Annotated in this window: 58 protein-coding genes, 5 tRNA genes and 2 pseudogenes; 47 read left to right on the forward strand and 18 right to left on the reverse strand. The window is 59.5% G+C overall.

The genetic code is table 11. The annotated features are described in order from the left end of the window. The 13 genes and pseudogenes from JWR98_RS14850 to JWR98_RS14910 form a co-directional block, all read left to right on the forward strand. Positions 1–1,420 (forward strand): annotated as a pseudogene (locus tag JWR98_RS14850) (motility hub landmark protein FimV); the annotation flags it as partial. A 159-nt stretch (positions 1,421–1,579) separates the two neighbouring features. Then, complete coding sequence (gene truA / locus JWR98_RS14855) at positions 1,580–2,404, forward strand: tRNA pseudouridine(38-40) synthase TruA (RefSeq protein ID WP_078733924.1); 825 nt, start codon at positions 1,580–1,582, stop codon at positions 2,402–2,404. A 63-nt stretch (positions 2,405–2,467) separates the two neighbouring features. Continuing rightward, positions 2,468–3,100, forward strand: coding sequence for a phosphoribosylanthranilate isomerase (locus JWR98_RS14860; protein ID WP_205490427.1), 633 nt, complete (start codon positions 2,468–2,470; stop codon positions 3,098–3,100). A gap of 244 nt (positions 3,101–3,344) precedes the next feature. Continuing rightward, a complete protein-coding gene (gene accD, locus JWR98_RS14865; RefSeq protein ID WP_078733922.1) occupies positions 3,345–4,265 on the forward strand; it encodes an acetyl-CoA carboxylase, carboxyltransferase subunit beta in 921 nt (306 codons plus the stop codon). Then, the gene (folC, locus tag JWR98_RS14870) at positions 4,262–5,569 is read left to right on the forward strand and encodes a bifunctional tetrahydrofolate synthase/dihydrofolate synthase (protein ID WP_205490429.1); all 1,308 of its coding nucleotides are present in this window, start codon (positions 4,262–4,264) and stop codon (positions 5,567–5,569) included. Before accD ends, folC begins: the two co-directional genes overlap by 4 nt. Further along, positions 5,553–6,206, forward strand: a complete 654-nt coding sequence (locus tag JWR98_RS14875) for an SPOR domain-containing protein (protein ID WP_078733920.1) — start codon at positions 5,553–5,555, stop codon at positions 6,204–6,206. Before folC ends, JWR98_RS14875 begins: the two co-directional genes overlap by 17 nt. Before the next feature lie 140 nt (positions 6,207–6,346). After that, positions 6,347–6,904: a CvpA family protein gene (locus JWR98_RS14880; RefSeq protein WP_205490431.1), complete on the forward strand. Its 558-nt coding sequence runs from the start codon at positions 6,347–6,349 to the stop codon at positions 6,902–6,904. Positions 6,905–6,945: 41 nt separating this feature from the next. Further along, a complete protein-coding gene (gene purF / locus JWR98_RS14885) occupies positions 6,946–8,451 on the forward strand; it encodes an amidophosphoribosyltransferase (RefSeq protein WP_003175086.1) in 1,506 nt (501 codons plus the stop codon). A gap of 66 nt (positions 8,452–8,517) precedes the next feature. Then, positions 8,518–9,729: an O-succinylhomoserine sulfhydrylase gene (locus JWR98_RS14890; protein WP_078733919.1), complete on the forward strand. Its 1,212-nt coding sequence runs from the start codon at positions 8,518–8,520 to the stop codon at positions 9,727–9,729. An 11-nt stretch (positions 9,730–9,740) separates the two neighbouring features. Beyond that, a complete protein-coding gene (locus JWR98_RS14895) occupies positions 9,741–10,505 on the forward strand; it encodes an SDR family oxidoreductase (protein ID WP_078734000.1) in 765 nt (254 codons plus the stop codon). Positions 10,506–10,604: 99 nt separating this feature from the next. Beyond that, positions 10,605–10,680 (forward strand) — tRNA-Val (locus JWR98_RS14900). Positions 10,681–10,735: 55 nt separating this feature from the next. Then, positions 10,736–10,812: transfer RNA gene (locus tag JWR98_RS14905), tRNA-Asp, on the forward strand. A 105-nt stretch (positions 10,813–10,917) separates the two neighbouring features. Next, positions 10,918–10,994, forward strand: a tRNA-Asp gene (locus tag JWR98_RS14910). A 188-nt stretch (positions 10,995–11,182) separates the two neighbouring features. Here JWR98_RS14910 and JWR98_RS14915 read toward each other — a convergent pair. After that, complete coding sequence (locus tag JWR98_RS14915) at positions 11,183–12,466, reverse strand: NAD(P)/FAD-dependent oxidoreductase (RefSeq protein WP_205490433.1); 1,284 nt, start codon at positions 12,464–12,466, stop codon at positions 11,183–11,185. Positions 12,467–12,650: 184 nt separating this feature from the next. Here JWR98_RS14915 and JWR98_RS14920 point away from each other — a divergent pair. The 6 genes from JWR98_RS14920 to JWR98_RS14945 all read left to right on the forward strand — a co-directional run bounded on the left by JWR98_RS14920 (position 12,651) and on the right by JWR98_RS14945 (position 16,398). Next, positions 12,651–12,727, forward strand: a tRNA-Val gene (locus JWR98_RS14920). Between the two features lie 192 nt (positions 12,728–12,919). After that, the gene (locus tag JWR98_RS14925) at positions 12,920–13,273 is read left to right on the forward strand and encodes a hypothetical protein (protein WP_078733917.1); all 354 of its coding nucleotides are present in this window, start codon (positions 12,920–12,922) and stop codon (positions 13,271–13,273) included. A 329-nt stretch (positions 13,274–13,602) separates the two neighbouring features. Beyond that, positions 13,603–14,319, forward strand: a complete 717-nt coding sequence (locus tag JWR98_RS14930; RefSeq protein WP_078825430.1) for a DUF969 domain-containing protein — start codon at positions 13,603–13,605, stop codon at positions 14,317–14,319. Then, positions 14,316–15,266 carry a DUF979 domain-containing protein gene (locus JWR98_RS14935; protein WP_205490436.1) on the forward strand — a complete coding sequence of 317 codons (951 nt, stop codon included), beginning with the start codon at positions 14,316–14,318 and terminating at the stop codon, positions 15,264–15,266. The genes JWR98_RS14930 and JWR98_RS14935 overlap by 4 nt, the downstream gene beginning before the upstream one ends. Positions 15,267–15,273: 7 nt before the next feature. Continuing rightward, positions 15,274–15,888 carry a pyroglutamyl-peptidase I gene (gene pcp, locus JWR98_RS14940; protein WP_078733914.1) on the forward strand — a complete coding sequence of 205 codons (615 nt, stop codon included), beginning with the start codon at positions 15,274–15,276 and terminating at the stop codon, positions 15,886–15,888. 63 nt (positions 15,889–15,951) lie between these two features. Next, positions 15,952–16,398, forward strand: a complete 447-nt coding sequence (locus JWR98_RS14945; RefSeq protein WP_003175001.1) for an anti-virulence regulator CigR family protein — start codon at positions 15,952–15,954, stop codon at positions 16,396–16,398. 12 nt (positions 16,399–16,410) lie between these two features. Here JWR98_RS14945 and JWR98_RS14950 read toward each other — a convergent pair whose 3' ends face one another. Genes JWR98_RS14950 through JWR98_RS14960 form a run of 3 tightly spaced genes read right to left on the reverse strand, consistent with a single transcriptional unit; the run spans position 16,411 to position 18,773 of the window. After that, positions 16,411–17,811, reverse strand: a complete 1,401-nt coding sequence (locus JWR98_RS14950; RefSeq protein WP_078733913.1) for a heavy metal sensor histidine kinase — start codon at positions 17,809–17,811, stop codon at positions 16,411–16,413. Then, a complete protein-coding gene (locus JWR98_RS14955) occupies positions 17,808–18,479 on the reverse strand; it encodes a heavy metal response regulator transcription factor (protein ID WP_078733912.1) in 672 nt (223 codons plus the stop codon). Before JWR98_RS14955 ends, JWR98_RS14950 begins: the two co-directional genes overlap by 4 nt. Positions 18,480–18,521: 42 nt before the next feature. Next, the gene (locus tag JWR98_RS14960; protein ID WP_205490437.1) at positions 18,522–18,773 is read right to left on the reverse strand and encodes a DUF2790 domain-containing protein; all 252 of its coding nucleotides are present in this window, start codon (positions 18,771–18,773) and stop codon (positions 18,522–18,524) included. A 203-nt stretch (positions 18,774–18,976) separates the two neighbouring features. Between JWR98_RS14960 and JWR98_RS14965 the strand changes: the two genes are divergently transcribed. Beyond that, on the forward strand, positions 18,977–19,654 hold the full coding sequence (locus JWR98_RS14965; protein WP_078733910.1) for an HAD-IA family hydrolase: 678 nt from the start codon (positions 18,977–18,979) through the stop codon (positions 19,652–19,654). 19 nt (positions 19,655–19,673) lie between these two features. Here JWR98_RS14965 and JWR98_RS14970 read toward each other — a convergent pair whose 3' ends face one another. The 3 genes from JWR98_RS14970 to csrA all read right to left on the reverse strand — a co-directional run bounded on the left by JWR98_RS14970 (position 19,674) and on the right by csrA (position 20,725). Continuing rightward, the gene (locus tag JWR98_RS14970; protein ID WP_078733909.1) at positions 19,674–19,970 is read right to left on the reverse strand and encodes a hypothetical protein; all 297 of its coding nucleotides are present in this window, start codon (positions 19,968–19,970) and stop codon (positions 19,674–19,676) included. A gap of 90 nt (positions 19,971–20,060) precedes the next feature. Then, complete coding sequence (locus tag JWR98_RS14975) at positions 20,061–20,276, reverse strand: hypothetical protein (protein ID WP_318264313.1); 216 nt, start codon at positions 20,274–20,276, stop codon at positions 20,061–20,063. Positions 20,277–20,530: 254 nt separating this feature from the next. Beyond that, positions 20,531–20,725 (reverse strand): carbon storage regulator CsrA, encoded by a 195-nt coding sequence (gene csrA / locus JWR98_RS14980; protein ID WP_003192511.1) that lies wholly within the window; start codon positions 20,723–20,725, stop codon positions 20,531–20,533. Positions 20,726–20,987: 262 nt separating this feature from the next. Here csrA and JWR98_RS14985 point away from each other — a divergent pair, with 262 nt between their 5' ends. Beyond that, positions 20,988–21,353, forward strand: a complete 366-nt coding sequence (locus tag JWR98_RS14985) for an SPOR domain-containing protein (protein ID WP_205490445.1) — start codon at positions 20,988–20,990, stop codon at positions 21,351–21,353. A gap of 31 nt (positions 21,354–21,384) precedes the next feature. On the opposite strand, the gene JWR98_RS14990 is transcribed toward JWR98_RS14985, so the two are convergent. The 3 genes from JWR98_RS14990 to JWR98_RS15000 all read right to left on the reverse strand — a co-directional run bounded on the left by JWR98_RS14990 (position 21,385) and on the right by JWR98_RS15000 (position 23,607). Then, positions 21,385–22,074: an endonuclease gene (locus tag JWR98_RS14990; protein ID WP_078733906.1), complete on the reverse strand. Its 690-nt coding sequence runs from the start codon at positions 22,072–22,074 to the stop codon at positions 21,385–21,387. Between the two features lie 4 nt (positions 22,075–22,078). Then, positions 22,079–22,330, reverse strand: a complete 252-nt coding sequence (locus tag JWR98_RS14995) for a DUF1654 domain-containing protein (RefSeq protein WP_205490438.1) — start codon at positions 22,328–22,330, stop codon at positions 22,079–22,081. Between the two features lie 188 nt (positions 22,331–22,518). After that, positions 22,519–23,607, reverse strand: coding sequence for an asparaginase (locus JWR98_RS15000; RefSeq protein ID WP_078733904.1), 1,089 nt, complete (start codon positions 23,605–23,607; stop codon positions 22,519–22,521). Positions 23,608–24,152: 545 nt separating this feature from the next. Between JWR98_RS15000 and JWR98_RS15005 the strand changes: the two genes are divergently transcribed. From JWR98_RS15005 to JWR98_RS15035, 7 genes and pseudogenes are all read left to right on the forward strand, one after another. Continuing rightward, positions 24,153–25,112: a sugar ABC transporter substrate-binding protein gene (locus JWR98_RS15005; RefSeq protein ID WP_078733903.1), complete on the forward strand. Its 960-nt coding sequence runs from the start codon at positions 24,153–24,155 to the stop codon at positions 25,110–25,112. Between the two features lie 57 nt (positions 25,113–25,169). Next, positions 25,170–26,722, forward strand: a pseudogene (locus JWR98_RS15010) (sugar ABC transporter ATP-binding protein). Then, entirely contained in the window at positions 26,719–27,696 is a 978-nt protein-coding gene (locus tag JWR98_RS15015) for an ABC transporter permease (RefSeq protein ID WP_003174987.1), read from the forward strand. The pseudogene JWR98_RS15010 and the gene JWR98_RS15015 overlap by 4 nt, the downstream one beginning before the upstream one ends. A 3-nt stretch (positions 27,697–27,699) precedes the next feature. After that, entirely contained in the window at positions 27,700–28,722 is a 1,023-nt protein-coding gene (locus JWR98_RS15020; protein WP_003174986.1) for a LacI family DNA-binding transcriptional regulator, read from the forward strand. A 23-nt stretch (positions 28,723–28,745) separates the two neighbouring features. Next, positions 28,746–29,663 carry a ribokinase gene (gene rbsK, locus JWR98_RS15025; protein WP_205490439.1) on the forward strand — a complete coding sequence of 306 codons (918 nt, stop codon included), beginning with the start codon at positions 28,746–28,748 and terminating at the stop codon, positions 29,661–29,663. Beyond that, positions 29,660–30,064, forward strand: coding sequence for a D-ribose pyranase (rbsD, locus tag JWR98_RS15030; protein ID WP_078733900.1), 405 nt, complete (start codon positions 29,660–29,662; stop codon positions 30,062–30,064). The genes rbsK and rbsD overlap by 4 nt, the downstream gene beginning before the upstream one ends. Positions 30,065–30,090: 26 nt before the next feature. Further along, a complete protein-coding gene (locus tag JWR98_RS15035) occupies positions 30,091–31,119 on the forward strand; it encodes a nucleoside hydrolase (RefSeq protein ID WP_003174983.1) in 1,029 nt (342 codons plus the stop codon). A gap of 32 nt (positions 31,120–31,151) precedes the next feature. Here the strand turns inward: JWR98_RS15035 and JWR98_RS15040 are convergent, their stop codons facing one another. Next, entirely contained in the window at positions 31,152–31,364 is a 213-nt protein-coding gene (locus JWR98_RS15040) for a hypothetical protein (RefSeq protein WP_078733899.1), read from the reverse strand. A gap of 170 nt (positions 31,365–31,534) precedes the next feature. Between JWR98_RS15040 and JWR98_RS15045 the strand changes: the two genes are divergently transcribed. Together JWR98_RS15045 and JWR98_RS15050 are read left to right on the forward strand one after the other, a co-directional pair. Beyond that, positions 31,535–31,840, forward strand: coding sequence for a hypothetical protein (locus JWR98_RS15045; protein WP_078733999.1), 306 nt, complete (start codon positions 31,535–31,537; stop codon positions 31,838–31,840). Positions 31,841–31,984: 144 nt separating this feature from the next. Beyond that, positions 31,985–32,305, forward strand: coding sequence for an I78 family peptidase inhibitor (locus JWR98_RS15050; RefSeq protein WP_078733898.1), 321 nt, complete (start codon positions 31,985–31,987; stop codon positions 32,303–32,305). 73 nt (positions 32,306–32,378) lie between these two features. Here the strand turns inward: JWR98_RS15050 and JWR98_RS15055 are convergent, their stop codons facing one another. Beyond that, on the reverse strand, positions 32,379–32,591 hold the full coding sequence (locus JWR98_RS15055) for a cold-shock protein (protein WP_003179963.1): 213 nt from the start codon (positions 32,589–32,591) through the stop codon (positions 32,379–32,381). Positions 32,592–32,880: 289 nt separating this feature from the next. Further along, the gene (locus JWR98_RS15060) at positions 32,881–33,195 is read right to left on the reverse strand and encodes a hypothetical protein (RefSeq protein ID WP_015884935.1); all 315 of its coding nucleotides are present in this window, start codon (positions 33,193–33,195) and stop codon (positions 32,881–32,883) included. Between the two features lie 356 nt (positions 33,196–33,551). Between JWR98_RS15060 and thrS the strand changes: the two genes are divergently transcribed. The 9 genes from thrS to JWR98_RS15105 all read left to right on the forward strand — a co-directional run bounded on the left by thrS (position 33,552) and on the right by JWR98_RS15105 (position 41,007). Continuing rightward, the gene (thrS, locus tag JWR98_RS15065; RefSeq protein ID WP_078733897.1) at positions 33,552–35,474 is read left to right on the forward strand and encodes a threonine--tRNA ligase; all 1,923 of its coding nucleotides are present in this window, start codon (positions 33,552–33,554) and stop codon (positions 35,472–35,474) included. Further along, entirely contained in the window at positions 35,474–36,025 is a 552-nt protein-coding gene (gene infC / locus JWR98_RS15070) for a translation initiation factor IF-3 (RefSeq protein WP_169850653.1), read from the forward strand. The genes thrS and infC overlap by 1 nt, the downstream gene beginning before the upstream one ends. A gap of 60 nt (positions 36,026–36,085) precedes the next feature. Further along, positions 36,086–36,280, forward strand: a complete 195-nt coding sequence (gene rpmI / locus JWR98_RS15075) for a 50S ribosomal protein L35 (RefSeq protein WP_002553160.1) — start codon at positions 36,086–36,088, stop codon at positions 36,278–36,280. A gap of 30 nt (positions 36,281–36,310) precedes the next feature. After that, positions 36,311–36,667: a 50S ribosomal protein L20 gene (gene rplT, locus JWR98_RS15080; protein WP_003174975.1), complete on the forward strand. Its 357-nt coding sequence runs from the start codon at positions 36,311–36,313 to the stop codon at positions 36,665–36,667. A gap of 108 nt (positions 36,668–36,775) precedes the next feature. Then, positions 36,776–37,792: a phenylalanine--tRNA ligase subunit alpha gene (gene pheS, locus JWR98_RS15085; RefSeq protein WP_078733896.1), complete on the forward strand. Its 1,017-nt coding sequence runs from the start codon at positions 36,776–36,778 to the stop codon at positions 37,790–37,792. 26 nt (positions 37,793–37,818) lie between these two features. Further along, a complete protein-coding gene (gene pheT, locus JWR98_RS15090) occupies positions 37,819–40,197 on the forward strand; it encodes a phenylalanine--tRNA ligase subunit beta (RefSeq protein WP_078733895.1) in 2,379 nt (792 codons plus the stop codon). Between the two features lie 3 nt (positions 40,198–40,200). Further along, a complete protein-coding gene (gene ihfA, locus JWR98_RS15095; RefSeq protein ID WP_002553164.1) occupies positions 40,201–40,503 on the forward strand; it encodes an integration host factor subunit alpha in 303 nt (100 codons plus the stop codon). After that, positions 40,484–40,840, forward strand: a complete 357-nt coding sequence (locus JWR98_RS15100; protein WP_003174972.1) for a MerR family transcriptional regulator — start codon at positions 40,484–40,486, stop codon at positions 40,838–40,840. The genes ihfA and JWR98_RS15100 overlap by 20 nt, the downstream gene beginning before the upstream one ends. A 90-nt stretch (positions 40,841–40,930) precedes the next feature. Then, positions 40,931–41,007 (forward strand) — tRNA-Pro (locus tag JWR98_RS15105). Positions 41,008–41,452: 445 nt separating this feature from the next. Here the strand turns inward: JWR98_RS15105 and JWR98_RS15110 are convergent. After that, the gene (locus JWR98_RS15110) at positions 41,453–42,949 is read right to left on the reverse strand and encodes a trypsin-like serine peptidase (RefSeq protein ID WP_078733894.1); all 1,497 of its coding nucleotides are present in this window, start codon (positions 42,947–42,949) and stop codon (positions 41,453–41,455) included. A gap of 258 nt (positions 42,950–43,207) precedes the next feature. Between JWR98_RS15110 and JWR98_RS15115 the strand changes: the two genes are divergently transcribed. Then, on the forward strand, positions 43,208–43,660 hold the full coding sequence (locus tag JWR98_RS15115; RefSeq protein ID WP_205490440.1) for a hypothetical protein: 453 nt from the start codon (positions 43,208–43,210) through the stop codon (positions 43,658–43,660). A 66-nt stretch (positions 43,661–43,726) separates the two neighbouring features. Here JWR98_RS15115 and JWR98_RS15120 read toward each other — a convergent pair whose 3' ends face one another. Beyond that, positions 43,727–44,326: a TetR/AcrR family transcriptional regulator gene (locus tag JWR98_RS15120; protein ID WP_078733892.1), complete on the reverse strand. Its 600-nt coding sequence runs from the start codon at positions 44,324–44,326 to the stop codon at positions 43,727–43,729. 101 nt (positions 44,327–44,427) lie between these two features. Here JWR98_RS15120 and JWR98_RS15125 point away from each other — a divergent pair, with 101 nt between their 5' ends. Then, positions 44,428–45,186: an SDR family oxidoreductase gene (locus tag JWR98_RS15125; protein WP_078733891.1), complete on the forward strand. Its 759-nt coding sequence runs from the start codon at positions 44,428–44,430 to the stop codon at positions 45,184–45,186. A gap of 34 nt (positions 45,187–45,220) precedes the next feature. Here JWR98_RS15125 and JWR98_RS15130 read toward each other — a convergent pair whose 3' ends face one another. Then, entirely contained in the window at positions 45,221–45,757 is a 537-nt protein-coding gene (locus JWR98_RS15130) for a helix-turn-helix domain-containing protein (protein ID WP_078733890.1), read from the reverse strand. 135 nt (positions 45,758–45,892) lie between these two features. Here JWR98_RS15130 and JWR98_RS15135 point away from each other — a divergent pair, with 135 nt between their 5' ends. From JWR98_RS15135 to JWR98_RS15145, 3 genes are all read left to right on the forward strand, one after another. Continuing rightward, the gene (locus tag JWR98_RS15135; RefSeq protein ID WP_078733889.1) at positions 45,893–46,675 is read left to right on the forward strand and encodes an aldolase; all 783 of its coding nucleotides are present in this window, start codon (positions 45,893–45,895) and stop codon (positions 46,673–46,675) included. 36 nt (positions 46,676–46,711) lie between these two features. Continuing rightward, complete coding sequence (locus JWR98_RS15140) at positions 46,712–47,599, forward strand: dihydrodipicolinate synthase family protein (RefSeq protein ID WP_205490441.1); 888 nt, start codon at positions 46,712–46,714, stop codon at positions 47,597–47,599. A 97-nt stretch (positions 47,600–47,696) separates the two neighbouring features. Further along, positions 47,697–48,398, forward strand: coding sequence for a glutamine amidotransferase-related protein (locus tag JWR98_RS15145; protein WP_225908722.1), 702 nt, complete (start codon positions 47,697–47,699; stop codon positions 48,396–48,398). Here JWR98_RS15145 and JWR98_RS15150 read toward each other — a convergent pair. After that, complete coding sequence (locus tag JWR98_RS15150; protein WP_205490443.1) at positions 48,383–49,327, reverse strand: TDT family transporter; 945 nt, start codon at positions 49,325–49,327, stop codon at positions 48,383–48,385. The two genes, JWR98_RS15145 and JWR98_RS15150, sit on opposite strands and share 16 nt — an antisense overlap. A 121-nt stretch (positions 49,328–49,448) precedes the next feature. Between JWR98_RS15150 and pdxR the strand changes: the two genes are divergently transcribed. After that, complete coding sequence (gene pdxR / locus JWR98_RS15155; protein ID WP_205490444.1) at positions 49,449–50,855, forward strand: MocR-like pyridoxine biosynthesis transcription factor PdxR; 1,407 nt, start codon at positions 49,449–49,451, stop codon at positions 50,853–50,855. Here pdxR and JWR98_RS15160 read toward each other — a convergent pair. Continuing rightward, complete coding sequence (locus JWR98_RS15160; RefSeq protein WP_225908723.1) at positions 50,852–51,658, reverse strand: lipopolysaccharide biosynthesis protein; 807 nt, start codon at positions 51,656–51,658, stop codon at positions 50,852–50,854. The genes pdxR and JWR98_RS15160 overlap by 4 nt on opposite strands. A 170-nt stretch (positions 51,659–51,828) precedes the next feature. Between JWR98_RS15160 and JWR98_RS15165 the strand changes: the two genes are divergently transcribed. Both JWR98_RS15165 and JWR98_RS30235 read left to right on the forward strand, forming a co-directional pair. Then, the gene (locus JWR98_RS15165) at positions 51,829–54,234 is read left to right on the forward strand and encodes a TonB-dependent receptor (protein ID WP_078733884.1); all 2,406 of its coding nucleotides are present in this window, start codon (positions 51,829–51,831) and stop codon (positions 54,232–54,234) included. Positions 54,235–54,725: 491 nt separating this feature from the next. Next, positions 54,726–54,983 carry a hypothetical protein gene (locus JWR98_RS30235; protein ID WP_425273190.1) on the forward strand — a complete coding sequence of 86 codons (258 nt, stop codon included), beginning with the start codon at positions 54,726–54,728 and terminating at the stop codon, positions 54,981–54,983. The last annotated feature ends 6 nt before the right edge of the window (positions 54,984–54,989 follow it).

Consider the following 54,989-nt stretch of genomic DNA (forward strand, 5'->3'; position numbering starts at 1 on the left):
CGGCAGCCCCCGCTGAACCGACAGCCACGCCGGCTCCGGCTGCGCCAGCACCGGAACCGGCCAAGCCGGTTGCGGCCACGGACACCACCGAAGGCAAGTTCAACGAACTGCTCACCAACCCGGTTGTGCTGGGGGTCATTGGCGGTGCGGCGGGCCTGCTGGTATTGCTGCTCCTGCTCCTGTGGGCGCGCATCGCAACGCGCGCCGCGAGGAGGAGAAACACCTGCGCATGGCGCGTGCGCTGGCCGAAGAGCCGGTGTTCAGCTCGAGCATCGACCAGGACCTGCCATCGGACAGCTTCGAAGGCCTCGAAGTACCGCCGCCGAACGTCAAGCTGGCAGCCGCTCCCGTCCCTGCGCCGGTGGTCGCGCCCGCCGCGGTTGTACCGACCGTTGCGTCGGTACTGGCGCCGCTGGCCGTCGCCGTGGCCCCGGTCAACGCCAATGACGCGCTGGCGCAAGCCCAGTCCCATATCGACCGTGGTCACCTGAACCAGGCCGCCGATGTGCTGGAACAGGCGATCAAGCATGAGCCCAAGCGCAGCGACCTGCGTTTGAAACTGATGGAAGTCTACGGTCTGCAAAACGACAAGGACGGCTTTGTCACCCAGGAGCGTCAACTGGTAGCCAATGGTGAAAACCATGCGCAGGTCGAACAGCTCAAGAGTCGCTTCCCGGCCATGGCCGTATTGGCGGCAGGTGTCAGTGCGGCAGTGGCCGCCGCCGCCCTGGACGCTCAATACGTCAAGGAACTGTTGGAAGACAAGCCGGCTGCACCGGCCCCTGAGCTCGACACCGATTTTGATTTGAGCCTGGATGAACTGGAAGCGGCTTCGCCAGCCAGCCTGGACGATGAACAGACCTTTGCCGCGTTGTTGCAGGAACAGACAGACGCCAAGGCGAGCCCGGAGGAGGACCTGTCGGACTTCGATCTTGACCTGCAATTGGATGCGCCTGCCTCGGCACTATCGGATGACGACTTCCTTTCCGGGCTGGAAGAACAGATGAAGGACGTGCCGGCCGTCGAGCCGCCGACCCTCACGCCTGCGGCCCTGGACGACTTCGACTTGCCGGAAGATTTCGATCTGTCCCTGGCTGACGAGCCGGAAGCTGCCGCCAAGCCCGATGCCTTCGCGTCGGAGCTGGATGACGTCAACGCCGAGTTGGATCGCCTGTCCCAGACCCTGGAAAATCCCGCCCTTGAGCCATCCTTCACCGCTGAAGACGCGGCGTTGGGCGATGATGAGCCGGAGTTCGACTTCCTCTCCGGTACCAATGAAGTGGCCACCAAGCTGGACCTGGCCCAGGCCTATATCGATATGGGTGATGCGGATGGCGCGAAAGACATCCTGGCCGAAGTGCTGATCGAGGGCGATGAGGTACAGCGCGGCGAAGCCAAGGAAATGCTCGGCAGAATCTGACGGCTGGAGCATGCCAAATGTGGGAGGGGCTTGCTCCCATATTGGGCTGCAATCCATAACAAAAGCGCGCGCAACGCACCTGCCGCCTTATAATGGCCGCCTTTGCGCAACTCATCAGGCTCTCAATTCTTGGCAAATATAGATAACCCGGCCGCCGAAATGGCGGCCGCCGGCTTTTACCGCATCGCCCTGGGCGTGGAATACAAAGGCTCGCGCTATCGCGGCTGGCAGCGCCAGGCATCGGGCGTGCCCACGGTGCAGGAAACCCTGGAAAAGGCCCTGTCCAAGGTCGCTGATTCGCCGGTTTCGCTGATGTGCGCCGGGCGTACCGACGCCGGCGTCCACGCATGTGGCCAGGTGGTGCACTTTGATACCCAGGCCGAACGCACGATGAAGGCGTGGGTCATGGGCGCGAATATCAACTTGCCCCATGACGTCAGCGTCAGTTGGGCCAAGGTCATGCCGGCGCATTTTCATGCGCGCTTCAAGGCGATCGCCCGGCGCTACCGCTATGTGATCTACAACGATCAGATCCGCCCGGCGCACCTTAACGAAGAAATCACCTGGAACCACCGCCCGCTGGACGCCGAGCGCATGGCCGAGGCCGCGCAGCACCTGGTGGGTGTGCATGATTTCAGTGCCTTCCGTGCCGGCCAGTGCCAGGCCAAATCACCGATCAAGGAAGTCCATCACCTGCGCGTGACCCGACACGGCAAGATGATCGTGCTGGACATCCGTGCCGGCGCGTTCCTGCACCATATGGTGCGCAACATTGCCGGGGTGCTGATGACCATCGGCACCGGCGAGCGCCCGGTGGACTGGGCCAGGGAAGTGCTGGAAAGCCGCATCCGTCGCACCGGTGGCGTCACCGCGCATCCGTTCGGGCTGTATCTGGTGGATGTGGAGTACCGCGACGAGTTCGAACTGCCGGACCGTTTTATCGGGCCACACTTCCTTACCGGTTTCAGCGAACTTGGCGGCTGACGCCCGGAATAGCTTTTGTTACCATCCGGGACTTTCTCGGCCAAACCCTGAGGGTTCTACGACATGTCAGCCGTTCGCAGCAAGATTTGCGGGATTACCCGCATAGAAGACGCGCTGGCGGCAGTCGAGGCGGGGGCGGACGCCATTGGCCTGGTGTTTTATGCCAAGAGTCCGCGCGCGGTGAACGTACTGCAGGCGCGGGCGATCATCAAGGCATTGCCGCCGTTCGTCACCACGGTGGGCTTGTTCGTCAACGCCAGCCGTTGCGAACTCAACGAAACCCTGGATGCCGTAGCGCTGGACATGCTGCAGTTCCACGGCGACGAAACCCCGGATGACTGTGAAAGTTACCAGCGCCCGTACATCAAGGCGCTGCGCGTCAAGGCCGGGGATGACATCGCTGCCGCCTGTGCCGCCTATGTCGGGGCACGTGGGATTCTGCTCGACACCTACGTCGAAGGCGTACCCGGCGGTACCGGTGAAGCATTTGACTGGTCGCTGATCCCCGAGGGGCTGAATGCGCCGATCATCCTGGCCGGCGGCCTCAACCCGGCGAATGTCGCGGCGGCCATCGAACAGGTTCGTCCCTATGCCGTGGATGTCAGCGGCGGGGTGGAGCAGGGCAAGGGCATCAAGGATCACAGCAAGATTCGCGCGTTCATGCAGGCCGTGCGCAACAGCCGTGGCGGGATGTGACGGCTGGCAGTCTGCCGCCGTCCATAACTACCACTGTGTAAAACAGCCCGGTGCCGCCTGTGGGGGTGCTGGAAACGAAGTGGCAACCCTGCGCTGGCAGGTTGTCTGGAAGGCTGAGGATGCAGGCTGGAAATGGCAGGTCGAACGTCTGACCCCGTCCAGCTCGCATCATCGCCACATATGAATTTAGCTCAAGGGCATACGCGGGGCTGTGTTCAAGCCACCGGTACTGGAGAAAGAAAGCATGAGCAACTGGTTAGTAGACAAACTGATCCCTTCGATCATGCGTTCCGAGGTGAAAAAAAGCTCGGTTCCTGAAGGTCTGTGGCACAAATGCCCATCCTGCGACGCGGTGCTGTACCGTCCGGAGCTGGAAAAGACCCTGGACGTTTGCCCCAAGTGCAACCATCACATGCGTATTGGCGCCCGTGCGCGTATCGATATCTTCCTCGATGCCGACGGCCGTAACGAGCTGGGCGCTGACCTGGAACCGGTTGACCGCCTCAAGTTCCGCGACGGCAAGAAGTACAAGGACCGCCTGAGCGCTGCGCAAAAGCAGACCGGTGAGAAGGATGCGCTGATCTCGGTCAGTGGCAAGCTGCTGGGTATGCCGGTGGTGGTGTCGGCGTTCGAGTTCTCCTTCATGGGCGGTTCCATGGGAGCCATCGTCGGCGAGCGCTTTGTGCGCGCCGCCAATTACGCGTTGGAAAACCGTTGCCCGATGATCTGCTTCGCCGCCTCCGGTGGTGCGCGTATGCAGGAAGCTCTGATCTCCCTGATGCAAATGGCCAAGACCTCCGCGGTGCTGGCGCGTCTGCGCGAAGAAGGTATCCCGTTCATTTCCGTGCTGACCGACCCGGTCTATGGCGGCGTTTCCGCCAGCCTGGCGATGCTGGGTGACGTGATCGTTGGCGAGCCAAAGGCCCTGATCGGCTTTGCCGGCCCGCGCGTGATTGAGCAGACCGTGCGTGAAAAACTGCCCGAAGGCTTCCAGCGCAGCGAGTTCCTGCTGGAGCACGGTGCCATCGACCTGATCATACCGCGTGGCGAGCTGCGTCCACGCCTGGGCAACCTGCTGGCGCAAATGATGGGCCTGCCGACGCCTGTGTACGTCGCGCCTAAAATCGAGCCGATCGTTGTGCCGCCGGTGCCTGCGAACCTATGACCCAGCGTACCCTGAGCGAATGGCTCGCCTACCTTGAGCAGTTGCATCCGTCCGCCATCGACATGGGGCTGGAGCGCTCGCAACAGGTAGCGGCCCGCCTCGGGTTGGGCCGGCCGGCGCCGCGTGTGATCACGGTGACCGGCACCAACGGCAAAGGCTCTACCTGCGCCTTTGTCGCCGCGCTGCTGCAGGCCCAGGGGCTGAATGTGGGCGTGTACAGCTCGCCGCACCTGCTGCGCTACAACGAGCGGGTGCAGCTCAATGGCATCGAAGCCACCGACGAGCAGCTCTGCGAAGCCTTCGCCGCACTGGATGCGGGGCGTGGCGACATTTCCCTGACCTACTTCGAGATGGGCACCCTGGCGGCGTTCTGGCTGTTCGAACGTGCGCAGCTGGACGTGGTGGTGCTGGAGGTCGGCCTGGGCGGGCGTCTGGACACGGTCAACGTGGTGGATGCCGACCTGGCGTTGGTCACCAGTATTGGCGTGGACCACGCCGACTACCTGGGCAATACCCGTGAGTCCGTTGCCTACGAAAAAGCCGGGATTTTCCGCCAGCGCAAGCCTGCGCTGTGCGGTGACCTGGACCCGCCGCAACCCTTGCTGGACAAGGTGCGCGCGCTGGATTGCCCGTTCTTCCTGCGCGGGCGCGAATTCACGCTTGAGATTGGCGAACAGCACTGGCAGTGGCGCGGGCGTGATGCGCGTGGGCAGACAGTTGAGCTGCGCGATTTGCCGCTGCTGAACCTGCCGATGGAAAACGCCGCGCTCGCGCTGCAGGCCTATCTGTTGCTGGATCTGCCATGGAATGCCGAGCAGATTGCCGCGACCTTGCTGGCGACCCGTGTCGTGGGGCGCTTGGACCGTCGTGTATTCGAGTGGGAAGGCAAGCGCCTGAACCTGTTGCTGGATGTGGGGCACAATCCCCATGCGGCGCACTACCTGGCGCGGCGTCTGTCACGCACGCCGCCGGCCGGTCGTCGCCTGGCGGTGTTCGGGTTGCTGGCGGACAAGGACCTGGAAGGCGTGGTTGCGCCGTTGCTCGGCAGTGTCCAGACGTGGGCGGTGGCACCGCTGGATACTCCGCGCAGTCGTCCGGCGGTAGAACTGGAGGCGGTGTTGCAGAACCTTGGGGCACCCGTGACGTCGTATGCAAGCGTGATTGCCGCCCTTGAGGCGCAATGCGCGGTCGCGACGGCCGAGGACGAAATCCTGTTGTTCGGGTCATTTTATTGTGTTGCCGAGGCGCTTGAGTGGTTGGCCCGGCGCTCCACGGAGGAAGCTGCACATGGCATTACTGGATAGCGCGTACAAGCAGCGGATGGTCGGAGCCCTGGTTCTGGTGGCGCTGGCGGTGATTTTTTTGCCCATGCTGTTTTCTCGCCAGGACGAAGAGCGCCAGGTCGTTGTTGAAGCGCCGGCTGCGCCTCAGGCTCCCGCCGTGCCGCAAGTGCAGATTGAACCGGTCGTAGTGCCGGAGCCTCAGGCGTTGCCGCAGGAAGAGCCGGTACCGAGCGATGAGGAACTGGCTGCGCAACAGGCACCGTCGATGCCGGTTCAGCCAAGCGTGCCGGTGGTCAAGCCCGTGCCAGCCGTTGCCGCCAAGCCTGCCGCGCCGGCACCTGTGCCCAAGCCGGTCGCGCCGCAACCCGCCGCGCCGGGCAAGCCGGATGTCGGGCAGAGCCGCATCGACCCGAATGGCTTGCCGATCAGTTGGTCGATCCAGGTGGCCAGCCTGGGCAATCGCGAAGGGGCCGACGCGTTGCAGAAGAAGCTGCGCGCCCAGGGGTATAACGCTTACATCCGCAGTGCCGACGGCAAGAACCGCGTGTTTATCGGGCCGCTGATCGAGCGCGCCGAGGCCGACCGTCTGCGGGATTTGCTGGATCGTCAGCAGAACCTGAAAGGGTTCGTGACCCGGTTCCAGCCTGAGCGCGGCTGAGCCCACATTGATTTGTGGTGGGGTTGAAATGCGATTGGCTCGCCACAAACTACTGATTTGCTAAGCAGCCGCAATCACAGCTTACCGACAGCCCGGCGCTCTGCTAAAATGCGCCGCCTTATCTGTCCGTAGGCTCAAACGTGCCATTTACCTGGGTTGATTGGGCGATCGTCGCCATCGTCGCCATCTCCGCGTTGATCAGTCTAAGCCGCGGCTTCGTAAAAGAAGCACTGTCGTTGCTGACCTGGATCATTGCAGGAGTCGTCGCCTGGATGTTCGGTGGCTCGCTGTCGGTCTACCTGAGCGGATACATCGAGACACCTTCGGCTCGCGTGATTGCGGGCTGCGCCATCATGTTCATCGCCACGCTGCTGGTGGGAGCAATGGCCAATTATCTGATTGGCGAGTTGATACGTGTCACCGGTCTCTCCGGGACCGATCGATTTCTCGGCATGGCCTTCGGCGCCGCGCGTGGCGCGTTGCTGGTGGTCGTGGCGGTCGGGCTGTTGAGCCTGGGGCCGGTACAGCAGGATTCGTGGTGGCAGGAGTCGGTACTCGTGCCAAAATTTCTATTGGTTGCAGATTGGTCCAAGAACCTCATTCTGGGGTGGAGCAGTCAGTGGCTGGCCAGCGGAATCAGCGTACCCGCTGATCTTCCGTTCAAGGAACACCTCTTGCCGGCCAAAACGCCTCAGTAAGCTGTGTTCAGTCAAGATTCATTAAGTAGGGGTTGCGTCGCATGTGTGGCATCGTCGGTATCGTCGGTAAGTCGAACGTCAATCAGGCGCTGTATGACGCGCTAACCGTCCTCCAGCACCGCGGCCAGGACGCTGCCGGTATTGTGACCAGCCACGACGGCCGGTTATTCCTGCGCAAGGACAATGGCCTGGTGCGTGACGTGTTTCATCAGCGTCATATGCAGCGCCTGGTCGGGCACATGGGCATTGGCCATGTGCGTTACCCGACTGCCGGTAGCTCGACCTCGGCCGAAGCTCAACCGTTCTACGTCAACTCGCCTTACGGCATCACCCTGGCGCATAACGGCAACCTGACCAACGTTGAACAACTGGCCAAGGAGATTTACGAATCTGACCTGCGCCACGTCAACACCAGCTCCGACTCGGAAGTGCTGCTCAACGTGTTCGCTCATGAGCTGGCCCAGCGTGGCAAGCTGCAGCCGACCGAAGAAGACGTGTTCGCCGCCGTGATCGACGTGCACAACCGTTGTGTCGGTGGTTATGCGGTGGTGGCGATGATCACCGGTTACGGCATCGTCGGTTTCCGCGACCCGCATGGCATCCGCCCGATCGTGTTCGGCCAGCGTCACACCGACGAAGGTGTCGAGTACATGATCGCTTCCGAAAGCGTGTCCCTGGACGTGCTGGGCTTTACCCTGATCCGCGACCTCGCGCCGGGCGAAGCGGTGTACATCACCGAAGATGGCAAATTGCACACCCGTCAGTGCGCCGTGGCGCCGACACTCACCCCGTGCATCTTCGAGCACGTCTACCTGGCGCGTCCGGATTCGATCATCGACGGTGTGTCGGTATACAAGGCACGCCTGCGCATGGGTGAGAAGCTGGCCGACAAGATTCTGCGTGAGCGTCCCGAGCACGATATCGACGTGGTGATCCCGATTCCGGACACCAGCCGCACCGCCGCGCTGGAGCTGGCGAACCATCTGGGCGTCAAGTTCCGCGAAGGTTTCGTCAAGAACCGTTACATCGGTCGTACCTTCATCATGCCCGGCCAGGCAGCGCGCAAGAAGTCGGTGCGCCAGAAGCTCAACGCCATCGAACTGGAATTTCGCGGCAAGAACGTGATGCTGGTGGATGACTCCATCGTACGCGGCACCACGTGCAAGCAGATCATCCAGATGGCCCGTGAAGCTGGCGCCAAGAACGTATACTTCTGTTCCGCGGCGCCTGCCGTGCGTTACCCGAACGTGTACGGTATCGACATGCCGAGCGCCCACGAGTTGATCGCACACAACCGCACCACCCAGGACGTGGCCGACCTGATCGGTGCCGATTGGCTGATCTATCAGGATCTGCCGGACCTGATCGAAGCGGTCGGTGGTGGCAAGATCAAGATCGAGCAGTTCGACTGCGCGGTGTTCGACGGCAAATATGTGACCGGTGACGTCGACGAGGCCTACCTGAACAAGATCGAGCAGGCGCGGAACGACTCCTCGAAGATCAAGACCCAGGCGGTCAGCGCGATCATCGATCTGTACAACAACTGAGTAAATACCGGCCCTGAGGGGCCGGTTTTGTATGTTAAACAAAGCATTCAAGTAAGGAGTGGCAGCATGAGTCAGGAATGGGATGCCGGTCGGTTGGACAGCGACCTCGATGGCGTAGCTTTCGATACCCTGGCTGTGCGCGCCGGCCAGCACCGTACCCCGGAAGGTGAGCACGGCGACCCGATGTTCTTCACCTCCAGCTATGTGTTCCGCACCGCGGCCGATGCCGCTGCGCGCTTTGCCGGTGAAGTGCCGGGTAACGTTTACTCGCGTTACACCAACCCGACCGTGCGTGCGTTCGAAGAGCGTATCGCGGCCCTGGAAGGCGCCGAGCAGGCGGTGGCCACGGCGACCGGCATGGCGGCGATCCTGGCGGTGGTGATGAGCCTGTGCAGTGCCGGCGACCACGTGCTGGTGTCGCGCAGTGTGTTTGGTTCGACCATCAGCCTGTTCGAGAAGTATTTCAAGCGCTTCGGTATCGAGGTGGATTACGTGCCTCTGGCGGACCTGTCCGGCTGGGATGCGGCGATCAAGGCCAATACCCGCCTGCTGTTCGTCGAATCGCCGTCCAACCCGTTGGCCGAACTGGTGGACATCGCTGCCTTGTCCGAAGTGGCTCACGCCAAGGGCGCCATGCTGGTGGTGGATAACTGCTTCTGCACGCCGGCCTTGCAGCAGCCGCTGAAGCTGGGCGCGGACATTGTGGTGCACTCGGCTACCAAGTTCATCGACGGCCAGGGCCGTTGCATGGGCGGTGTGGTAGCGGGGCGCAGCGAGCAGATGAAGGAAGTGGTGGGCTTCTTGCGCACCGCAGGCCCGACCCTGAGCCCCTTCAACGCCTGGATCTTCCTCAAGGGCCTGGAAACCCTCGGCCTGCGCATGAAGGCCCATTGCGCCAATGCCCAGGTCCTGGCCGAGTGGCTGGAGCAGCAGGACGGTATCGAGAAGGTCCACTACGCCGGGCTCAAGAGCCATCCGCAACACGAACTGGCCCAGCGCCAGCAGCGTGGCTTCGGTGCGGTGGTGAGCTTTGAAGTGAAGGGGGGCAAGGAGGGCGCCTGGCGCTTTATCGATGCCACACGCCTGATCTCCATCACCGCCAACCTGGGCGACAGCAAAACCACGATTACCCACCCAAGCACCACCTCCCACGGCCGCCTGGCGCCGCAGGAACGTGAGGCGGCGGGTATTCGCGACAGCCTGATCCGCGTCGCGGTGGGCCTGGAAGACGTGGCTGATTTGCAGGCCGACCTGGCCCGCGGGTTGGCGGCCTTGTGATCGAGTGGTCCCTGGAAGCTGCCGCGGCGACTAACGGGCGCGTCGCACTGGTGACGGGCGCGGCACGGGGCATTGGCCTCGGCATCGCGGCGTGGTTGATCAGTGAAGGTTGGCAGGTGGTGTTGACCGACCTGGATCGCGAGCGCGGTGCCAAGGTGTCCAGGGTACTGGGCGACAACGCGTGGTTTATCAGCATGGACGTGGCGGACGAGAAACAAGTCGCCCAGGGCGTCGCTGAAGTGCTCGGGCAGTTCGGTCGCCTGGATGGGCTGGTGTGCAATGCGGCCGTGGCCGACCCGCACAACATCACTCTGGAAAGCCTCGACCTGGCGTATTGGAATCGCGTGTTGGCGGTGAACCTCAGCGGGCCCATGCTGTTGGCCAAGCACTGTGCGCCGTATCTGCGTGCTCACGGTGGGGCCATCGTCAATCTGGCATCGACCCGCGCCCGTCAATCGGAGCCGGACAGCGAGGCCTATGCGGCGAGCAAGGGCGGCCTGTTGGCCCTGACCCATGCACTGGCGATCAGTCTCGGGCCGGAGGTCCGTGTGAATGCCGTCAGCCCGGGCTGGATTGACGCGCGTGACCCGGCCGTACGACGTGCCGAGCCGCTCACCGATGCCGATCATGCCCAGCATCCCGCGGGCCGGGTCGGCACGGTCGAGGATGTGGCGGCGATGGTCGCGTGGTTGCTGTCGCGCCAGGCCGGGTTTGTCACCGGGCAGGAGTTCGTGGTGGACGGCGGCATGAGCAAGAAGATGATTTACAGCGAGTAGGGCGGTCTTGACGCCATTTTGGTTTTTTTAGAAAAACTTCAAGCAGGCTATTGACTTAGGTCCGCTACCTGCGTAAATTTCGCGGCCTCACGAAGCAAAGGGTGATTAGCTCAGCTGGGAGAGCATCTGCCTTACAAGCAGAGGGTCGGCGGTTCGATCCCGTCATCACCCACCACTTCTTGAGAGTTTTGCTCCAGGGCAAAACGCAACGTTAAAGGTTGCACCGACGCGCAGCGGTAGTTCAGTCGGTTAGAATACCGGCCTGTCACGCCGGGGGTCGCGGGTTCGAGTCCCGTCCGCTGCGCCATATTTTCCAGGTCTGATTCGTCGGGCTTGAGATTGAACAGCCAAAGCTGATCAGTCAGATGTTTAAAGACGGTTGAGGCTTTACGCGCAACTGGTCAAGCGATACGCAGCGGTAGTTCAGTCGGTTAGAATACCGGCCTGTCACGCCGGGGGTCGCGGGTTCGAGTCCCGTCCGCTGCGCCATATCTGCCTCAAGGCCCACTGAACGCCTTGAAGCACAAAGCAAGCCACTGGCTACTTTGATCCGATAGCAAAGGCCCTGGTCGAAAGACCGGGGTTTTTTGTGTCTGCGATTTGATGTTAAGTCAGGCGCGGTCAATGTGGGAGCTGGCTTGCCTGCGATAGCATCGCAGGCAAACCTTTTCACATCCTCAGAATCCCAGCTTATCCCGCAACCCGTAATACCACGCGCCCAAGGCTGCGAACGGCGTGCGCAACAGTTGCCCGCCCGGAAACGGGTAGTGCGGCAGGTCGGCAAACGCATCAAAACGCTCTGCCTGGCCTCGCAACGCCTCCGCCAGTACCTTGCCAGCCAGGTGCGTGTACGTCACGCCATGCCCGCTGCAGCCCTGTGAGTAGTAGATGTTGTCCCCCAGTCGGCCCACCTGTGGCAAGCGCGACAGGGTCAGCAGGAAATTGCCGGTCCAGGCGTAGTCGATCTTCACATCCTTGAGTTGCGGGAAGGCCTTGAGCATTTTCGGCCGGATGATCGCCTCGATATTCGCCGGATCGCGCGCGCCATACACCACGCCGCCGCCGAAAATCAGGCGCTTGTCGCTGGTGAGACGATAGTAGTCGAGCAGGTAGTTACAGTCCTCGACACAGTAGTCCTGAGGCAGCAATGTCCTGGCCAGTTCATCACCCAACGGTGCGGTGGTGATCACTTGGGTGCCGCAGGGCATCGATTTGGCCGCCAACTCCGGTACCAGGTTGCCCAGGTAGGCATTGCCGGCGACGATGATGAACTTGGCCCTGACCTTGCCTTCGGCGGTATGCACCACCGGGTTGGCGCCGCGCTCAATGCGCACCGCCGCCGATTGTTCGTAGATCGTGCCACCCAGCGATTCCACAGCCGCCGCTTCGCCCAGCGCCAGGTTGAGTGGGTGGATATGCCCGCCACTCATGTCCAGCAGGCCGCCGACATAGTTATCACAGGCTACCACTTCGCGGATGCGGCGTTCGTCCAGCAGTTCCAGTTGGGTGTGGCCGTAGCGCTCCCACAGGCGCTTCTGCGATTCCAGGTGGCCCATGTGCTTGCTGTTGAGTGCGGCGAACACGCCGCCGTCCTTCAGGTCGCATTGGATCTGGTACTTGGCGACGCGCTCACGAATGATCCTGCCGCCTTCGAAAGCCATTTGTCCCAGCAACTGCGCCTGCTGCGGGCCGACGCTGCGCTCGATCACATCGATATCGCGGCTGTAGCTATTGACGATCTGCCCGCCATTGCGGCCCGACGCACCAAAACCCACTTTGGCCGCTTCCAGAACCGTCACGCGAAACCCGTTCTCCAGCAGAAACAGCGCGCTGGACAGCCCGGTATAGCCGGCTCCAATCACGCACACATCGGTTTCAACGTCACCTTGCAGGGCCGGACGAGGCGGAACCGCGTTGGCGGACGCGGCGTAATAAGACTGGGGGTAGAGGGTGTTCGCCATCCTGGAACCTCTGTTTTATATTTTTTACGAGTGCGCTGATCCTACCTGAGTTGAAAATTGCCCGCCAGCCACCGAAAAAACACGGGTGTGCCGGGCGAAAATAAAAAATTCGCATATTCATAGGGTTAGCTGCAAAAAAGATGTTGACACCCCTCCGCAATTCCGTAGAATGCCGCCTCACAGCAGGCACGTAGCTCAGTTGGTTAGAGCACCACCTTGACATGGTGGGGGTCGTTGGTTCGAGTCCAATCGCGCCTACCAAACAAAATCCGCTCTGCTGGGCGGTCTAGAAGGGCTCACCGAAAGGTGGGCCCTTTTTTGTTGTCTGCGATTTGCAAAGCTTTCGCAAAACCCTACTCGGCGCTCACTTCCAGATTCTCGATCCCTTGGCAACCGCTTACGCGCTCGATAAGGTGAGAAAGCGATTCACCTGCCGAAATCAGGAGTAAACAAGTGTTTTCAAGGAAAAACGCGGGGTTGTGGATACTGCTTTCAGCCGTCACCACCCTCGAGGCAGCTACCGCCGCTCAACCCAAAAGCGAAGAAAAAGTCGCGGTCACCGCCATAGCCGCACTCCAGATATGCAACGAGAGAAATCCCGAGCGTGGCTTAACGCTCGAGAGGATGGTGACTGATCCCACGTTCAGCGAAGAGAGCAGGTCCGAGTACCGCCGGGTCAACGCGGACCCTTCATACAAAGACGACGTCTCGGAAATGAAATCCTTTTTGTTGCAGCCCCCACTGGCAGATGTCCTGCGTGATATTTGTGAGAATCTTAGAAAAACCAGTCCGGACGGCTATCGATAATCGACGGTCTTCGCCGTGACGCTCTGATGCGTTGATTGACCATCGGTAACGTTCCAATAACCTGAGCGCCGAGTCAATCAAGCGCCCCCATACACTTCCGGCCTGCCTGCGCCCTGGCCCGCATCCCCCACAAAATTTATTGGTCCGCAGCTACAATTTTTCTTGTTGGACACTCCCCGCCCCCAGGCAGCAAAGTTGCCGCCACTGACGCTCGACCTTCCGGGTCAACAATAAAAACCGAGCCGACTGCACGCTACTTCTTGCTGTGAACCTTTGTTCACATCCTGCTGTAACGGCGCCGCAGCGCGCACTTATAGGACCTTCCCGTCATGCAAACTGTTGTGAACTTATGGCCGTTGATCGGCGTACTTGTGATCGTGGTTGGCTTTGTCTTGCGCTTCAATCCGTTGTTGGTGGTCACCGCTGCCGCAATCGCCACCGGGCTTGCGGCGCACTTCCCGCTGGAAAAGATTCTCGCCAGCATGGGTGAGGGTTTCCTTCAGACCCGTGCCCTGCAATTGATCCTGTTGTTGCCCCTGGCCGTTATCGGCTTGCTGGAACGCCATGGCTTGCGCCTGCATGCGCAGAACTGGATCGCGCGGTTTGAGCGGGCGACGGTGGGGCGCTTGTTGATCATCTACCTGTTTGTGCGTGAATCCACCGCGGCCATGGGGTTGACCAGCCTGGGTGGGCATCCGCAGATGGTACGTCCGCTGCTGGCGCCGATGGCCGAAGGTGCGGCGGAAAAACGCTACGGCAAACTGCCGGACAAAGTGCGCCATAAAGTCTTGGCGATGTGCGCGGCGACGGACAATGTCGGGCTGTTCTTTGGTGAAGATATCTTCGTGGCCTTTGGTGCGATTGCGCTGATGCACACCTTCCTGCTGGGCTCGGGCATCGATGTGGAACCGCTGCACATCGCGGTGTGGGGAATTCCCACGGCGATCTGCGCGTTTATCATCCATGCGATTCGCTTGCATCGTTTTGACCGAAGGCTGACCCGCGAACTGACGCCGTCCGTTACCCCGATGGGAGCGGCACAATGATCATCTCTATTCAATACCTGTACTGGCTGGCCGGGGTGCTGCTGTTGATTACCGCCGGCATGATCCTGATGGACCGTACTCACCCCAAGCGTTGGTCCAGTGCAGTGTTCTGGCTGCTGTTCGCGCTGCCGTTTTTGCTGGGCGAGCGTCTGCCGTCGGTGGCCATCGGCGTGGGCGTGGTGGTGATGGCGTTGATCGCGGGCTTCGGCGGGGTAGGCCGTGGCACCCATGCCGAACTGCATGACAAAGCGTCCCGCGCCAGTGCCGGACGCTTGGGGCACAAGCTATTTATTCCGGCGTTGGCCATCCCGTTGACCACGGTGATCGGTTCGGTCTTGCTCAAGCACACCGAGATCGGCGGCGTGCCGCTGCTGGATCCGAAAAACACCACCTTCGTTTCCCTGGGTATCGGCTGCCTGATCGCCCTCGGCCTGGCTTGCTGGCTGACCCGCGACACGCCGGTGCAGGCCTTGCGCGAGTCGCGTCGCCTCACCGAAGCCCTGGGCTGGGCCATGGTGCTGCCGCAGATGCTGGCGATGCTCGGTTTGTTGTTCAATGAAGCCGGGGTCGGCACGGCCGTCGCGCACGTCACCACCACCTATGTCAACCTGGACTATAAATTGGTGGCGGTGATGGTCTATGTGTTGGGCATGGCGCTGTTCACGGTCATCATGGGCAACGGTTTTGCCGCGTTCCCGGTGATGACCGGCGGGGTCGGCGTGCCGGTGCTGGTGGGTATTTATGGCGGTAACCCGGCGGTGATGGCGGCCATCGGCATGTTCTCCGGTTACTGCGGTACGCTGATGACGCCCATGGCGGCCAACTTCAATATCGTGCCGGCGGCGTTGCTGGAATTGCCGGACAAGAACGCAGTGATCAAGGCGCAGTTGCCGACGGCGTTGATGATGCTGGTGGTCAATATCGTGCTGCTCTATCTGTTGATGTGAGGCCAGGATGCGAACCGTATTGCTGACGGGGTTCGAGCCCTTTGACCAGGACCCGGTGAACCCGTCCTGGGAGGCTGCGCGCCTGCTGGACGGCTGCATGATTGATGAAGACGTGATGATCGTGGCGCGTGAGCTGCCCTGCGCGTTCGCCACGGCAGGCGAGTGCCTGGTGCGACTGATCGATGAATGGCGCCCGGTGATGGTGATCGCCACGGGCCTGGCGCCGGGGCGCAGCGAGATTTCCATGGAGCGGGTGGCGATCAATATCAACGACGCGCGCATCCCCGATAATCTGGGCGAGCAGCCTGTCGACACGGCGGTGGTGGTTGGTGGCCCGGCGGCGTATTTTTCGACGCTGCCGATCAAGGCCATGGTCAAGGCCGTGCGTGAGGCGGGGATTGCGGCGTCGGTGTCGCAGACGGCAGGCACCTTTGTCTGTAATCAGGTGTTCTACCGTATGCAGCATGTGCTGGCCGGCACGTCGGCGCGCAGTGGTTTTATCCATGTGCCCAGCGAGGCGTTGATGGCGCTGCCAAGCCTGGTGGAGGGCCTGCGTATCGCAGTCTGTGCGGCGTGGAGTACATCAGTGGATGTGCTGGAAGTGGGCGGTCAGGTGAGTTGATTCCGCGCGTGGTGCATCAACTTGGACTAGAGTTCAACTACGCTCTCGCCTTGGATAATCGCCATGATCAAGTCTTTGAAATTCGTGTCTGTCGTGCTGTCGCTTGTGCTGTTTGCCGGGAGCGGCATGGCGCTGGCTGATCCAGGCAATGGCAAGGGACAAGGCAACAACAAGGGCAATGGCCAGGGCGGGCAGGGACATGACAAGTCCAAAGGCAAAGGCGGTTCGAGCAGCCACGGCCCCAGTGTCGACCGTGGCAGCGTGCTGAATGTGCTGGGTGGTTATCGCGACTACTGGAGCCCGGGCCCGTCTTTGCCGCCGGGTATCCAGAAGAACCTGGCACGCGGCAAGCCTCTGCCGCCGGGCATCGCGAAAAAACTGGATGGGCGTTTAGTGGGACACTTGCCTCATTACGATGGGTATGAGTGGCAGCAGGCGGGCACGGACTTGATATTGGTAGCCATCGCGTCTGGCATCATTTACGAAGTACTCAACGGCGCCTTCGATTGAATCGGCGGCTCCTCACCCTTCGCGCGCCGGGAAAAACAGCTCAAAACAGGTCACTCCGTGTTCACTGGTGACGCTGTACCGGCCGTTATGCAACTGCATGATGGTCGCCACGATGGACAGGCCCAAGCCGTTGGATTGGGCCGAACGCTCCCGTGACTCATCCACCCGATAAAACCGCTCGAACAGCCGCGCCAGGTGCTCGGCGGCAATGGTTTCACCGCTGTTGCTGACCCGCAGGTAAATGCCCTCGGCGCTTGGGGTGGCCTGTATCACCAACTCGCAACCAGGTGCGCCATACTTGATGGCATTGGCGCACAGATTAGCCAGGGCCCGGCGCAGCAGCATCGGTTCGGCCCAGATCACGCCTTCGCCCGTGGCACGAATGCTCATGCCCACATCGCTTGCCAACCCTTCAAAGTAATCCGCGATACGTTCCACTTCGTCGGCCGCGCTGAGCGCCTGGCGTTGGCGCAGGGCCGCAGCCGGGTCGGTGCGTGCCAGAAACAGCATGTTGTCGAGCATCCGCGCCAGGCGCTCGAGCTCTTCCACATTGGAGGCCAGCAGGTGCTGATACCCTTCGATGCTGCGGTCCTGTTGCAGGGCGACCTGGGTTTCGCCCAGCAGGTTATTGATCGGCGTGCGCAGTTCGTGGGCCATGTCGGTCGACACCTGGCCCAGTTGCACAAAACCCTTGGCCAAGCGCTCCAGCATGGTGTTGAACGAGTCGATCATCGGCAGCAGCTCTTTCGGCGCGCCGTGGCTGTCGAGGCGCTCGGTGAGGTTGCCGACACCGATGCCCTCGGCATGCCGGGCCAGGCGTCTTAATGGCAGCAGACCGCGGTAGACCAGCAGATAGCCCGCCAGCGCGAGAATAATCGCGGCGATACTTGCCAGGACATAAACGCTCAACCGGTAGCTGGCGAGCATGGCGGTGCGTTCGGTCATCAGGCGCCCGCTGGTGACTTGCAGGCTGCCCAGGTCGCCGGAGTCGATGGAGGCCGCCAGGGTGGAGAAGGGCACGCCATTTATACCGGGTAAATGCCGCACGTCGCTCAGCGCCAACACATGATCCTTGGGCACCGGCGTGATCGTGGGCAGATCGATGTTGGCGGGGTTCACCAACAGCAGCGGTTTCTGGCCGGGTGCGGCGATGCTCAGCACCGATTCGCGATTGCCCAGCATGTTCTGGAACAGTTCCGGCTTGGTCTTGATCAAGTCCAGCGTGTTGCTGTCGTTGAGCAGGTTGCGCAGTTGGTCCACGCGGGAGACCAGCTGCGCGTCGTCGCGGCGGATCAGCTCACGTTCCAGCTCGCGGTACAGTGCCACCCCCAGGGTCGCCAGCAGGGCAAAGGCGAGCAGCGCGAAAATCAGCGCCAGGCGCAGGGTCAGCGAATAATGGCGGCGCGGGTTCATGGCTGGGTATCGAAGCGGTAGCCGATGCCCCGCACGCTGTGTATCAGCTTGAGCTGGAACGGGTCGTCGACTTTCAGGCGCAGGCGTCGGACGGCCACGTCCACCACGTTGGTGTCGCTGTCGAAATTCATGTCCCATACCCGTGAGGCGATCAGCGAGCGCGAGAGCACCTGGTCCTGGTGGGTGGCGAACAGGTGCAACAGGGCGAACTCCTTGTTGGTCAGGGTGATGCGGGTGCCGGCGCGGGTGACGCGGCGCTTGAGCACATCGATTTGCAGGTCGGCGATGTGCAGTTGCTCTTCTTCGCGGATCGGGCCGCGACGGGTCAGGGTGCGTAGGCGCGCCACCAGTTCGGCGAAGGAGAAGGGCTTGATCAGGTAATCATCAGCCCCCAGTTCCAGGCCCTTGATGCGGTCGGCGATGTCATCGCGAGCCGTCAGGAAAAGCACCGGTGTGTCGGTTTCCTTGCGCAGACGGCGCAGTACTTCCCAGCCGTCCATCTTCGGCATCATCACATCCAGCACGATCACGTCGAACGGCGTTTCCAGCGCCTGGTGCAGGCCGTCCACACCGTCACGGGCCAGGCTTACGGAATAACCCAGTTCCTGCAGGCCATTGAGCAGGTAATTGCCGGCCTTGGGTTCGTCTTCGACAACGAGGATGTTCATGGGAAATATCCTGATTCAGTACGTGGCGCCAGTGTAGCCCGATCAATTGTCACTGGCGCAGCCGGTGCCTTGCACTTGGTAGTCCAGGACGTGCTCGTGGCCCTGGTGGTCGAGGTAGTCGAGCCGCGCCGGGACGATACCGCATTGGCCGTTGGTGTCGGTGCTCGACAGGATCTTGGCCACATCCAAGTGTACGAAAAAGCCGGTTTTGTCGTGGATGACTGTAGTGTTGTCAGCCGCAAACGCTGAGCCGGTAGCCAGCAGGGCGGCAAAGCCGAGGATAAACAGTTTCATAAAGGTCGCTCTCTTGAAGGGTTGGCTGCCAGTTGCGGCAGTGCATTCACGGTAACCAGGCGACCCGAACAGCTCACCAACGGGATGATGACAAGTTTGTAATCATTGGCTGCGCGACGCCCGCGCAGCGTTTACAAGTCATAAGGTGATCCGTAGATTGCATCGGGCCGATTATTCGTTTCAGCCCACGAGGAAGTCCCGCAGTGTCCATCCGAGGATCAGCTGTCTTTGCCCGCCCTTACCGCGCTTTCCTGTTCGATATGGACGGGACCCTGCTCAACTCCATCGCCGCCGCCGAGCGGGTGTGGAGCATCTGGGCTGAACGCCACGGGCTGGATGTGGCGGCGTTCCTGACGACCATTCATGGTGCCCGCGCGATCGATACCATCACGCGCCAAGCCTTGCCCGGCGTCGATCCAAAGGTTGAGGCACAGTGGATTACCGAGGCTGAAATCCATGATGTGCAAGGCATTGTTGCGATTCCCGGGGCCATCGAGTTCTTGAAGCGCCTGCCCGCTGACCAGTGGGCGCTGGTCACCTCTGCGCCCAGGGAGCTGGCGCTGCGTCGGCTTGAAGCGGCGGGGATCGAGGCGCCGGCGGCGCTGGTCACCGCTGAAGACGTGACCATCGGCAAGCCGGACCCCGCCTGTTATGTGTTGGGGGCCGCGCGTCTGGGGGTGCCGGTGCAGGATTGTCTGGTGTTTGAAGACGCTACGGTGGGCATTCGGGCCGGGGAGGCGGCGGGGGCGGATGTGATGGTCGTGACGTCGACGCATCTCAAGCCCCTGCTCACCGAGCATCCGTCTATTGACGGTTATGAGGGCGTGCAGGCCATGCGTGATGCCCAGGGTTTGTTGCGTTTGCAGCAGGTGACAGGCTGATACAAAAAAGCCGAACCCGTTACCGGGCCCGGCCTATTTCGCAGGTAGCAGGACCAGGCGGTGCCTGCATTCGATCACTGCGCATGCTCTGGCGTGACAGCACCATCTCCTTGAGGATCTCGTTGGCAAGCCGCGAGATCGCTTCGGCGCCTCGATAGTGCGCGCGCACGATACCGGTCACGGCGAAGTGATCGGTTTTCGGGCCGCTGAGCACTGCCGAGAGGGTGCCGTCGGTGTGCAATGTGCAGGTCACCTTGTAGCTGGGCAGGCGTGCCGCCAATTCAGCTTCGATCTGGCTTTTACTGAGGGTATCCATCGGCTTCAGTACCTCTACTGACTGTGCAAACACACTCAAGAATAGGTCCTGCTGCACAGCTGTAAATACCGGCGATCTGACAACGAGTCTTCAACCGTCTCTCAGGGATTGCCGCGCATGGCTGCGGCACAACCTGCGATGCACCAGCTTGTGGATGGGTCTGAGGCAGAACAGGAACAGATAGCCGCACAGCAGCAATGCCAAGTCCAGCCAGGCATGCGAGCGGGTCACGCCTGCGTCTTTCAATACGTGCCACAGCGCATAGTCCAGGCTCAGAACGGCGAGCCCGATCAGTAGAGTGATCATCCATGAACGTTGAAAAAAGGGTTGTGCGGTGATTGGCCTCATCGACGTGCTCCTGAACGCACACGGAGATGGCGGGATGTCCGTCAGTGGATTCGTCTGCGAGTACCGCAACAAGTTCCAGGCATGAGGCAGTTTTATCTTGCGGCGGGAGGATCTTGCGGATGAAACCAGGTCACGTAGCGCAGGGACGCAGCGTTCGAAGAGGTTTTCGCCAGCCGTTACAATGAACGAAAAGGCTGGCTACTGAGGGCGCTTCAAGGCGTCTGGTTTTTGTCCGGCGCCGTCAGGCCCGCCTGGATGCGCTGGTAAATCTCCTCACGATGCACGGCAACATCCTTGGGGGCGTTGATGCCGATTCGAACTTGCTGGCCGCTGACGCCCAGGATGGTGATCGTGATGTCATCACCGATGTTTATGCTTTCACCGACTTTTCGGGTGAGTATCAGCATGGACTTCTCCTTGATTACTTTTAAGGACACATGTTTGGACAGGGCAGGTGTCGGATGTGTGTAGCTTACTGCTAAGCGCTTCCCTGTGACTGCCTCTTTTAGGACGCATAGAGGCGACATTAATTCCCATGGCGGCATCATACAGGTCTGGGATACATCATTCGCATTGTTTAAGCCAAGGTTTATGACGGCCAGAATAGACAGCGAATGATAAAGTCGCCTCTTTAATCCTTTAAGGAGCAGGGCAGTGCGTAAAGTAGCGATGGCAATGGCGGTGTTGGCATTGGCCGGTTGTGGTGAAGGCAAACCTGTCGACGCTCCGAAGACCAAGCCTGCCACGACCGAAAGCCAGCCCCAAACCGGCGCGATTGCCGCTCGGGAGTGGGACCTGCGGGTAGGGCCGCCAGACCATAAGCTTCAGGCGATCACCGACCTGACCGCCTGGCTGCTGGAGCATGGTTTCAATTTTTACATCGTGAAGGTCGACGGCAAGGACGAAGTGTTGTTGGGCCCATTCGCAACCAGGGCCGAGGCCGAGGCCAAGCAGACGCTGCTCAACGAAAAAATGGCCCGTGCCAAGAAGAACGACACCGTGTCTGAAATCATCGAGCACAAGTCCTCGCAGTAACAGGCCCTTTGGGCGGCAGTGCCGCCCCTGTTCAACCGCAGGCTTTGAGGTTTACCGGGCCGACAAACTCATTGCCGCGCCCCATCACACAGGCCACGGTCTGGTTGCGCTGGCGCTCCCAGGGTTGCACCGGGTAGGTCTTGTTCCAGGCTTCGTACAGCTGGCGGTCCTGTTTCGACAGGCGCAACCCGTACTGCTTGCTCATGTAGAAATACGTACGCGCGATCATTCCGCGAATCGAAGGGCGCGGCATCACCTTCTTGGCCTTGAAGTCCACTTGGGTCAGGCATGAGCCGTACTGACCGGTTTGCACTGGCAGCCAGCCAAAACTGAAATTGTTGCGGTCGCCATTGACCTCGCCGATGCTCGGCACCAGGTTGTGCAAGTCGGCTTCGGCGCGCTTGAACACGTCGTCATGGCGTGTGCAGTTCTTGCGCCCGCCGTTCTGCCAGCACTGACGCTGATGGCCGATCTGCCAGGCCGGCACGATGTGTTCCCATTCGATACGTGCCGCGCGGTTGGCGTTTTTACGGGGAATGTAGCCACAGGCCTTGAGGTCCACGCGGTTGCCGGTGTATTTGCAGCCGCAATAGAACTCCGTGGATTGTGGCGCGTAGAGTTTCCAGGCGATTTTCTTGGCTTCGGTGAACGTTCGAGGCGCCTGGGCGTAGGCGCTGAAGGCAAAAAACAGGCAACACAATGCAATAAAACGCGCATTCATTGAGTCAATCTTCCTTCGGCACAACCCAGAAAATCTGCACACCGCCATCGTCCCGATAGGCAAGGGTGACGTTGTCGTTCTCCGCGATTTCCTCCAGCAAGCGCTGCCACTCATCCTCGGGCTCGTCCGGCAATCGGAAGATCAGGGCGGCTTTGGCTTTTTGAGCGTTGGTGGAATTGATGATTTTTTGCACGCGAATGGCCAAGCGTTCGTAGGCATCGGGCGAGGTTGGCGCTGCGGAAGAGGACTTTGTCACGGAGTATTCCTTGATAAGCTGTACGCACATACAGTATTTAACTGTAAGTGATTTCGCAACTACTTAAATTTCAAGAAGTTCGTCTGACAGCTAATCGGGAGTTTTGGTGTAAGGCGGGAGTGTTATCGAAGCGAGCGCAATGGGGTGAGGGCGTTCGTTCCCTCACCCCAACCGGGGTCAGTCAGGCATCAATATTCCCAGAACATCCGTTGCAGCTCTTTGCTGTCCTGGGTCTTGGTCAGGGCGACCATCGCCAGAATCCGTGCTTTCTGCGGGTTCAAGTCCAGGGCGGCGACCCAGTCGTACTTGTCGTCAGGCTGTTCAGCGTTACGCAGCACCATGCCGCCGGCATTCACGTGGGACGAGCGGATGATTTGCACACCCTGCTTGCGCAGTTCGACCAGGGCAGGGACCACCTTGGACGACACCGAACCGTTACCGGTACCGGCGTGGATGATGGCTTTGGCGCCAGCCTGGGCCAGGGCCTTGTAGGCGGTGTCGCTCACGTTGCCGTAGCCGTAGGCGATTTCAACGTCCGGCAGGCTCTTGATGGTCTTGATGTCGAATTCCGAATCCATGGTGTGACGCTTGGCTGGCAGGCGGAACCAGTAGGATTTGCCTTCAACCACCATGCCCAATGGGCCCCATGGGCTCTTGAACGCTTCGGTCTTGATATTGATCATCTTGCTGACGTCGCGACCCGACTGGATCTCATCGTTCATGGTTACCAGGACGCCCTTGCCGCGCGCATCCTTGCTTCCTGCCACGGCGACGGCGTTGTACAGGTTGAGCATGCCGTCGGCCGACATGGCGGTGCCTGGGCGCATCGAGCCGACGACAACGATAGGCTTGTCGGTTTTTTCCACCAGATTGAGGAAGTAGGCGGTCTCTTCCAGGGTGTCGGTACCGTGGGTGATCACGATGCCATCCACGTCCTTATTGTCAGCCAGCTCGGCGACGCGGCGACCCAGTTGCAGCAGGTTTTCGTTGTTGATGCTTTCGGACGCAATTTGCATCACTTGCTCGCCACGCACGTTGGCGATCTGACTAAGCTCAGGAACACCGGCGATCAATTGTTCGATACCGACCTTGGCCGCCTGGTAGGTGGCGCTGTTGGCCGCGCTGGCGCCGGCGCCGGCAATGGTGCCGCCGGTGGCGAGGATCACCACATTGGACAATTTGGCCTTGGATTCAACGTCCTTTGCCTGGGCGGCAACGGGGAACAGCAGCAGTAGGGCTAACGCGCCCGGAACAAAGTTCTTCAGTGCAGATTTCATTATTCTTCTCTCTGGTTTTTGATGAGTGCTGTAGCCGGTTCATCTAGAACACCCGGGCGATTCTGAGCGCCACGAGCGCAGGGTTAGGAGCAGAATCCGTACCAGGCCGAAGAGGTTTGTAAGTTTAAATTAAGCTATTGATTTATAAGATTTTATGCTGGGTATTGTATGTATCGTCCCCAGCGCTTGTCCGGCTTTCCGAACAACCGGTGGGATTGTGTTCGGTTGCCCGAAAAGTCTGATGGAAAAGTCCTGGGTTAAACGTCGAGGTCTGTCGTTGCGGACAATCGCATCGCGGGGTAGGAGAGAGGATGGCGGCCAGGTGGGGCGAGAGAAGGGTGCCGTGCGTGAAAGGTTGTTTTCTCCCGTTGACAAAACTCGACAAGGTTCGCATAGTTCGATCAACGCAAACGTTTGCGAGATGTTTCACGCAGGGCTCCCCGAGTCGGCGTGAACGCTCGTATCAGCCCCCCGGGTGGGCGGGCCGCCGAAGCGTTCTTCGGTGCAGGCGTTGCTCACAATAATCATAAGATCGGAGTACACCCATGAAGCTGCCATTTGCAGGACGTCTTCTTGCTGTCGCTGTGCTTGCTGCCGCATCCGCCGCTCTACCCCTGTCCTCTGCATTCGCTGATGACGCCGCCGCCAAACCCAAGGTCGGCCTGGTGATGAAGTCCCTTGCCAACGAATTTTTCGTGACCATGCAAGAGGGCGCCAAGGACTACCAGAAATCTCACGCCGCTGACTTCGACATGATCACCAACGGCATCAAGAACGAAACCGACACCAGCGCACAAATCGACATCGTCAACCAGATGATCCTGTCCAAGGTCAATGCCATCGTGATCGCACCCGCCGATTCCAAGGCACTGGTCACCGTGCTGAAGAAAGCCGCCGACGCCGGTATCAAGGTGGTCAACATCGACAACCGCCTGGATCCGGACGTGCTCAAAAGCAAAAAACTCGATATCCCGTTTGTGGGCCCGGACAACCGCAAAGGCGCCAAGCTGGTGGGTGACTATCTGGCCAAGCAACTGGCGGCGGGCGACAAGGTCGGCATCATCGAAGGCGTACCTACCACCACCAACGCCCAACAGCGCACCGCAGGCTTCAAGGATGCGATGGACGCTGCCGGCATGAAGATCGTGTCCACCCAATCCGGTAACTGGGAAATCGACCAGGGCCAGAAAGTCGCGTCGGCCATGCTCAGCGAATACCCGGATCTCAAGGCGCTGTTGGCCGGTAACGACAACATGGCCCTGGGCGCCGTCTCCGCCGTTCGTGCAGCCGGCAAGGCTGGCAAAGTGCTGGTCGTGGGCTACGACAATATCGAAGCCATCAAGCCAATGCTGAAGGATGGTCGCGTACTGGCCACCGCCGACCAGGCCGCTGCGCAACAAGCCGTGTTCGGTATCCAGAACGCGCTCAAGCTGGTCAAGGGTGAGAAAGTCGATGCCACCGACGGCGTGATCGAAACCCCGGTCGAACTCGTCATCAAGCAGTAATTCTCGCGGTACCCAACAGCGTCCGCTCGCCCTGGGCGGACGCCTGGAGATTTTCCTATGTCATCTTCCGCCCCGAACGCTGTCCTCTCGGTCAGCGGTATCGGTAAGACCTATGCCCAACCGGTTCTGTCCGACATCACCCTCACACTCAACCGTGGGGAGGTGCTGGCGCTGACCGGTGAAAACGGCGCAGGCAAAAGTACCTTGTCGAAGATCATCGGCGGGCTGGTCGTGCCGACCACCGGGCACATGCAATTCAATGGTCAGGATTACCGTCCCGCCAGCCGCACCCAGGCTGAAGAGCTCGGCGTGCGCATGGTCATGCAGGAACTCAACCTGCTGCCGACATTGACCGTGGCTGAAAACCTGTTCCTGCATAACCTGCCCAGTCGCGCTGGCTGGATCAGTCGCAAGCAACTGCGCAAGGCCGCCATTGAGGCCATGGCCCAGGTCGGCCTGGATGCCATCGACCCGGATACCCTGGTCGGCAGCCTGGGCATTGGTCACCAGCAAATGGTCGAGATCGCCCGCAACCTGATCGGCGACTGCCATGTGCTGATCCTCGACGAACCCACGGCCATGCTCACGGCCCGTGAAGTCGAGATGTTGTTCGAGCAAATCACCCGCCTGCAGGCCCGCGGCGTGGCGATCATTTACATTTCACACCGGCTCGAAGAATTGGCGCGTGTTGCGCAACGCATTGCGGTACTGCGTGACGGCAAGCTGGTCTGTGTCGAGCCGATGGCCAATTACAACAGCGAGCAACTGGTGACCTTGATGGTCGGCCGCGAATTGGGCGAACACATCGACCTGGCCCCCGAACCATCGGTGGCCCGGCCTTGACGGTCAAAGGCCTGACCCGCTCGGACAAGGTTTGCGACGTTTCCTTTGAAGTGCGTGCCGGCGAGATCTATGGCATTTCCGGACTGATTGGCGCCGGCCGTACCGAATTGCTGCGCCTGATCTTCGGCGCCGACCAGGCCGACAGCGGCACTGTCGCCCTGGGCTCGCCGGCGCAGGTGGTGAGCATCCGCTCGCCGGTCGACGCGGTGGGCCATGGCATCGCCCTGATCACCGAAGACCGCAAAGGCGAAGGTTTACTGCTGACCCAATCCATCAGCGCGAATATCGCGCTGGGCAACATGCCGGACATTTCCGCTGGCGGCATCGTCAACCGCCGCGACGAAACCGCGCTGGCCAAGCGCCAGGTCGACGCCATGCGCATCCGCAGTTCCAGCCCGGCGCAGTTGGTGTCCGAGCTGTCGGGCGGTAACCAGCAGAAAGTCGTGATCGGCCGCTGGCTGGAGCGCGACTGCCAGGTGATGCTGTTCGATGAGCCGACGCGTGGTATCGACGTCGGTGCCAAGTTCGACATTTATGCCTTGCTCGGTGAACTGACCCGCCAGGGCAAAGCGTTGGTGGTGGTGTCCAGCGACCTGCGCGAGCTCATGCTGATCTGCGATCGCATCGGTGTGCTGTCTGCCGGTCGCTTGATCGACACCTTCGAGCGCGACAGCTGGACCCAGGACGAATTGCTCGCCGCCGCGTTTGCCGGCTATCAGAAACGTGATGCGCTGCTCAACGATGCCGCGCCTAGGAATACCCCATGAAAACCACAACTTCCCCCGGTAAAACTGGCGGCAACTTCTACGGCCTGGGCACCTATCTGGGCCTGGCGGGCGCGTTGCTGGCGATGATCGCGCTGTTCTCGGTGCTCAGCGACCACTTCCTGTCCTACGATACATTCAGCACCCTGGCCAACCAGATTCCGGACTTGATGGTGCTGGCGGTCGGCATGACCTTCATCCTGATCATCGGCGGCATCGACCTGTCGGTGGGCTCGGTGCTGGCGTTGGCGGCATCGGCGGTCAGTGTGGCGATCCTGAGCTGGGGCTGGAGCGTGTTGCCTGCCGCCGTGCTCGGCATGGGCTGTGCGGCATTGGCCGGTACCCTGACCGGTTCGATCACTGTGGCCTGGCGCATCCCTTCGTTTATAGTGTCCCTGGGCGTGCTGGAAATGGCCCGTGGCGTGGCGTACCAGATGACCGGTTCGCGCACGGCCTATATCGGTGATTCGTTCGCCTGGCTGTCCAACCCGATTGCGTTCGGTATTTCGCCATCCTTTATCATCGCGTTACTGGTGATCATCGCTGCGCAGTTGGTGCTGACGCGTACGGTATTCGGTCGCTACCTGATCGGCATCGGCACCAATGAGGAAGCCGTGCGCCTGGCCGGTATCAATCCCAAGCCTTATAAGATCCTGGTATTCAGCCTCATGGGCCTGCTCGCGGGTGTGGCGGCGTTGTTCCAGATCTCGCGACTCGAAGCGGCGGACCCGAACGCCGGCTCCGGCCTGGAGTTGCAAGTGATCGCCGCGGTGGTGATCGGCGGCACCAGTTTGATGGGCGGGCGTGGCTCGGTGATCAGTACGTTCTTCGGTGTGTTGATTATTTCGGTATTGGCCGCGGGCCTGGCGCAAATCGGTGCCACGGAGCCGACCAAACGCATCATCACCGGTGCGGTGATCGTGATTGCCGTGGTCCTCGATACCTACCGCAGCCAGCGCGCCAGTCGGCGGGGCTGAGCCATGGCAACGATCAAGGATGTGGCAGCGCTTGCAGGTATTTCCTACACCACGGTATCCCATGTGGTGAACAAGACGCGCCCTGTGAGCGAGCCGGTACGCATCAAGGTCGAAGCGGCGATCAAGCAGCTCGACTACGTGCCCAGTGCGGTGGCGCGCTCGCTCAAGGCCAAGACCACGGCGACCATCGGTTTGCTGGTGCCCAACAGCCTCAACCCGTATTTCGCGGAGTTGGCGCGCGGCATCGAGGATTACTGTGAGCGTAACGGCTACTGCGTGATCCTCTGCAACTCCGACGACAACGCAGAAAAGCAGCGCAGCTATTTGCGCGTGTTGCTCGAAAAACGCATCGACGGCCTGATCGTGACCTCGGTGGGCGGCGACGACAGTGGGTTGGCGGCAGGTTTGAGCGCGGTGCGCACGCCCATGGTGATTGTCGACCGGGCATTGGATGGGATTGATGTCGACCTGGTCCGTATCGATCACGAGGAGGGCGCCTACCTGGCGACCCGGCACTTGCTCGAGCTGGGGCATCGTGACATCGCCTGCATTGGCGGCCCGGCGCATACCCGCGTGGCGCAGATGCGTCTGGCGGGGTATCAGCGTGCGTTGCGCGAGGCGGGTATCGACGTGGCGGCCCATCGCATCCAGGCAAGTGATTTCACCAGCACCGGCGGTTACGCCGCTGCTGTGCAACTGTTGGCGCAGAACCCGCCCAGCGCGATTTTTGCCAGCAACGACATGATTGGTTTCGGCGTGTTGCGTGCGGCTGCGGAGCGTAATATCCGCGTGCCCGGCGAACTGTCGGTGATCGGTTTCGATGACATTCAAATGGGCCGTTATGTGTACCCGGCGCTGACTACGGTCGGGCAATCGATCCTGCAACTGGGCGAGACGGCGGCCGAGCTTCTCCTGCGACGAATCGCAACACCCCAACTGCCGATCGATCAACGGATCGTGACGCCGAGCATCGTATTGCGTGAGTCGACGGCGCCCGTCGCCGGTGCGTTCGCCCAATACCGCTGAACCGAATTGATGAGTATTGATGTATGCCAGCAAAAGTAGTGGTTATAGGCAGCTTGAACATGGACCTGGTCACCCGCGCCAGCCGGTTGCCGCGTGCCGGTGAAACCCTGATCGGCCAGACATTCTCGACAGTGCCGGGCGGCAAGGGCGCCAACCAGGCTGTCGCATCTGCTCGCCTGGGGGCCGAAGTGGCAATGATCGGTTGCGTCGGCACTGATGCTTACGGTGCTCAACTGCGGGATGCGTTGCGGGTGGAAGGCATCGATTGCCAGGCGGTCAGCACCGTGGACGGCTCCAGCGGCGTCGCCTTGATCGTGGTGGATGACAGCAGCCAGAACGCGATTGTCATCGTCGCCGGCAGTAACGGTGAACTGACGCCAGCCTCGCTGCAGGCGTTTGACGCGGTGTTGCAGGCGGCGCAGGTAATTGTCTGCCAGCTGGAGGTGCCGATGGACACCGTGGGGTATGCCCTCAAGCGCGGTCGCGAACTGGGCAAGACGGTCATCCTCAACCCGGCGCCGGCCAGTGGTCCGCTGCCCGCCGAGTGGTACGCCTTGATCGATTACCTGATTCCCAACGAAAGTGAAGCCACCGCGCTCAGTGGCGTGACCGTCGACTCCCTCGACAGCGCCAAGCGTGCGGCAACCGAGTTGATCAAGGCGGGTGCCGGCAAAGTCATCATCACCCTGGGGGCCCAAGGCGCGTTGTTTGCTGATGGCCAGGGTTTTGAACAGCTGGTTGCGCCCAAGGTCCAGGCCGTGGATACCACTGCCGCCGGCGATACGTTTGTCGGCGGCTTCTGCGCGGCGCTGGCCAATGGCAAGAGCGAAGCCGAGGCCATCCGTTTCGGCCAGGTCGCGGCGGCGCTGTCGGTCACTCGCGCCGGTGCGCAACCCTCCATTCCTACGCTGCTCGACGTACAAGGTTTTGTGCCCTCATGAAAAAGACTCCGCTGCTCAATATTGCCCTGTCGCGCGTCATCGCCTCCCTGGGGCACGGCGATATCCTGGTGATCGGCGATGCTGGCCTGCCGGTGCCGCCGGGTGTCGAATTGATTGACCTGGCATTGACCCAGGGCATTCCTGACTTCATCAGCACGCTGCGTGTTGTGCTGAGTGAAATGCAGGTTGAAAGCCACGTGCTGGCCGAAGAAATCCTGCTCAAGCAGCCGCCCGCATTGGCTGAGTTGACTACCCTGACGGAACAGGCTGCCCTCGGTGAGCGGTGTCTGGTGAGTCATGACGTATTCAAGCAGCTCAGCGGCAAGGCGCGGGCTGTTGTGCGCACAGGCGAATGCCAGCCTTATTGCAACATCGCGCTGGTGTCCGGCGTAACGTTCTAGAGTTCCCCAACGACAAGGAGTGTTTTATGCAACGTGGTCTTCCCATCCTGAGAAATCTGTTTCGGAGTGTCCTGCTTTTGTCCGCGCTCACAGCAGCCAGCGCCCAAGCGGCGGAAAAAATCGATCTGATCATCGACACCGACCCAGGCGCCGACGATGTAGTGGCCTTGCTCTTCGCCATGGCCTCTGCGGACGAATTGAACATCCGTGCGCTGACCACCGTGGCCGGCAATGTGCGGTTGGACAAGACTTCGCGCAACGCGCGCCTGGCCCGCGAGTGGGCGGGGCGCGAGGACATCCCGGTGTACGCCGGTGCCCCGGCGCCACTGCTGCGCAAACCGATCTATGCCGAGAATATCCACGGCAAGGAAGGCATTTCCGGTGTGGCCGTGCACGAACCCAAAAAGGGCTTGGCCGAGGGTAATGCGGTTGATTACCTGATCAAGACCCTTCGCGCAGCCAAACCTCACAGCATCACGATTGCCATGCTCGGTCCGCAGACCAACCTTGCGCTGGCATTGACTCAGGACCCGGAAATCACCCAGGGCATCAAGGAAGTGGTGGTGATGGGCGGCGCGCATTTCAACGGCGGCAATATCACGCCGGTGGCCGAGTTCAATCTGTTCGCCGACCCGATCGCGGCCGAGATTGTGCTCAAGAGCGGCGTCAAGCTGACCTACCTGCCACTGGATGTGACCCACAAGGTCTTGACCAGTGAGGCGCGGCTTAAGCAGATCGCCGATATCAAGAATAACGCGAGCAAGATCGTTGGCGATATTCTCAACGAATACGTCAAGGGGGACATGGAGCACTACGGTATCCCGGGTGGGCCTGTGCACGACGCCACTGTCGTTGCCTACCTGCTCAAGCCATCGCTGTTCAGCGGGCGTGAGGTCAATGTCGTGGTGGACAGCCGCGAAGGCCCGACCTTCGGCCAAACCATCGTTGATTGGTACGATGGTCTGAAACAGCCGAAGAACGCATTCTGGGTTGAGAGCGGCGACGCCCAAGGCTTTTTCGATCTGCTGACCGAGCGCCTGGCGCGCCTTAAGTAAATCCCCTACCGGTCGGCGCTCGTCGACTGGTCTTATCCGCGCTCGGGGTTGTGTGCGCCCCGGTGATCGGCCGGGTATTTCTCGAATACCTGGCCTATAAAAGCCTGCGCGGCTTGAGTGCCCAGTTCCTTGACCAGCAGGTCGATACCGATGATCGCTAATTCTTCCGGGCTGCCGGGGCTGTAGGAACTTTGTCCTAGGGGCCACTTGGCTTTGATATCGGCTTGGAGCGTTACGGTGGTCATGAAAGTCTCACGGGTAGAAATGCGGGGCAATGCGCTGGAATGCGGCTCTAATGGGCGCAGTTAAGCATTTTTGCGCAGTGTTTGGCTCTGCTACTTAGGCATGAAGTGTTTCGAAGTGAGGCCCGCGCTGTGCGACACTGGCCCATTGTTGAATGGCCGGGGAACACCGCGTGCAGATCGATTTGAAAAAACCCGAGAACCTGACCCTGGATAACGTGCGTCAATTGCTCGCCAGCGCCAGCGACGATCAACATGCTCAATTGCGTGTCACCAAGGCGGGTATCGCCTATATTTCTTCCGGGATAGTGGGCGGCACTGATATCGGCGGCCTGCTGTTCCGTCTGGAGACCTGGGCCAAGGGCTCCGGCTATGTCGGTAATGTGGCCGCCAGCGACGAGGTCTGGGTCAGGCAGATTTTCAACGCGCTGAAGCAGAATTGGCCAAAGCCTGCCTTTGACTACATTGATATCTATTGATTACGTTCATATCTGGTCACGATTGACTGGGCGAATGCCTGTCGAGACTCAGGCAGACTTGCCCATCGACGGTTTACGTCTTGAAACCAATCTATCAGGCCGCTGTCGCACGATCTCTGTCCATTTTTATCATTAGGAGGCTTCATGCCTTGGAAGCTCGCATCATTCGGTACTTTGTTGGCAGCACTCGCCCTGGCGGGTTGCAGCACTCCGGGTGCCTCTGAGCCAGGCAAAGACGCCGCCGTGACCGACGCCGGCCATAGTCGCTGTGAGGCAAAGGCCGCCGAATTCACCGTCGGCCAGAAGGCTTCGCCGCAGTTGCTGGAACAGGCCCGCACTCGTGCCGGTGCGCAGAACGCGCGGATCCTCAAGCCCAACGACATGATCACGTTGGAATACCGTTCCGATCGCCTCAATCTCAATACCGACGACAATCTGGTGATTACGCGCGTCAATTGCGGCTGATCGCTTCAAGGCTTTTGCAGCGCCCATAAAAAACCCCGTCACATGGACGGGGTTTTTTAGATCGGCGCAGAAATTACTCTGGGCGAACCTGTGCAGCTTGCATACCCTTTTGGCCTTTCTCAGCCACGAAGGAAACGGTTTGGCCTTCTTTCAGGCTTTTGAAACCGTCGCTTTCGATAGCTTTGAAGTGTACGAACAGGTCGTCACCGCCACCTTGAGGAGTGATGAAGCCGAAGCCTTTTTCATCGTTGAACCATTTAACGGTGCCGGTTTGGCGATTAGACATGGTGTATCTCCAAGAAACATATATTTTCAGTAGTGCTGTGCTGCTCAGGCCAACTGGGCACACCGGGCTATCATAGTCGAAATGTTCGACTTGGGAGCCCCCCCAAGGCACTGTTTGCTAATCAATAGCGTTGCGTTTAGGCGCTGTGTTGGCTGAAAGCCCCGATTTACGGGGCTTTAGCACGAAATATCAGCTGGTAAAAAAAGCCGTAAAAGCTGCGTAATTTGTGCGAAATGGCAGTTTTCAGGCTGTTTTTACGGCTGAAAATCCGTCTGATCGCGGGTCGTTCTTACTTTTTCTTCACGACTTTGCAGGAAGAAATAGCCGCCACGGCTTTGTTTTTGAGCTCCGGGCTGGCGTTCTGGTTGGTCATCAGCTCCTTGATTTCGGCGGTGCTCAATTCGGCGTTGATCTTGTCGGCGCCGCATTCGCAGTGGGCTTTGGCGGTCTTGGCGTCCACGTTCTGGCTGGCGGCCGCGCTGCAATCGCTGACGAAACTGTCGCGGGCACCGGCAGGCCAGTTCGACGGGGCCGCAGCTTGTGCGCCTAGGGAAAGCAGGGTCAGGGAAGCGGCTAGAGCGAGGGTAGAGGTAAAACGCATCATGAGGATGCTCCTTTGGGTCGAGGACGAACGGCGATTCTCAGTGGGTTTGAGGGCTTGCGTACAGCCCAAGTTCACTTTTGCCGCTATTTTGTCTTTGCATCAGCGGGCGTCGGCGCGATGACCGTTCATCTGTGCTAGCATCGTTGCCCTGGCTCTTACGGGTGCGCCATTTGCCGCCTTGCCATGTTCTTTTCAGCTCACTCCAGTCACTCTGGTTCGATTATCGGTTGGCCGAAAGGCTCCTGCCGCTGTAAGGCAGGCGTTCATCATTTGAACGGCCTGGTATTGGATCTTGTACTGGCTCATCCCAACCCACGTGACCTTTGGTAGGGGTCACCACTAGGAGAGGAGGCGCCATGCCAACTATTACTCTTCCCGACGGCAGTCAACGTTCATTCGATCATGCGGTTTCGGTAGCCGAGGTCGCCGCATCCATTGGTGCCGGCCTGGCCAAGGCCACCGTGGCCGGCAAGGTAGACGGCAAACTGGTCGATGCCAGTGACCTGATCACCGCCGATGCCAGCCTGCAAATCATCACGCCCAAGGATCAAGAGGGGCTGGAGATCATTCGCCACTCTTGCGCGCACCTGATTGGCCATGCGGTCAAGCAGTTGTACCCCACCGCGAAGATGGTGATCGGCCCGGTCATTGATGAAGGCTTCTATTACGACATCGCCTACGAGCGTCCTTTTACGCCGGACGACCTGGCGGCCATCGAGCAGCGCATGCACGCGCTGATCGAAAAAGATTACGACGTCATCAAGAAAGTCACCCCGCGCGCCGAAGTGATCGACGTGTTCACCGCCCGTGGCGAGGACTACAAGCTGCGTCTGGTGGAAGACATGCCGGACGAGCAGGCCATGGGTCTGTATTACCACGAAGAATACGTCGATATGTGCCGCGGTCCGCACGTGCCGAACACGCGCTTTCTCAAGTCGTTCAAGCTGACCAAGCTGTCCGGCGCCTACTGGCGTGGCGACGCGAAGAACGAACAACTGCAGCGGATCTACGGCACTGCCTGGGCTGACAAGAAGCAACTGGCGGCCTACATCCAGCGCATCGAAGAAGCCGAAAAACGCGACCACCGCAAGATCGGCAAGCGCCTGAACCTGTTTCACCTCCAGGAAGAAGCGCCGGGCATGGTGTTCTGGCATCCGAACGGCTGGACCCTGTACCAGGTGCTTGAGCAGTACATGCGCAAGGTTCAGCGCGAAAACGGTTACCTGGAAATCAAGACGCCACAAGTCGTTGACCGCAGCTTGTGGGAGAAATCCGGGCATTGGGCCAACTACGCCGACAACATGTTCACCACCCAGTCGGAAAACCGCGACTACGCCATCAAGCCGATGAACTGCCCGTGCCACGTGCAGGTGTTCAACCAAGGCCTGAAGAGCTACCGCGAATTGCCGATGCGCCTGGCCGAGTTCGGTGCCTGCCACCGTAACGAGCCATCGGGTGCGCTGCACGGCATCATGCGTGTGCGCGGCTTCACTCAGGACGACGCCCACATCTTCTGCACCGAAGAGCAGATGCAGGCCGAATCCGCCGCGTTCATCAAGCTGACCATGGACGTTTATCGCGATTTCGGCTTTACCGAAGTCGAGATGAAGCTGTCCACTCGTCCGGAAAAACGTGTCGGTTCCGACGAGCTGTGGGATCGCGCCGAAGCGGCACTGGCCGCAGCGCTCGACAGTGCGGGCCTTGCGTACGATCTGCAGCCGGGGGAGGGCGCCTTTTACGGGCCCAAGATCGAGTTCTCGCTGAAAGATTGCCTTGGTCGCGTCTGGCAGTGTGGTACCCTGCAGCTCGATTTTAACCTGCCGATCCGTCTGGGAGCCGAATACGTTTCCGAAGACAACAGCCGCAAACACCCGGTTATGCTGCACCGGGCGATCCTCGGCTCGTTCGAACGGTTCGTCGGTATCCTGATCGAGCACTACGAGGGCGCGTTCCCTGCGTGGCTGGCTCCGACCCAGGCAGTGATCATGAATATCACTGATAAACAGGCAGATTTTGCCGCTGAAGTTGAAAAAACTCTCAACGAAAGCGGATTTCGTGCCAAGTCCGACTTGAGAAATGAAAAGATCGGCTTTAAAATCCGCGAGCATACTTTGCTCAAGGTTCCCTATCTTTTGGTTATCGGAGATCGGGAAGTCGAGATGCAGACTGTCGCTGTGCGTACTCGTGAAGGTGCTGACCTGGGCTCGATGCCCGTCGCCCAGTTCGCTGAGTTCCTCGCGCAAGCGGTTTCCCGGCGTGGTCGCCCAGATTCGGAGTAATTATTATTAAGCGTGAAATGAGACAAGATAAACGAGCTGCACCGAAAGCCCCGATCAACGAGAATATCTCGGCACGCGAGGTTCGGTTAATTGGCGCTGACGGCGAGCAGATTGGCATCGTCTCGATTGATGAAGCGCTTCGTATCGCTGAAGAGTCCAAATTGGACCTGGTGGAAATCTCCGCCGACGCAGTCCCGCCTGTTTGCCGGGTGATGGACTACGGCAAGTCGATCTTCGAGAAGAAGAAGCAGATTGCTGCGGCGAAGAAAAACCAGAAGCAGATTCAAGTAAAAGAAATCAAGTTTCGTCCAGGGACGGAGGAAGGGGATTACCAGGTAAAACTGCGCAACCTGGTACGTTTCCTGAGTGATGGGGACAGGGCCAAGGTATCCTTGCGATTCCGCGGCCGTGAGATGGCCCACCAGGAGCTGGGGATGGAACTCCTCAAGCGGGTTGAAGCTGACCTGCTTGAGTACGGTTCGGTCGAACAGCATCCTAAGATGGAAGGACGCCAACTGATCATGGTCATCGCCCCGAAAAAGAAGAAGTAATCAACAGGGCACGGCAGGCCTTCTGATTATGTTTATCAACTGAATGCGGAGTATCCGAACATGCCAAAGATGAAGACTAAAAGTGGTGCTGCTAAGCGGTTTCTGAAAACTGCTAACGGTATCAAGCACAAGCACGCTTTCAAGAGCCACATCCTGACCAAAATGTCGACCAAGCGTAAGCGTCAACTGCGCGGTAGCAGCTTGCTGCATCCGTCTGACGTGGCAAAAGTCGAGCGCATGCTGCGCCTTCGTTAATTTTTGGATCAAGAATAGAGGAAGTAACTCATGGCTCGTGTAAAGCGTGGCGTCATTGCCCGTAAGCGTCACAAAAAAATTCTGAAACTTGCTAAAGGCTACTACGGCGCGCGTTCACGCGTATTCCGTGTTGCCAAGCAAGCGGTAATCAAGGCTGGCCAATACGCCTACCGTGACCGTCGTCAGAAAAAACGTCAGTTCCGCGCTCTGTGGATCGCTCGTATCAATGCTGGTGCACGTGTTAACGGTCTGTCCTACAGCCGTTTCATCGCTGGCCTGAAAAAAGCGTCCATCGAAATCGACCGTAAGGTTCTGGCTGAACTGGCCGTGAACGAAAAAGCGGTGTTTGCTGCGATTGTCGAGAAAGCTAAAGCCACCTTGGCTTAAGTACCCCCGACAGTCACCCTGGCTACTCCTGTAGCCCAAGGTGGTAAACGTCATAAATAGGGGAAGAGCCTTCAAGCTCTTCCCCTATTTTGTATCTGGAGTCTGTACATGGAAAACCTGGACGCGCTCGTTGCCCAAGCTCTTGAGGCTGTGCAAAGCGCTGAAGATATCAATGCCCTGGAGCAAATCCGGGTTCACTACCTTGGCAAAAAAGGTGAATTGACTCAGGTGATGAAGACCCTGGGGAATTTGCCGGCTGAAGAGCGTCCGCAGGTCGGCGCGCTGATCAACGTTGCCAAGGAGCGCGTCACCGAGGTTCTCAATGCGCGCAAGGCGTCGCTCGAGGAGGCCGATCTTGCGGCCAGGCTCGCCGCCGAGTCCATTGATGTCACCTTGCCTGGCCGTGGTCAGGCTTCGGGCGGTCTGCATCCGATCACCCGGACTCTGGAACGTATCGAACAGTTCTTCACCCATATTGGCTACGGCATCGCCGAAGGCCCTGAGGTCGAAGACGACTACCACAACTTCGAGGCGCTCAACATCCCAGGCCATCACCCGGCCCGGTCGATGCACGACACCTTCTATTTCAACGCGAACATGTTGCTGCGCACCCATACCTCGCCGGTACAGGTCCGCACCATGGAAGCGAACAAACCGCCGATCCGCATCGTCTGCCCAGGCCGTGTGTACCGCAGCGACTCCGATATCACCCACTCGCCGATGTTCCACCAGGTCGAAGGCCTGCTGGTCGATCGCGATATCAACTTCGCCGACCTAAAGGGCACGATCGAAGAATTCCTGCGGGTGTTCTTCGAAAAAGAGCTGGCGGTGCGTTTCCGCCCTTCGTTCTTCCCGTTCACCGAGCCGTCCGCTGAAGTCGATATGGAATGCGTGATGTGCAGCGGTAAAGGCTGCCGTGTCTGCAAGCAGACCGGCTGGCTGGAAGTGATGGGCTGCGGCATGGTCCACCCCAACGTGTTGCGCATGTCCGGTATCGATCCGGAAGAGTTCTCGGGTTTTGCCTTCGGCATGGGCGTTGAGCGTCTGGCCATGCTGCGTTACGGCGTGAACGACTTGCGTCTGTTCTTCGACAACGACTTGCGGTTCCTCGCGCAATTTCGCTAGTCGTAACGAATCTTTAGGAGAGCAGGATGAAATTCAGTGAACAATGGCTGCGTGGCTGGGTAAGCCCGCAGGTGGATCGCGACGCGCTGGTTGCGCGTCTGTCGATGGCCGGTCTTGAGGTCGATAGCGTTACGCCGGCCGCCGGTGTTTTCAGCGGCGTGGTCGTGGGCTCGGTGCTGAGCACCGAGCAGCACCCCGATGCCGACAAGTTGCGTGTATGCCAAGTCAGTAATGGCGCCGAAACCTTCCAGGTCGTGTGCGGAGCGCCGAATGTGCGTCCGGGTCTGAAGATCCCGTTCGCGATGATTGGTGCTGAACTGCCAGGCGATTTCAAGATCAAGAAGGCCAAGCTGCGTGGCGTTGAATCCAACGGCATGCTGTGCTCCCAGGCAGAACTGCAGGTGGGCGAGGGCAATGATGGCTTGATGGAACTGCCGGGCGACGCACCGGTGGGCCAGGACATCCGCGTTTATCTGGAACTGGAAGATGCCAGCATTGAGGTCGACCTGACGCCGAACCGCGGCGATTGCCTGTCCCTGGCCGGCCTGGCGCGTGAGGTGGGCGCGCTGTACAACGCCCCGGTCACCCGTCCGGTGGTTGCCTCTGTGCCGGCGGTGCACGACGAAGTGCGTTCGATCGAAGTGCTCGCACCCAATGCGTGCCCGCGTTACCTGGGGCGTGTAATCCGTAACGTCGATCTGTCCAAGCCAACCCCGCTGTGGATGGTTGAGCGTCTGCGACGTGCCGACGTGCGCAGCATCGATGCCGCCGTCGACATTACCAACTACGTCATGCTGGAACTGGGCCAACCGCTGCACGCGTTCGACCTTGCCGAGATCAACGGCGGCATCCGCGTACGCATGGCCGAAGAAGGTGAAAAGCTGGTGCTGCTCGATGGCCAGGAAGTGGCCCTGCGCGCCGATACCCTGGTGATCGCTGATCATTCGCGCGCCCTGGCCGTTGCCGGCGTGATGGGCGGCGAGCACAGCGGTGTGTCCGCGACTACCCGTGACGTGTTCCTTGAAAGCGCATTCTTCGACCAGGTCGCCATCGCGGGCAAGGCCCGTTCCTATGGCCTGCACACCGATGCGTCGCACCGCTATGAGCGTGGCGTGGACTGGAAGCTGGCCCGTGAAGCCATGGAGCGCGCCACCGGCCTGCTGCTGGAAATCACGGGTGGCGAAGCTGGCCCGATCACCGAAACCGTCAACGAACAGTACCTGCCGTCCGTGGCACCGATTACCCTGCGTGCCAAAAGCGTTGAGCAGATGCTCGGCCTGGTGATTGAGCCTGCTGAGATCGAGCAACTGCTGTCGGCCCTGGGGCTTGCCATCTCTGCTGGCGGGGAAGGGCAGTGGCACGTTGAAGTGCCAAGCCATCGCTTCGATATCAGCCTGGAAGTCGACCTGATCGAAGAGCTGGCTCGCTTGTACGGCTACAACCGCCTGCCGGTTCGCTACCCGCAAGCACGTCTGGCGCCGCAGCCCAAGGCCGAAGCGCGCGCCCACTTGCCTGAATTGCGTCGCCTGTTGGTTGCGCGTGGCTATCAGGAAGCAGTGACCTACAGCTTCATCGATCCAAAGCAATTCGAACTGTTCAACCCAGGCGTTGAGCCGCTGTTGCTGGCCAATCCGATCTCCAATGACATGGCGGCCATGCGTTCGTCGCTATGGCCAGGCTTGGTCAAGGCGCTGTCTCACAACCTGAACCGTCAGCAAGATCGCGTGCGCATGTTCGAAAGCGGCCTGCGTTTCGTCGGCCAACTCGATGGCTTGAAACAAGAGCCAATGCTGGCCGGTGTGGTTTGCGGCAGCCGCCTGCCTGAAGGTTGGGCACAAGGCCGCGATGCTGTGGACTTCTTTGACGTCAAGGCTGACGTGGAAGCGGTGCTGGGCTTCGCCGGCGCGTTGGATGCCTTCACTTTTGTGCCTGGCAGTCATCCCGCATTGCATCCAGGCCAGACTGCGCGTATCGAACGCGAAGGTCGTTTGGTAGGTTTTGTGGGCGCCATTCACCCTGAGCTTTCGAAGACCCTGGGGCTGGACCGTCCAGTCTTCGTTTTCGAGTTGGTGTTGGCGGAAGTCGCGTCGGGCAAAATGCCGAAATTCAGCGAGTTGTCGCGTTTCCCTGAAGTGCGGCGTGATCTGGCCCTGATTGCCGACCGTGAAGTTGCCGCCACTGCCGTTCTGGATGTAATCCGTGAAAATGCAGGGGAATGGCTGACAGACCTCAGGCTATTTGACGTCTATCAGGGTAAAGGTATTGATCCGCATAGAAAAAGCCTTGCAGTTGGCTTGACCTGGCAGCATCCATCGCGCACTCTTAATGACGATGAGGTGAATACCACGACACAAAATATCCTCACCTCGCTTGAACAAAGGTTAAACGCCACGTTAAGGAAGTGACGTATGGGGGCTTTGACGAAAGCTGAGATGGCGGAACGTCTGTACGAAGAGTTGGGTCTGAACAAACGCGAGGCCAAGGAATTGGTCGAGCTGTTTTTTGAAGAGATCAGACACGCTCTGGAAGACAACGAACAGGTCAAATTGTCCGGTTTCGGCAATTTCGACCTGCGGGACAAACGCCAGCGGCCTGGCCGCAATCCAAAAACGGGAGAAGAAATCCCGATCACGGCTCGCCGTGTGGTCACCTTTCGTCCAGGGCAGAAGTTGAAGGCCCGAGTTGAGGCTTATGCTGGAACCAAGTCATAACGACGAGCTCCCCGTCATCCCAGGCAAACGCTACTTCACCATCGGTGAAGTCAGCGAGCTATGCGCGGTAAAACCGCACGTGCTGCGCTATTGGGAGCAGGAGTTTCCTCAACTCAACCCCGTCAAACGCACCGGGAACCGTCGGTATTATCAGCGCCAGGATGTGCTGATGATCCGACAGATCCGTGCGTTGCTGTACGACCAGGGGTTCACCATCAGCGGCGCGCGTCAACGCATGTCCGGTGATGAAGCCAAAGACGACACCACCCAATACAAGCAACTGATCCGCCAGATGATCTCCGAACTCGAAGATGTGCTGGTGGTGCTGAAGAAGTGATACAGGCTTTTAAAATACTTCCACATTTCAAAAGCTTGCGGTATATTCCTGATCGCTTCGTTGCGAAGCAAACCCAGTAACACGCCTAGTCGGGGCGTAGCGCAGTCCGGTAGCGCACTAGCATGGGGTGCTAGGGGTCGAGTGTTCGAATCACTCCGTCCCGACCATATTTTTCAATGACTTAGCCCAATCTTCATCGGTTGGGCTTTTTCATGCCTGCGAAAAAAACCTACCGCGCCGTGAGCTGTTGTGGGTCCGAGGTCTGTCGCGCCTCTGTGATCTTGCCTAGTCATTGCAAGTCTGGCTCCATTTGGCACCTGCCCAAGTTGATCCCTTCGTGAACCCGACATTAGAGTTGGAAGGGCAAACCAATATAATTGCTCTGGGAAGGGAAGAGAAAACGGCTATAAAAATACGGGTATACACCGGCTGCAGCTTATCTGTCTTCGATCTACTCAATCCTGATCAACGTGGACCATCCACAAACATACGCGCACTTGGTGCAGGCCAGTGAACCGTTTGGCTTCGATAAACGCTGTCTGCGCCGGAGAAGATGATCAGACCCGCGCCTGCATGCTGTCAAAGCGCTGGTCCTGCTGATAGCTTGCTGCCTCACCTGATGTGACGCTGCGAGCGCACCGTTGCGCCTTCGATCACGTCTGTGCGAATGGCTGACGGTTGCCCCACGCTGCTGCGTGCATAGCTGCATAACGTGACCGGCTGCTCTGCGATATCAAGGAAAATACCGTCCATGGCCAGGGTGTAGCGTTCGTCGTCAATATCGCCGCAAGTCGTCTCACCCACTGACTTCATGCTGTAGTAGAAATGCCGGGTAAAACTGCTGTGCTGGTTTTCCCAGTCGATGTGATAGCGGTGCTTGAGCTGCGGTGTCGGTGCCGGGTTGGTCAGGAATACCGAATGGGTGAACGCATTGCGCAGCAGCGCTTCAGTCAGCGGTTGCTCGACCTTTTGCACCCCTAGAATGCACAGCACATGCGCCCCCAGTACTGGGCCGATGGGCTGGTTTATGTACGCCTGGTCAGAGGTGACTGCGGTCTGATAGCCGAGCGTGCGTGTGCAATCGCTGACGTCATTTACGGCCTTGAAGCGGTAAAAAGGTTCCTGAATCGAGAACCTCAGGTTCCAGGTCGGACGGGTAACGAGGCCGGCAGCGTCACGTTGTAAATGCACATACGGTTTGAGGTTCCACGGCTCGTCCAGCGTGATTTCGATGGGTTTGAGCTGGCAATCCTGGGTGTCGTTTAGGAAGACACCGTCTACAAAGCAGTAGAACAAGTCGTTGGTGGGGTAGCTGTAGTTGAATTTGGCGGCTTCGCATGCCGAGTTGTTTTGGCAGCTGTTGAGAATGTCCTTCTGAATGGCAGAGGCGACCTTGCTGATGATGCTGGTGATCTCATTAGTGTGCCGGTCCAGCATCGGACTGCCGGAGCTGCCTGGGCGTAGACCGTTGCAGCGGTTGCGCAAGGCGTTGGGAAACACGCCGGGGTGTTCGGCGAAACTGTTGATGGATGATTCCACGCAGGCACTCATGCGCAGTCCCTTTTTCAGGAAACCGTTCGGTGCCCCCACGTTGATCACTTCTCGGTCCGTCGTCTGACGATGAGAGGCCAGCTTGAGTGGCATGACCGCGCTGGCGATCAGCACGGCCAGGGACGTATCCAGTTCGAGCACCGCCAAATCGGTACCGGCCATGCTGCTCCAGTGTGCCGTCTTGACGGCGTAGGTGACATGCCGTTCGGGTGTGTCATGAAAGTAATTGAAGGTGACATCGGCGCTGAATGCCTGACTGAGGCGCGCTGTACCGTAACTGAAGAACACACAATGCCCGCTGGTCAGCACATAAGCCGGGCCGACGGCCTTGCCCTGGCGATTGCGTGTGTCGAGCAGAACGGCATTGCAGGTCTGGCCCAAGGCGTTTTTGAGGGAACCGATACCGGTCCATTGCGGGTAACGGCGGTTTTTATTTTCAAGTGCCAGGGACGTTGACTGTTTGGTAAGGCCCTCGGCCAAGTCCCTGGCATGGCTGGGCCAGACAGTACTGAACAGCAGGAAATACAGCACAACGGAAGCGGTGCGAATGGGCAACATAAGGGGCCTCGACAAGGAAGTCATTGATTGGCTGAAACTACCCAATCAGGCCAAGGCCGATGACATACATGGCTATTGCGTGAACCCTTGGTGTGGGTGGAAGCGGCTGCGCTCGCACTTCATGACAGCCTTGCATCTCTTCCTTCTTCCATCTCGCGTAGCAACTGTGCGCAGCTTCCCTCCGTCTGTCGCATGACTTGAACTGTCGGCGGACCAACGCGTCTGAACACACGCCCCATTAACCCTACGGAAGCTATCATGCTTTTCAAGAATAAAAGTCTCGTTGCAGTCCTGTCCTGCGCCATGATGTTTGCAGCAGCCCCGTTACTCCCGGCTGACCTCTCTATCATGAACTCCGCTTATGCGAAGGGTAGTGGTGGTGGTGGTGGTGGTGGTGGTGGTGGTGGTGGTGGCAACGGAGGCGGTAACGGCGGTGGTCACAGCGGATCGGATCACGGCAGCTCCGACAGTAACGGCCGTGGCAATGGGCTGAGCAGCGATCACGCCGGCAAGGCGGTTCGCGACCGTGGCGAAAGCGGTAACCGCTACGGCAGTGATAGCGGCCATGGTTCCACGACTTCAGGCATCGCCCATTCCAAAGATACGCGCGGCGTAGCGAAAGCGACTGCGATCTCGACCTCGACACCAGGGGAGCACAACGCTAAAGGGCTGAGTAACGCCGGGACGTCGACTTCAAAGAAATCGCACTGATTGGTTACGCCTGCAATACGTAATTCTGAATAAACGGGCGCCCCGCAGAGGGCGCCCGTTTTTCATTTACTCCTGCGGGGCTCGTGGGCACTTAAGGCTTTCAGGGCTACCAGCGCACAGACCATCCATCACCAGATTCATTAATCTGGCGAGGCGCGAGCGCCAGTCGCTTTGGGAATCCATTTGCCATATTCCGGCGGTTGCCAGGAAAAAGTCGTCGTGAGTAATCCCGCTACGAATCGTTCCGGCCTTTTCATTTGCTCTTAAAAGCAACTCGGCGGCTGCCTGGACTGGAGCATATCCCGACTTTCCAGGGAACTCGTAGGCACATGCCGCCTGTTGTATCGCAGTCGCGAGTCCCGCCTTTGTCATTGCATATTCAGCGAGGCAGTCCATCCATTCTCGGAGCGCTTGCTTAGGTGCTTTCGTCGCGAGGAGCTGTTCGGCCAGTGCTGCTACCTGCTGCATCTCGAATTGATAGACCTCGAATACCAGCTTCTCTCTGTTAGGGAAGTGGCGATAAAACGTTCCTTGCCCTACACCAGCCTTCTTCGCAATCGTACTCAGCGCAATCGCAGGGTCTCTAGTCAGTTCTACCACCGCGACCTCCAGGATCCGTTCCCGGTTCTTCCTGGCGTCAGAACGCATTGCCAACTCATCAGGCATGAGAAAAGTTTTCCTTAAATCGTATTGCTAAGCGGACAGTTGTCCGGTAGTGTTTTTTAAGTGGACAGCTGTCCGCTTGACTATCGTTTCTGGAGTTTACTATGAACGGCACTGGCAACACGATTCTGGTTACTGGCGGCACCTCAGGCATCGGCCTCGGCCTGGCGCTCAGGCTGCACAAGGCGGGCAACAAAGTCATTATTGCGGGCCGTCGCAAGGCTCTACTCGACAAGATCGTATCGGAGCATCCCGGTATCGAAGCCGTATTGCTGGACGTCTGTGATGCTCAATCGATCCAGCGCAGCAGTGAAGCGCTTGCCATCAGCCACCCGAATCTGAACGTTCTCATCAACAACGCGGGCATCATGCACTGGGAAGATCTGACGGATCCGCAAAGCCTGAGTACGGCCGAAGATATCGTGACCACCAACTTACTGGGCACGATCCGCATGGTGTATGCATTCATTCCACAACTGAGCAAGCAGCCCACTGCAACGATTGTGAATGTCAGCTCGGCTTTGGCGTTCGTACCGTTGCCTGCTACGCCGACCTACAGCGCAACCAAAGCGGCCGTGCATTCGTTCACCCAAAGTCTTCGCGTCCAGTTGGAAGCCTCGTCGGTGGAGGTTATCGAACTTGCGCCGCCGGGAGTACGTACCACGTTGCTTGGGCAGGAAAATGACGAACACGCGATGCCCTTGGAAGCGTTCCTGGATGAAGTCTTCGGATTGCTTGAGATTTCTCCGACCCCATCCGAGCTCGTGGTCGAGCGCGCCAAGCCATTAAGGTTTGCTGAGGCGGGCGGGTCGCATGCGGAGGTCTTGAAGATGCTGGCAGGGTACAAACCGCCAGCAGCATGATCGTTACGGGTTACAGGGGTACACCGTCGCGGCCCTAATCCGCGCTATGAACCACCACCAACAACTCAGCCTGTTCGTCAGAAACCGTGCGCAGGCGGTGGGATTTCTGCGCATTGAAATGCAGGGCGTCGCCTTCATCCAGCGTCTGCCGTTCGTTACCGAAGTCGACTTCAACACGGCCCCGGACCACGTAGATGAACTCTTCCCCCAGGTGTTCCTTGAAGGCGGACTGGCCAAACGAGCGTGGCGGATAGACCAGAAACGGCAACAACGCCCGCTGACCGATATGGCGCGCCAGCGGCACGTGCGCCACGGGTGCACCGCCATCGTTGGCTTCGCGCTGCTGGCGTCGAACCAGGCTGTAGCCTTCGGCGGGCACCGCTTCGGTGCTGAACAATTCTTCGGCCTGGGCATTCAAGGCCTTGGCCAGTTTGAGCGCCACCGCAATGGAGGGCGAACTCACGCCGCGCTCCACCTTTGACAGGTAGCTCTTGGTCAATCCGGTCAGCCCGGCCAACTGCTCCAGGGTGATCCCCATCTTCTTGCGCAAAATTCTCAGCTGTACCGCCATCCAACGCTGTTCCTTGAGAAATAATGACACTTGGCTTGATAATGACACAAAGTGTCATTAATATCGATTTGTGTCCTTGAGAGCCGTTGCAGCGACTCCTTGGCAACTTGAACGATTTTCGAGCAGGTACAGACCGTGACCACGACCATGCAGACCCCGAAGGATCAGCTCGTCACCCTCGCCGAGAAGCAAATGGTGACTGCGCTGATCGACAACGAATATACCCCGAGACAGAAGCTTGCACTCACCTGTCGCATTCTTTTTGACGGCGGTCATGACTCCGGGCTGGCCGGGCAAATCACCGCACGCGCCGAAACGCCGGGCACCTATTATACGCAGCGCCTGGGCCTGGGTTTCGACGAGATCAGCGGGGCGAACCTGCTGGTGGTTGATGAAGACCTCAAAGTACTCAAAGGCCAAGGCATGGCGAATCCGGCCAATCGCTTTCACAGCTGGCTCTACAGGGCTCGTCCGGATGTGAACTGCATCATCCATACGCACCCGTTGCACAGCGCCACGCTGTCGATGCTGGAAGTGCCGCTTGCTGTCTCCCACATGGACATCTGCCCGCTGTTCGACGACTGCGCCTTTCTCAAGGAGTGGCCGGGTGTTCCGGTGGGCAATGAAGAAGGCGAGATCATTGCGAAGGCGATCGGTGACAAGCGCGCCATCCTGCTCTCCCACCACGGCTTGCTGATTGCCGGCGGCTCGATCGAAGAAGCGTGCGTGCTCGCGCTGCTGTTTGAGCGTGCGGCCAGGATGCAGTTGCTCGCCATGAGCGCGGGAGAAATCCGCCCGATTCCCGAAGTGTTGGGCAAGGAAGCTCACGATTGGATCTCCACCCCGAAACGCCACGGCGCCGCCTTCAGTTACTACGCACGGCGTGCGCTGCGTACCCATGGCGACTGCCTGGCCTGATCGTCTCTACACTCTAAAAATCGCAAGGTGCCTTGTATGTCTACTTCTACTATTCGCGGCGTTATCGGCTACACCATCACCCCCTTCGCGCCAGACGGTTCACTGGACCTGGCGGCCCTGGGGCAATCGATCGACAAGCTGATCGCCTCCGGCGTGCACGCCATCGCCCCCTTGGGCAGCACCGGGGAGGGCGCCTATCTTTGCGATCAGGAATGGGAGGCGGTGGTCCGTTTCAGCCAGGATCGAATTGCCGGTCGAGTACCGACGGTAGTCAGCGTTTCCGACCTGACCACGGCGCGCACCGTACAGCGTGCCCAACTGGCTGAATCCTGTGGTGCGACCGCTGTGATGGTGCTTCCGGTCTCTTACTGGAAGTTGACTGACGCGGAAATCGTCGATCACTACCTGGCTGTCGGTACGGCCATCAACATTCCGATCATGCTCTACAACAACCCGGGCACCAGCGGCACTGACCTGTCGGTCGATTTGATCCTGCGGATTCTGCGCGAAGTGAAGAACGTCACCATGGTCAAGGAGAGCACCGGTGACATTCAGCGCATGCACCGCCTGTACACGGCGACAGAGGGCAAGGTGGCCTTCTACAACGGCTGCAATCCGTTGACCCTGGAGGCCTTGGTGGCCGGTGCCACGGGCTGGTGTACCGCGGCGCCCAACCTCATTGCGCAACTGAACCTGGCGCTTTGGGACGCTGTCCAGGCCGGCCAGATGGCACAAGCGCGCGCCTTGTTTTATCGCCAGTACGAATTGCTGGAGTACATCACACGTCGTGGCCTGCCCACGACAATCAAGGCGGGCTTGAAGCTTCAGGGGCTGGACGTCGGCGCGCCACGCCTGCCACTTCAGGCGCTCGATGCTTCGGGCAGCGCTTACCTGAAAGCGCTGCTGGACGCGCTGACAGACTGAGCCGCTGCTTAAGCCCATAGGGTGATTGCGAAGAGGCAGTCACCTTGAATCCACCGTTGCGCAACCTGAGGGTAAAACAGTGAAAGTCCATTTCGTCATGCACGAGTCCTTTGAAGCCCCCGGCGCGTTTGAGGATTGGGTAACCGCCCGGGGTTATCAAGCAAGCTATTCGCGCGTCTACAACTATGATGCCCTGCCGGACGACGCTGCTGCGTTCGATCTGCTGGTCGTGCTGGGCGGCCCCCAGGACCCTGGCACGTCGCTTGAGCAATGCCCTCACTTCAACGCAGTGGCCGAATGCGAGTTGATCAACAAGGCCATCAGCGGCGGGAGGGCCGTGGTGGGTGTTTGCCTGGGTTCACAGTTGATCGGCGAAGCGCTGCAGGCGACGTTTGCACACAGCCCAGAGAAAGAAATCGGCAAATTTCCTATTCACCTGACCGAGGAAGGCCTGGCGAACCCGAAGTTTTCTCACTTCGGCAAAACCCTGGATGTCGGCCATTGGCACAACGACATGCCCGGCCTCACCGCAGACGCGACGATTATTGCCCGCAGCGAAGGCTGCCCACGTCAAATCGTTGAATACAGCCCACTGGTCTATGGTTTTCAGTGCCACATGGAGCTGACCAGAGACGTTGTAGAACTGCTTATCCAGGCATCGGAAGCGGAGCTGGCGACATTGACCGATCGACGTTTTGTCCAGCAACCCGCCGCATTACGGGAAAACGATTACACCGAGATGAACCAGAAGCTGTTCGTGTTTTTGGACAAGCTCGTGGCCGACTACCTGGCCCAGTAGCGTCGGCTTTTCATGGATCGGCACCCCACGTAGATCACGATCAGGGTGCTGACACCCAATGAGGTCAACGCTAAAGCCAGGTTCAAGTCGTTTGCATCGGCGTGGTATACCCGAATAAGCGATGAAGCCAGCGCCGTCGAGGGAAAAGTGAATGCCCACCATTGCCGCGAGAAAGTCGATGTCACCAAGCGCTTGCCCAGGCTGAAGACCACCACGGCGAAAAATAACGAGGTCCATGCCAAACAGTCGACCCAACCGTTCGCCTCTCCTGCCACGTTGTACACGGCAATGGCAATCACTGCGGGAGCCGATACCAGGATGGCCAGGCCGGGCATGGCCGGGGCCGAAATCTTTGGGCTCACGAAAATGATGCGGTAGAGGATCAAAGGCAGAAACACCGCCCAGCACAACACCGCCGAAGTCAGCAGTATTTTGCAAAACGGCGCATACCCAAGCGTGACGCCGGCGAAGCTCGGAGAGGCATTGCCGACCATCGGTATCAGCCAGGCAGGGCTCAGTTCATTGTGGCTGACCTCCTCCAGAAACCAGTGCCGCAGCATGAAGCCCAAAAAGACGACTTGGGCACAAACCGCCACTGTCCAGAGACAGGCTGCGGCGATGTGGCTGTAAGGCAGCAGCGCCTGGGAAAGCAGCGCACCGGAGATCGTGGCGGCGCAGAAGAAGTTACGTCGCGACGGGTTCTGCCATTCCTGGATAACGTATTTCACGGCGTACGTCAGGCGAACAACCTGAAGCAGGATCAGCACGATAAAAATGCCCAGGCCAAGGCACAGCAGGCTTTCGCCCGCTTGCGCAGGCACGCCGAATTCCGATGCGGCGCTGCGCCATGCCAGGCCCAGGCCGGTAATACCCATGACAACGGAAAACAGATCGTAACTGATGTGCTGAACTGAAAGTCGCAAGAGCAAACCTCGTTTTTCTTCACGACTGTCATGAAGTTAACAGCGTGTGTGAGTGAGCGCATAGTGGCCTCCAGTTGCACGCTTCCACAGATCCAATCCCTGATAAAAATTGGCGTCGAGGCTGATCATGCTGGATATTCACTTGGACTTTTCCAGCCTGGCGTCGCCTCTGCATCTTCAGCTCTATGAGCAGATCGCATTGCAGATCGAGCAGTCATTACTGGTAACGGGAGAGCGCCTGCCGCCTACGCGAGCGCTCTCACAGCAACTGAACATTTCTCGCGGCAGCGTTGTGCGTGCTTACGAAACACTGGTATCGGCGGGCCTGTGCCGAAGCGAAACAGGGCGGGGCACGTTCGTGACTGGGTGGCCGGAGCGTGAGGGTAAACCGCCAGTGCTTTCCACGCGCCAATCTAAAAACAGGCTGGCCGAACCCGCTGTCGGTTCAGTGTCGTTGCTGCCAAGTCAGGCGAATGTTGATCACTTGCCCATCAGCGATTTCCGAAACGCCTTTAACCGTACGTTGCGCTACCCCGCTCGGTTCTCACAATTTGGCGAGAGTGCGGGCGATTTTCGTCTGCGCTCGTTGGTGTGCGAGCACCTCCTGCCGGCGCGGGGTATTCACGCCACGCCGGAGCAAGTCCTGATTGTCCCAGGCACTCAGTACGCGTCAGTCCTGCTGGCGATGACCTTAAACAAAACCCATCGTCGCTTGCATTTCGGGGTTCCCGGTTATTTGGACATTGCCCGAAATTTCGATCGGTTTGGCTTTGACCTGGTTCCGCATGCCGTGGACGAAGAGGGGATGACCCTGCCCGAGTCGGCAGGTGATTCAGACGTCATTTATTGTATGCCCGAGCATCATTTCCCTCAGTGCGTTGCGCTCTCGGCGCAGCGTCGGCAAAGACTCCTGAGCTGGGCTGAGCTCAATAAGCTGTACATACTCGAGGACGACTACGACAGTGAATTCTATTTCAATCGCATGCCGCAGCCTGCCTTGAAGGCGAATGACCCTCAAGAGCGGGTCATTTACCTGGGGACGTTCTCCAAGTCGTTATTCAATAGCCTGAGGCTGGGTTATGTCGTTGCCAGTGAAGCGTTGATCAACTCATTGGCTTCGCTGCACTGGAACTTGTCGAGGGGCACCAGCAGCCTGTTGCAGCGCTGGGTCGGCGAGCTGATCGAGGCGGGCATGTACGAGCGGCATATCCGGCGCATGCGGTCGGTGTACAGAGTCAAAAGGGATGCGGTCGCCGAGCTGATCAATCGTCATTTTCCATGCGCGCAGTTCACGCTTCCATCGGGAGGGCTTCAGCTACTTATCGAGTGCCCGGATAAACGCTGTTCAACTGCGATTTTTTTGTGGTGCAAAGAGAATGGCGTGAGGCTCGCAGATCCAGCCAATTATGTGTTGGACTGCCATTGCGGGCCTGACTTTATCGTGCTGGGTTTTGCCAACATCCCCCTCCATGACTTCGAGGCGTTGTTGCTCAAGCTCAAACACTTTTTGTCATGCATGGCTGTCGGAGTCTAACCAAGCATGTCTTTGACCTGCGCCAGCGTCACCTTCGGCACCACACTCTGCGGAAGCCTCGAACACTCGGACAGGTTGTACACCCGGAAATCATCGCCCACGATCTTCTCGGCCATCAGTTCGAACGAGGGCAGTATGCGCGTGTAAAAATGCTGATCAAGCCCGCAGGGCGATCTGGCGACGGTATCGTTCTCATAAAAGCGTCCGGATTTTTCATCCAGGTCGACGCCGACCAGAAACACCGTGGAAAAACCCATATGGAATGCCAGCTGGACCGCCAGATACGCCACCGTCCGCGCATCAAAAAAGCCTTCGCGCATGTCCTTGCTGAACCCTACCGGCCTTTTGCGCAGAGGCAGTAGCGAGTGATCGGCGACCAGCGCTTCGTGTCTGCCCAGTACCGCATCCAGCCAGGACGGTCGTTCAGCCTTGGATAGCGGATAAAACTCGCCGGCGGGTTTTATACGCGATATACGCAAATGGTCTTCCCACAGCGCGACTCGCTGACTGTTGGCCATGGCATAGTTGAATAGCGCCGGCTGTTGCAGGGAAAAGCTTCGGTCCGTACAGGCGTAAAAACACGGTTTGACGGCCGTGTTCAAAAATTTCGAAATGGCGCCGTTCATGGTGATCATCGGCACGTGCGCAAAGTCCTCCAGGGGAAATGACCTTGCCGATGGGCCGGAAGCAATGATGAAAACCGCGCCTGTTTCGACAGCGCGGCAGTTTGCAAAATCGTGCCTGACCAGCTCATCCAGTGAGCCCGGTGCGGGCGCTACAGCGAGGCGGGACAGTGGTTTCATAACGCTCACCGTTAAGTGAATTTAAAAGGCCTACACCACTCGACCAGAGTTTTGTTACAGAGTTTCTTTGTTAAAAAAACGATACATAAGCGTTCGCTCGAAACGCGTGTCCCTTTTTTTCATCTCGCCTGTCATTCCAGGCAAGTGAATTAAATCGAGAGCCTTCTCCCATGCCCGTTGCCGTCCCCTCGCGCTTGCGCCCGTTGCTCAAACTGAGCCTGATGCTGAGCCTCAGCGCCAGCCCGCTGTTCGTCCCCGTAAGCTTTGCCGAAGACAGCAACGCCCGGCGCAGCTACCAGGTGCCGGCGGGCAGCCTGAGCGCGGCATTGACCCGTTTTGCCGGGCTGTCGGGGGTCAACCTGTCGGTGGACCCGGCGCTGGTCAGCGGGCGCAGGAGCAGCGGTCTGTCCGGTGAATACGGCGTGGAAGAGGGCTTCGCGCGCTTGCTGCAAGGCTCCGGCCTGCAACTGCAACCCATGGGCGCGCAAGCCTACATGCTGGTGCCGGTGCCGGAAGGCGGCAGCCTGGAACTGGCGCCGACCTCGATCCTCGGCACCACCGGCCTGTACGACGGTGACACCTATGCCGGTGGTCAAGTGGCGCGCCGTGGCTCGCAAGGTTTGCTGGGCACGCGAGACTTCATGGAAACGCCGTTCAGCATGACCACCTACACGGCGGATGCGGTCAAAAACCAGCAGGCGCGTACGCTGGGCGACCTGATCGCCAGCGACCCGTCGGTGCGCGCTACCAACCCGGCCGGTGGGCGCTATGAGCAGTTCACCATTCGCGGCTTCAGCCTGTTCAACAGCGATGTGTCGTACAACGGTCTCTACGGCGTGCTGCCGACCTACACCATCGACATGGAAATGGCTGACCGCGTCGACATCTTCAAAGGCCCCACCCAGTTGATCAACGGTATCTCGCCGCGTGGCAGCGTGGGCGGTGGGATCAACGTGGTGCCCAAGCGCGCCACCGACAAGGACATCACCTCGTTCACCGGCACCTGGGCCTCCGACAGCCAGGCGGGCGGCGCGGTGGACGTTGGCCGGCGCTTTGGCGAAGACAACCAGTTCGGCCTGCGTTTCAACGGCGTGAAGCAGTCCGGCGACACCGAATGGGATCACCAGAGCGTCGACCGCGAGATGGCCGTGCTGGGCCTGGATTTTCGTGGTGAGCGCCTGCGTCTTTCCACCGACATCGGCCGCACCGAGCGTGACACCGATGCGCCCCAGGAGCGTGTGCAGGTCGCCGCTGCCGCGCCGGTGCCGAGCGCCAACGACGTGCGCCGCAACTACGCGCAGTCCTGGAGCAAGGCGCGCACTCAGGACACCTTCGGCACGGTGAATGCCGAATATGACCTCAGCGACTCGGTGATGCTTTACGGCGGCGTTGGCGCGCGCAAAAGTGACCACGACTTCCTGCGCCATGCCGTATCGGTGACCAATGCCGCGGGCGCATTCAGCGTGCAGCCCCGGGATTTCACCCGCGATGAGAACGTGCGTACCGCCACGGCTGGCGTGCGTAACTGGTTCCATACCGGGCCGGTGAGCCATGAGGTCAACCTGGCCGCCAGTTACTTCTATATGGACTTCACCAACGGCGGTGCGCGTTATGCGAACGCGTCGAGCAACCTCTACAACCCCGTGCAAACCCCAACGCCATCTGTGGCCACGCGCCAGGATGCGAAGGTGTACACCGAGAACAAATTCAGCGGCGTGGCGCTGTCCGACACCCTGGGCTTCTTCGATGACCGCTTGCTGCTCACCCTTGGCGCGCGCTGGCAGCGCGTCGTCGTCGACGACTGGAGCGACGGCATCAAGGGCGACACCCACTACGACGAAGAAAAGGTCTCGCCCTCCGGCGGCCTGCTGTTCAAGGCCACCGACAAGCTATCGTTGTACGCCAACTACATGGAAGGCTTGAGCCAGGGCAAGATCGCACCGTCCACGTCGATCAACGAAGACCAGATCTTCCCGCCGTTTATCAGCCGCCAGGTCGAAGTGGGCGCCAAGTACGACGCCGGTGCCTTCGCCGTAACCGCTGCGGTGTTCCGCATCAAGCAACCGGCGTATGAAACCAACGCCACCTCGCGGGTGTTCGGACCCAACGGCAAGCGCCAGAACACCGGTGCGGAGCTGAGTGTGTTCGGCGAACCGCTCAAGGGCGTGCGCTTGCTCGGCGGTGTGATGTACATCGACAGTAAGCTCAAGGACACCACCAACGGCACCTTCGACGGCAACCGCGCCCCGGCCACGCCGGAGTACAACGTCAACCTCGGCGCCGAATGGGACGTGCCGACCCTCGAAGGCCTGACCCTGACCAGCCGTGGCATCCACTCAAGCTCGCAGTATCTGGACCAGTCCAACATCAAGAAAATCGACGGATGGAACCGCATCGACGTCGGCGCGCGCTATGCCTTCAAGGTGGATGACAAACACGTCACCCTGCGCGCGAATGTGGAGAACCTCGCCGATAAACGTTACTGGAGCTCGGCGGGTGCGTCGGATGACAGCGAGCCGGGGCTGACCTTGTCGACACCGCGTACGTACCTGCTGTCTGCCACCGTCGACTTCTGAACCGGGGGGAGGGCAGGACGTTGGCGTCAGTGGCCGTCCACACCTGTTCCGCCAGAACGTCCTCTTGATCATTGGGGGCAATATCGACGTCGACGTTGCCTGAATTGCCCACTGCCTTTAAGGCACACGCTCTGGAGATGACGCCATGCAGATAACCGCTGCTCAGATCAAACAGATTCTGCCTCAGGTTGAGGAAACCATGCCGCTCGTAGCCCCCCTCAACGCGGCTATGGCGCGCTTTCAGATCAGCACATCACAGCGGGCCGCCGCGTTCATTGCGCAAATCGGCTGTGAGTCGGCGCAACTCGATAGGCTGGTGGAAAACCTCAACTACAGTGCACAGGCACTTGTGCGCGTCTGGCCGAGGCATTTCACATTGGAACTCGCCGAGGAAGTTGCCCATGACCCCGAAAAAATTGCCAACATCGCATATGCGTTTCGCATGGGGAATGGCCCGGTGGAATCCGGGGACGGTTGGAAGTACCGGGGGCGTGGTTTTGGTCACGGGCCGGGACAATTACCAGTCTATCGGCGATGCCCTGAGTCTGGATTTGCTGGCGCATCCGGAGCTGCTCCAGCAACCGGAATATGCCGCACTGTCGGCGGCGCGCTTCTGGTCGGTCAGCGGCTTGAATACCCTGGCAGACAAAGGCGAGTTCGAAGCAATCACCCTGAAGATCAATGGCGGGCTCGATGGTGAAACCGATCGATTGGCGTTTTATCAACGTGCGTTGACGGTCCTGGGCTGAACCGCA

This window comes from Pseudomonas lactucae (assembly GCF_016937615.1).
Taxonomy (GTDB): domain Bacteria; phylum Pseudomonadota; class Gammaproteobacteria; order Pseudomonadales; family Pseudomonadaceae; genus Aquipseudomonas; species Aquipseudomonas lactucae.

Excerpts from the sequence above, each read along its gene's own strand:
- JWR98_RS15040 (WP_078733899.1), bottom strand. The coding sequence starts at position 31,364 with ATGACCACCGTAACGCTCCAAGCCGATATCAAAGCCAAGTGGCCCCTA.
- rbsK (WP_205490439.1), top strand. The coding sequence starts at position 28,746 with ATGCCAGCAAAAGTAGTGGTTATAGGCAGCTTGAACATGGACCTGGTC.
- truA (WP_078733924.1), top strand. The coding sequence starts at position 1,580 with ATGGCGGCCGCCGGCTTTTACCGCATCGCCCTGGGCGTGGAATACAAA.
- csrA (WP_003192511.1), bottom strand. The coding sequence starts at position 20,725 with ATGCTGATACTCACCCGAAAAGTCGGTGAAAGCATAAACATCGGTGAT.
- pheS (WP_078733896.1), top strand. The coding sequence starts at position 36,776 with ATGGAAAACCTGGACGCGCTCGTTGCCCAAGCTCTTGAGGCTGTGCAA.
- JWR98_RS14955 (WP_078733912.1), bottom strand. The coding sequence starts at position 18,479 with ATGAACATCCTCGTTGTCGAAGACGAACCCAAGGCCGGCAATTACCTG.
- JWR98_RS14890 (WP_078733919.1), top strand. The coding sequence starts at position 8,518 with ATGAGTCAGGAATGGGATGCCGGTCGGTTGGACAGCGACCTCGATGGC.
- JWR98_RS15145 (WP_225908722.1), top strand. The coding sequence starts at position 47,697 with ATGCACGAGTCCTTTGAAGCCCCCGGCGCGTTTGAGGATTGGGTAACC.
- JWR98_RS15050 (WP_078733898.1), top strand. The coding sequence starts at position 31,985 with ATGCCTTGGAAGCTCGCATCATTCGGTACTTTGTTGGCAGCACTCGCC.
- JWR98_RS14875 (WP_078733920.1), top strand. The coding sequence starts at position 5,553 with ATGGCATTACTGGATAGCGCGTACAAGCAGCGGATGGTCGGAGCCCTG.
- JWR98_RS14930 (WP_078825430.1), top strand. The coding sequence starts at position 13,603 with ATGCAAACTGTTGTGAACTTATGGCCGTTGATCGGCGTACTTGTGATC.
- folC (WP_205490429.1), top strand. The coding sequence starts at position 4,262 with ATGACCCAGCGTACCCTGAGCGAATGGCTCGCCTACCTTGAGCAGTTG.
- accD (WP_078733922.1), top strand. The coding sequence starts at position 3,345 with ATGAGCAACTGGTTAGTAGACAAACTGATCCCTTCGATCATGCGTTCC.
- JWR98_RS14990 (WP_078733906.1), bottom strand. The coding sequence starts at position 22,074 with ATGAATGCGCGTTTTATTGCATTGTGTTGCCTGTTTTTTGCCTTCAGC.
- JWR98_RS14975 (WP_318264313.1), bottom strand. The coding sequence starts at position 20,276 with ATGATCACTCTACTGATCGGGCTCGCCGTTCTGAGCCTGGACTATGCG.
- pdxR (WP_205490444.1), top strand. The coding sequence starts at position 49,449 with ATGCTGGATATTCACTTGGACTTTTCCAGCCTGGCGTCGCCTCTGCAT.
- JWR98_RS15140 (WP_205490441.1), top strand. The coding sequence starts at position 46,712 with ATGTCTACTTCTACTATTCGCGGCGTTATCGGCTACACCATCACCCCC.
- JWR98_RS14860 (WP_205490427.1), top strand. The coding sequence starts at position 2,468 with ATGTCAGCCGTTCGCAGCAAGATTTGCGGGATTACCCGCATAGAAGAC.
- purF (WP_003175086.1), top strand. The coding sequence starts at position 6,946 with ATGTGTGGCATCGTCGGTATCGTCGGTAAGTCGAACGTCAATCAGGCG.
- JWR98_RS14970 (WP_078733909.1), bottom strand. The coding sequence starts at position 19,970 with ATGGATACCCTCAGTAAAAGCCAGATCGAAGCTGAATTGGCGGCACGC.
- JWR98_RS14935 (WP_205490436.1), top strand. The coding sequence starts at position 14,316 with ATGATCATCTCTATTCAATACCTGTACTGGCTGGCCGGGGTGCTGCTG.
- JWR98_RS15020 (WP_003174986.1), top strand. The coding sequence starts at position 27,700 with ATGGCAACGATCAAGGATGTGGCAGCGCTTGCAGGTATTTCCTACACC.
- JWR98_RS15130 (WP_078733890.1), bottom strand. The coding sequence starts at position 45,757 with ATGGCGGTACAGCTGAGAATTTTGCGCAAGAAGATGGGGATCACCCTG.
- pheT (WP_078733895.1), top strand. The coding sequence starts at position 37,819 with ATGAAATTCAGTGAACAATGGCTGCGTGGCTGGGTAAGCCCGCAGGTG.
- JWR98_RS15005 (WP_078733903.1), top strand. The coding sequence starts at position 24,153 with ATGAAGCTGCCATTTGCAGGACGTCTTCTTGCTGTCGCTGTGCTTGCT.
- rbsD (WP_078733900.1), top strand. The coding sequence starts at position 29,660 with ATGAAAAAGACTCCGCTGCTCAATATTGCCCTGTCGCGCGTCATCGCC.
- JWR98_RS15100 (WP_003174972.1), top strand. The coding sequence starts at position 40,484 with ATGCTGGAACCAAGTCATAACGACGAGCTCCCCGTCATCCCAGGCAAA.
- rpmI (WP_002553160.1), top strand. The coding sequence starts at position 36,086 with ATGCCAAAGATGAAGACTAAAAGTGGTGCTGCTAAGCGGTTTCTGAAA.
- thrS (WP_078733897.1), top strand. The coding sequence starts at position 33,552 with ATGCCAACTATTACTCTTCCCGACGGCAGTCAACGTTCATTCGATCAT.
- JWR98_RS15015 (WP_003174987.1), top strand. The coding sequence starts at position 26,719 with ATGAAAACCACAACTTCCCCCGGTAAAACTGGCGGCAACTTCTACGGC.
- JWR98_RS14915 (WP_205490433.1), bottom strand. The coding sequence starts at position 12,466 with ATGGCGAACACCCTCTACCCCCAGTCTTATTACGCCGCGTCCGCCAAC.
- JWR98_RS15160 (WP_225908723.1), bottom strand. The coding sequence starts at position 51,658 with ATGAAACCACTGTCCCGCCTCGCTGTAGCGCCCGCACCGGGCTCACTG.
- JWR98_RS15120 (WP_078733892.1), bottom strand. The coding sequence starts at position 44,326 with ATGCCTGATGAGTTGGCAATGCGTTCTGACGCCAGGAAGAACCGGGAA.
- JWR98_RS14960 (WP_205490437.1), bottom strand. The coding sequence starts at position 18,773 with ATGAAACTGTTTATCCTCGGCTTTGCCGCCCTGCTGGCTACCGGCTCA.
- JWR98_RS14950 (WP_078733913.1), bottom strand. The coding sequence starts at position 17,811 with ATGAACCCGCGCCGCCATTATTCGCTGACCCTGCGCCTGGCGCTGATT.
- rplT (WP_003174975.1), top strand. The coding sequence starts at position 36,311 with ATGGCTCGTGTAAAGCGTGGCGTCATTGCCCGTAAGCGTCACAAAAAA.
- JWR98_RS14985 (WP_205490445.1), top strand. The coding sequence starts at position 20,988 with ATGGCAATGGCGGTGTTGGCATTGGCCGGTTGTGGTGAAGGCAAACCT.
- JWR98_RS14945 (WP_003175001.1), top strand. The coding sequence starts at position 15,952 with ATGATCAAGTCTTTGAAATTCGTGTCTGTCGTGCTGTCGCTTGTGCTG.
- JWR98_RS15055 (WP_003179963.1), bottom strand. The coding sequence starts at position 32,591 with ATGTCTAATCGCCAAACCGGCACCGTTAAATGGTTCAACGATGAAAAA.
- JWR98_RS15060 (WP_015884935.1), bottom strand. The coding sequence starts at position 33,195 with ATGATGCGTTTTACCTCTACCCTCGCTCTAGCCGCTTCCCTGACCCTG.
- JWR98_RS15110 (WP_078733894.1), bottom strand. The coding sequence starts at position 42,949 with ATGTTGCCCATTCGCACCGCTTCCGTTGTGCTGTATTTCCTGCTGTTC.
- JWR98_RS15115 (WP_205490440.1), top strand. The coding sequence starts at position 43,208 with ATGCTTTTCAAGAATAAAAGTCTCGTTGCAGTCCTGTCCTGCGCCATG.
- JWR98_RS15125 (WP_078733891.1), top strand. The coding sequence starts at position 44,428 with ATGAACGGCACTGGCAACACGATTCTGGTTACTGGCGGCACCTCAGGC.
- JWR98_RS15000 (WP_078733904.1), bottom strand. The coding sequence starts at position 23,607 with ATGAAATCTGCACTGAAGAACTTTGTTCCGGGCGCGTTAGCCCTACTG.
- pcp (WP_078733914.1), top strand. The coding sequence starts at position 15,274 with ATGCGAACCGTATTGCTGACGGGGTTCGAGCCCTTTGACCAGGACCCG.
- JWR98_RS15035 (WP_003174983.1), top strand. The coding sequence starts at position 30,091 with ATGCAACGTGGTCTTCCCATCCTGAGAAATCTGTTTCGGAGTGTCCTG.
- JWR98_RS15165 (WP_078733884.1), top strand. The coding sequence starts at position 51,829 with ATGCCCGTTGCCGTCCCCTCGCGCTTGCGCCCGTTGCTCAAACTGAGC.
- ihfA (WP_002553164.1), top strand. The coding sequence starts at position 40,201 with ATGGGGGCTTTGACGAAAGCTGAGATGGCGGAACGTCTGTACGAAGAG.